This window comes from Polaromonas sp. P1_F4 (assembly GCF_056405675.1).
The window spans coordinates 56,442-112,007 of the sequence record NZ_JBFUBP010000004.1 but is presented as its reverse complement, the minus strand read 5'-3'; the positions used below and the strand labels follow the sequence as shown (position 1 = coordinate 112,007).

The window sequence follows — 55,566 nt, the reverse complement described above, 5'->3', positions numbered from 1 at the left end:
GGCGGCGGCTTGGCCGCCTTTGGCGTAAAGACGATTTGACGAGCCACTTTGCCTCCTGAGCGTTGATGGGTGGGCTGTATTCCGAGGCCTAACGTGAAGATGACCGGACCACATCACCTTACGGCAAAGCCCCCTTGTGATGTCGTGGGTCCGTGTCGATTGACATGTTAACCATCGATTGCTCCCGGAGCGAACCAACCGACTGAGTGCTCGGAAATCCCAAAAAAAATCTAGTGCGTCGAGGATGTCACGGCGCTTGCAGACTCCGTTTTCAAAGAGAACCAATAGCTCCACGCCGCCCGCAGGACTTTGCTCGAACTCTTCGAACCCGACTTGGCGCCCGCTATCGGACCGCGCACCGAAACACTTCGCAGGGCCGAGACCGTCCTCGATGTAGGACTCCAACCGTGCGCCGACTACCGCGGCTAGGCCCTCTATAGAGCAGGCGCCCTTGTCGATATGCGCGCCGTGGCGGTAGTCGCCCTTCGCCCAGGCATCTGGAGGAACGAACGTGAACCTTGCAGCCATTGAGGGTTAACGTAATGTATGCCGCAAAACCTGCGGTATAACCCGGCGCTTGCAATCTAATCTGGACATTAAAACCTCCCGTAATGCGCTTGCACGCTGGGTTTCAAGGAAGTATTCTGTAGATTCAAAGAGTGATAAAAATTCCGTGAAGCCCCGCAATCCGCCCTTGCAGTCTGCCCGCTTGCTGGACCAGGTCCGGGAGCTGATTCGGTATTTGCACTATAGCCTTGGCACCGTAAAAACTTACCTGTGTTGGGTCCTTTTTTTGTCCGCCGGCATGGCCGCAATGTCCGCATGATGCATCCACGCGACATGGAAGCCTCGCTACGCCTGTGGCTGGAGTCCTCCCAGAGTCCACAATCCCTCCGGGCAATGACACTGACCCGCGGAATCATCAAGTACAGAGAATCCAAGCGCAAGGGCCTCCGCCAGCATGACAGGAAGGAACGTTTGACGCCCCTCCGGAGTGATATTCAGTATGTACAGCGCAGAGTTATCAGGCACCTCCTCTAGCGGTTTGGCAAGTGTCCTCTCCAGGAGCTCAGCTGGCAGGGATTTCGTTAGTTTCTGGCTCAGAGCCTCGAACTTTTCATGCGCGGCCCGGTACCGGAAGCCGTACAGGCGGCTCTGGCGTTGGGCGTCATGAACGTCCTTGAAGTTTGGGTGCTCGAAGATGTAGAACGGCTGAAAATCTTGCGACATCAAGTACTTTCTTTGAGGTTAAAACATGAGACTTCCACTGCGCGCGAAATAAAGGACATTTGAACGGAGTTGTAAAGAACATCGGGCTTACGAGTTGGGGCCAAGGGCACGAATCTTCTTTGTGTGCGCGTTGATCCAGATAACCCCGTCAAGACTTAAACCGTGGTGAATGACACGGATTTCCCAAATCCACTCTCCTCGCGTCGCGAAGTCCTTGATGTCTCTTCCGATACGAAACAAGCCGGTAGCGCCAACGCCTTCTTCAGCGAGAAGCCCGTGATTCTTAACCCAGTATTGCAGGGCCATATCTTCCGCGATCAAACGCGATGGAACGAAGCTCGCAAGAAGCGTCTCGAAGGACTCAACTCGCATCTCCTTCGCAAGCTCGAAGGTCGATAGATAGTTTCCATCCCATGACTTGAGCGCCGGTTCTGCGCCTTGAGCCATGGCGCAGATGCCAAAAAAGAGTGCTGTGAGCGTCTTTTTCATGGCTAGGGTCATTCAGTTGGTGGAAATTCGGGATATCGAGGCAGTTGGTCGGCAACGTGCAACCACGGAAGGCGCTTGGATTCCCAATAGTGAAACGTAGGTGCCACCTGGCTTGGATCGTCAAAACTGCAGATCGTGACGTCAATCAGCCCGGGAATGTAATCCGCGGCAAAGCTGATTTGCGTGCCGCAACGTGCACAGAATCCGCGGCGCGAACCCGGCGATGACTCATAAACCGTTGGCAACTGTCTCGTGAAATCGACTTGCGCTTCTTGAAACATTGCCCACGCGACCGCGGGCGCCGCATTGGCACGCCGACACATCGAGCAATGGCAGAGTGCGGCCATCACCGGAGAGCCTGAGACCCGATATCGAACCGAACCACATTGGCAGCCACCTTCGAGTGATAGTTTGTCCATGGTGCTCCTTCTGGCGACTAACGTTTGACATGAGGAATGACCCTTTTAGGCATCCCCTCGATGGAAGGGTTAGACCTCATGTTGGAGTAACGCTCAAAGTTTGCTCGGAAAGCGGTGGTACATAAAGAACTGCGAGTCTTGGCTCCAGCCTTGTGCTTCATAAAGTGCCTGACCGGACTTGTTTGTTCTTGCGACATTCAGTGTGACTCGGACGGCGCCAAGTGACCAGGCATAGGTTTCAACAGCGGCCAATAGTTCGGAGGCTACGCCCTTCCGCCGGCCGAATTCGTGCACGAAGAGGTCGTTCAGCACGAAGACGCGTTCCAGCGAGACCGATGAATAGCTCGGATACAGCTGTGCAAAACCTAAAGACACATTTTCGTCTTGTGCGATAAAGATGACAGACTCGCCGTGATTGAACCGCGCCTGAAGAAACTGTTGCGCAGCAGCCAAGTCACTCTTTTCTCCTTGAAACTCGCGATACTCGTTGAAGAGCTTCGCGAGTTCTGCGAGATCAGACAAGACGGCCTGGCGGACGGTGATGCGGCTCATGCGATGTGACTTTGAGGTCTAACGTTCGAGGTAACCGGCGCCCACCCAAGGCCGCGAAACGGCCGGACGCCTCTGGGCGTCCGCGTTGACTGACCAGCTAGACCGCACGCTCCACCTCCTGTTGAATTCTATTGATCATACTAGCCAGGTCGGGCTGGTCACCATACATATCAAGCTCGCGTGTGGCGATTAGTCCCATGCTGAATGGCCCGGGAGCAGGCTCCGTCTCCTCCCCACGAGAGAACGATAGGCACCACTTCAACTGCCGAAGAATGGTCTCTGCCACAGCCCAACCCTGCGCGGCCATTGGTTCAATTTGGGCGATGGCTTGCTCGATGTGCTGCGTGAGCTGCGGGTTCATGCGGTCTAACGTTGGACATGAGCGGCGCCGGGAAGCGTGGGTAGCACGCTGGAAGATATCCGATCGATCGAAGGGGTGGGTGGCTTTGTGCGCCGCGTTGGCGGCAGGCCGCGATCGCTAACCTCGTCAGCCAGCAAGCCAAACAGCGCCATGCATACCAAGAGCGCCAAAGCCCACGGCAGATTGCTACGTATCCCTCCCGCAGTTTCTCCAAAGAAATGAAACCAATCGTTCCTTTGCTTTGAGGGAAGAAGCACCAAACAAATCGGAAGAGCAACACCCGCGAGAACGATGAGCCCGGTGGCCCAGAACCAATCGCGAAAGTAACTGAAGAAGGCTTTTGAATTCTCACCGTGCGCATATGCCATGTACGGATTACTGTTCTTTCTTTTAATGAGCACCTCACCATCAATGAACGTTTCCCAGCCAAGGTAAAAAAAAGTAGCTGCCAAAAGCGACCAATAGGGCAGACGCAATGAGGAGCCGTACGATCCCGCCGCTTCGGCTTGAAATGACTGATCGTGCCATAGCAGCCACCTAACGTCGGAAATGACCGGCGGCGCATAGGCGGGCGAAGCCCGCCGCGTCGACGTCCGTGTCGATTGACCTGTTAGGCCTCATGTGCGCAGCCTGCCAGGAAGGCGGAAAACTCAGCGCCGAGAGTGGCGGCTGTGGCCTTAGGAATAGCAATTGCCTGGACTCCGGTGAGAAACAGGTAGTGGTTTCGGTCGTCTTCCGAACAGTCGATGATCGCCGTCCGACGGACAACTGACCTGGCGGACGCTGACTCCAAGACTAGCGAGCCGTCCTGAAGGTCCACCGATTGCTTCTCGGTGAATGCGCTGTTCGCGGCGGAAACATACTTTTGGTAGAGCCACTGCCCCGCTAGCGGCCGAACACAGGCAAACAGGAAGCCGACAACTGCGAAGAACAGAATTACTCCGTAGCCTCGTGCGACATCAGGCGTTCTCTCCCACTGCTTAAAGAAGGTGAACGCTGCGAGAGCAATGAACATCCATGCAAGCACCTGCGCAAAGAAGGCCAAATTCATCCGTCCGTGATTCCGCTCAAAGCGGGCTACCACGGCGCGCTCCAGCAGCTTGAAGTCGGTAGCGTCGAGGGAAAAGCTTACTGGCATGTGTGCTGAGGCCTAACGTAGAGATGACCGGACCACCAACATGAGCGGCGGAGCCGCCCTCTGCTGTTGTGGGTCCGCGTCGATTGACATGTTAAGCCTCACCACGCACCTCTAATACTTCAGCGTTGGCCACCAGTTTCGGGCCCTCTTGGATGCGCCACCGGCGGCCCACATGCAGGAACTCAGTAAGTCCAAGGCCGTTCAGAAACAGGACCTCCAGGGTGCGAGTTTCTCCGGGACTCACAACTTCACCCTCGGGAATTTGGAGTTGTCCGATATAGAACCACCGGTCATCCGGTCCACCAAAATTGTGATTCGGTCGATACGGCCCCCTGCAAGGCCCACGGCGGCCGCCTTCCTCGGTCGCGAGAAAGGAAACTCGCGCCAGCACCCGGCGTGGCGCGCCCTCTTCAAGCTGATCGACGAACGAGAACGGCTCCATATCAGGTTTAACGTTTGACTTGAGCGGCGGCTGGAAGCAAGCGAAGCTTGCTGGAAGACGTCCGCTCGATGGAAGGGTTAGGCACCGGTGTATTCACTGCTGCGCCTTGCCTTGCTGCATACGAGCACGTACTTGCTCGCGCATGCGTTCGTTGAGTTGTTGAAACTCTCGAATGAGCTTGTCGCATGGCTCTTTCGTGGCCTGGCAAAGAGCGGCCATTTCAACGTAGACCTCTCCGTTTGGCCGCTGCTGGATGATGCGGCGCACGACGGCCGGATGCGCATAGTGACCTTCTGGAGTGAACGACCACACGGCAAATGCCGGGTTGGGCTCGTTGATGATGACCCAGCCGTCGGGTTTGGTGATGTTGATGCTGACACCAGGCTTCGCCTTGAGGGACTCAAGCGCCTGGGAAACGCTCGCATATCCGAGAGCTTGCGCTGCGCCCCGCGACTCCTCAAGCGGTACTTCGGACTGCGCCAGGCAGATTGCGCAGCTCGTGGCTAGAAGGAGTGTTGCGACGTAGTGTTTCATATGAGGTGCCTAACGTTGAAGCTGACCGGAACGAAACACATGCGGCGACGCCGGAACTTGAAGTTGCGTTTCCGTGTCGAGCGCCCTGTTAGAAGGCATTTGGTCAGTCACCACGATAACGCTCCCAGAACAAGACAAGGCCGATTAAAACAAGCACGCCAAGAGCGGAAAGAACCCAGCCCAAGATACTTCCACATCCGAAGGTGAACTCATTGGCGATGCACGTGACTTTGTCGCCATCGTTCAGCCACCGGTAGAGAGCCGTGCCAGCTGCAATGCAGACGGACAAAGCCATCACAAGCAGCACAGCTAGAGAAAGCGATTTCCTCACGTCTTACCTTCTAACGTTGAAGCTGACCGGAATACGCCACTCGCGGCGAAGCCGCCGCCTGCAGGCGTGTTTCCGAGTCGAGCGACATGTTAAGGCGCATTCCAGGCAAGCTGCACATCCTGCGCGATTCTATCGAGCTGCCCCGCCTCCAACTCGAGCGCAGCACGAACATCCCAATTGAAATCCGTATGAGGTTTGCGTAGGACGAATTCCAAACGGACGTGACCGAGAGAGTCTGAGGTTGCTTTCAATTCGAGCTCGTTTTCAAGGGTGCTCCACAGCTTTTCGCCCTTCCAGCCTTTCCAATCAGTGGCGATAGATTGAAAAAACGCCCCGAGGTCATTGGCCATGTATGTAGACGCCCTAGCTTCAGCTCGTATGTCGTATGCCTTTACCTCGACAAGGAAAGATTCAGAAATATGAGACGCATCCTCGCTCACAAAATTTGAAATCGTGAGACTCAGACCATCGCGGGCGGAAACGATGCAGGCTTCTCGGGGCATTTTTTTGCGCCTTAACGTGGAAGTGAGCGGCGCCCAAGGAACTCGGAGCGCCGCAGGCTCGGACGCCCTTGGGTGTCCGTCTCGACTGCCTTGTTAGACCGCAAAGCGCGGAAATGGGAAAACGCTATAGGCCCCACACAGCCTCCGCAAGGTGTTTCACCCATTCAGTGAATGAGCGACGTGGGGACTTGCCGGACCGCAACCGCTCCGAGAAAAGCCAGGTGGCAAAAGTAGCGATGCTTAGGCAACCGATGACGCTAAGGAGAACAAGCACAACGTTCATTCTTGCGGTCTAACGTAACGATGACCGGACCACCACCATCCGCGGCGGAGCCGCCTTCTGTAGGTGTGGGTCCGTGTCGATCGACATGTTAAGCAGCAAGACGCGTTGCGTCTAACTCGACCAAATAGGAGAAGCGAAGAACTTTTCCATTGCGAAATTCCAAACAAGCCCCCACATCGCCAGCATCGTTGGCAAGATAGCTCAGCGAGTCAAGTGTCTGGCCAACAACCGTACTCATTCCAGACAAATCGTTTAGCAGCAACCCGGAGAGGAGGTCTGAATTTTCCGCCATGGCCGGAGCAACTGATACCCGCCAGAAGATCGTTCCAGCCTCGAAGTAAAGCCGGTACCACTGATCCTTAAATTTCAAATACGCGACGTTTACCTGATCAATGATCTGTCCGTCCGCATAGGAATGTTGAAGGAAAAAGCCAGTGCAAGCCTGGCCCGAAATGCCCGGTTCTTCGCCGTTCAGGACGTGGCGCGCAGAAGAACTGTCCATTGCTGTTTAACGTTGAAGGCCAGGCGCGGCCGCAGGCCGTCGCCTCTGGGCCGACCAGTTAGATGGCTTGTTGCTCAACGCTCACCTCCCTTTTTTCTCAGAAATTCCAAACCTGCGTAGACAAGCCCACCGCCCAGAAACAGGCAGAACGCTGCAGCTGCGAGGCGCCTGAAGTCACTCTCACCAGCGAGCAAAGTGACTGGCCCGTGCTTAGATGGATTCACAGTCTGGCCCGATTCGACAAAGATAGCCAGGCAAAAGAGCAGGAAGCAAACTCCAACAAAGATGCAACCCGCTCCAAGTACGGCGTCACTTGCACCCTTGCTTAGTACCCCAATGGCTTGCAGTCCATAAATCACTACGGGAAAAAAAAGCAGCGCAAGGAAGGCGACGAATTCCATTGCCATCTAACGTAATGTATGCCGCAAAACCTGCGGTATAACCTGGCGCTTGCAATCTAATCTGGACATTAAAACCTCCTGTAAGCCGCTTGCATGCTGGGATTCAAAGAAATATACTGTAATTTCATACAGGTATAAAAATTCTGTGAAACCCCGCAATCCTCCACTGCAGTCTGCCCGCTTGCTGGATCAGGTCCGGGAGCGGGTTCGGTATTTGCACTATAGCCTTAGCACCGAGAAAACTTACCTGTATTGGGTCCGTTTTTTTGTCCGATGGCATGGCCGCAACGGCCACATGACGCACCCGCGCGACATGGGAGCACGCGAGCTGGAGGCGTTCCTCACGATGCTGGCCAATGAGCGCAAAGTTTCAAGCGCCACCCACAACCAGGCTTTGAGCGCGCTGCTGTTTTTGTACCGTGAAGTACTGGAGGCAGACTTGCCTTGGCTCACGGAGCTCAATCGCCCCAATCGGGTTCGCCGAATTCCTTCCGTACTGACGAAGGAAGAAATCGCCAGTCTCCTGGCCGTGATGGACGGCGAAACTTCCCTGCTCGCACGCCTGCTTTATGGCACCGGCATGCGGCTGATGGAAGGAATGCGCTTGCGGGTCAAGGATGTGGACTTTGACCGCCACGTCATCATCGTGCGCGAAGCCAAGGGCAACAAGGACCGTGTGGTGATGCTGCCGCGCTCGCTCGCACCGGCTCTTCGGCTGCAGATGCTGACTGCCCGCGCAACATGGGAAATGGACCGGCAGGCTCAGCGCAGCGGCGTGCAGGTGCCCGACGCCCTTGAACTCAAATACCCGCGGCTTGGTCAGACCTGGGGATGGTTCTGGATGTTTCCGGCACCCAAACCCTCTATTGACCCACGCACCGGCGTAGAGCGACGCCATCATCTTTTTGAAGAACGCTTGCAACGCAGCCTCAAAAAAGCTGTCGCGCTGGCTGGCATCGTCAAGCCCGTATCCGTTCATACCCTGCGACACAGCTTCGCGACCCATTTGCTGCAGTCCGGCACCGACATCCGCACCGTACAGGAACTGCTGGGCCACAGCGACGTGAGCACCACGATGATTTATACGCATGTGCTGAAGGTTGCCGCCGGCGGTACAGCCAGCCCGCTGGATGCTCTGCTCGCCTGAAGCGCTATTGATTTGATAGCTGCTCGCGCACATTCGGATTGGGCTGCAGCCCGTTTTGATACCTAAAAAAAGGCCAAAACCGCTTTGGAGGCGGTTGCAGCGCCTTGGCGAGGCATGGCAGCGTCAAATCCCTTATTTTTGAGCATTTTGGGGCTGCTTTTAGATACGAAATATGCCCGTAGACCAATGCAGACGAGCGAAAGCAGCTATTGATTTGATAGCACAACAAAACGGCGCACAAGGCGCCGTCTTCGTTTCAGCCCCGACCAGAGGCTTCAGTGCGCCCCGGCCGCGGCGTCCGCACTCCCCGCCCCCGCCTTGGTATGCCGCGTCAGGAACACCAGTGGAATCAGCAGCAGGAAGATCAGCGAGGAGGCATAAAACACGTCGTTGGCGGCCAGCATGTAGGCCTGCTGGTCGACCAGGCGGTTGATGGTGCCCAGCGCCTGGTCAGGCGTGAGGCCGGCGCCGGCCAGGCCTGTGAGGGCGCTGTTGGTGGCGGTGCTGCCCTGGTTCACGTATTCGCTGATCTGCGCGTGGTGCATGGCGGCGCGGTCTTGCCAGATGGTGGTGGCAATCGAGGTGCCGAAGGAGCCGGCCGTGATGCGCACGAAGTTCGACAGGCCGGATGCCGCGGGGATCTTGTCGGGCGAGATGCCCGACAGCGTGATGGTGACCAGCGGGATGAAAAAGAAGGCCATGGCCACACCCTGGATGATGGTCGGGATCATGATGGTGCGGAAGTCGGCCTGGGTGTTGAAGTTGGACCGCATCCACAGCACCAGCGCAAACACCATGAAGGCAAACGCGGCGAAGCGGCGCGGGTCCACCTTGGCGATGTTCTTGCCGACCACGGGCGACAGCAGCAACGCGAAGGCGCCGACAGGCGCCAGCACCATGCCGGCCTGCGTGGCGGTGTAGCCCATGTACTGCTGCAGCCACAGCGGCAGCAGCACCACGTTGCCGAAGAAGAGGCCGTAGCCCACCGACAGCGCCAGCGCGCCGGCCCAGAAGTTGCGTTTTTTGAACAGCGTGAGGTCGACCACCGGATGCTCTTCCGTCAGCTCCCAGATCACAAAGGCGATCAGGCCGACCAGCGCGATGATGCCCAGCGCAATGACTTCACCAGAGTGAAACCAGTCGAGCTCCTGGCCCTTGTCGAGCATGATCTGCAGCGCGCCGACCCAGATGACCAGCAGCGCCAGCCCCACCGAGTCGATGGGCAGCTTTCGGGTGACGCTTTCGCGCTTCCTGAAGATGCTCCAGGTGATGAAGGCAGCGCCGAAGCCGACGGGGATGTTGATGTAAAAAATCCAGGGCCATGAAATGTTGTCGGTGATCCATCCCCCTAAGAGCGGCCCCATGACGGGCGCGATCAGCGTTGTCATGGACCACAGCGCCATGGCCAGCCCCGCCAGCGCTTTCGGGTAGCTCGACAGCAGCAGCGCCTGCGACAGCGGGATCATGGGGCCGGCCACCAGGCCCTGCAGCACGCGCAGAAAGATCAGCGTGGTCATGTTGGGCGCCAGGCCGCACAGCCATGAGGTGATGACAAACAGGATGACGCTGGTGGTGAAAAGCCGCACCTGGCCGAAGCGCTGCGACAGCCAGCCGGTGAGCGGCACGGCAATCGCGTTGGCCACGCCAAAGCTGGTGATGACCCAGGTGCCCTGGTTGGGGCTCACGCCCAGGTCGCCGGCAATCGCGGGCAGCGACACGTTGGCGATGGACGTGTCGAGCACGTTCATGAAAGTCGCAGCCGACAGGGCCAGCGTGCCCCACAGGCGGGCAGAGCCCGTCAGCGGTGGCGGCTGGACATAGGCGGAGGCGGGAGCAGGTGCGGAAGCCATGAAAGCCTTGCGAATAAGGGGCTGGTGGAAACCGCTACGGGAGATCGCTGCGGTTGCGCGGGCTGGAAGTGCGGGTTGTGTGTGAGGCTGTGACTTACGGCGCCACGCGGTTGCCAGCCAGCGACAGCGTGTGGCTGAACGCGAGGCGCTGCGCATCGGTGCCGGCCTGGGCGGGCGAAACAGCGCCGCCCTGCGGCAAGGCTGGCCTGACTGCGACGGCGGGCTTGGCCAGCTTCACGGATTTGCCGGTGTTGGCGGCAATGACGCGCTGCACATCCTTGTCGGCGGCATCGTCAGGTGTGCCGTAAGTCTGGCTGTGTGCCAGGGCGGCGTCGCGTGGCGCATCGGCCAGCGTCTTGCCGTCCTTGCTGCTCACGTCCACTTCGGCGTCCATCGACAAGCCCACGCGCAGCGGGTTGTCGGCCAGCTGCTTGGCGTCCAGCGCGATGCGCACCGGAACGCGCTGCACCACCTTGATCCAGTTGCCGGTGGCGTTTTGTGCGGGCAGCAGCGAGAAAGCCGCACCGGTGCCGACACCCAGGCCGGCCACCTTGCCTTTGTATTCCACCTTCTTGCCATACAGGTCAGCTACCAATGTCACGGGCTGGCCAATGCGGATGTTGCGCAGCTGGACTTCCTTGAAGTTGGCGTCGACCCAGACCTGGTTGAGCGGGATGATGGACATCATCGGTGCGCCGGCGGCCACGCGCTGGCCGAGTTGCACCGTGCGCTTGGCCACATAGCCGTCCACGGGTGCCAGCAGCGCGGCGCGCTGTGTGGCCAGGTAGGCCTCACGCACCCGGGCGGCGGCAACCTGCACGCTGGGGTGCTGCTCGACGCTGGTGCCTTCGGTCAGGGCCTGGTTGCTGGTGAGCTGCTCACGTGCGGCGACCACACCGGCCTGCGCCGCAGTCAGCGCACTTTTGGCGGTGGCCAACTGCGTCTGCGCGTGGTTGAGTTCTTCCTTGGACACTGCGCCGTTGCCGGTGAGCGACTGGCGGCGGTTCAGGTCGTCGCTGGCGCGGGCGATGTCGCTTTGCGCCTTGACCACATCGGCATCACGCAGCGCGATCTGCGCCGCCAAGGTGCCGTTGTTGGCGTAGAGCGTGCGCACCTGGCGCACGGCCTGGGCCAGTGCGGCTTCGGCCTGCTCCAGCGCAACTTTGGCATCGGCCGGATCAAGCTGCACCAGCGTCTGGCCGGCTTTCACAAAGTCGGTGTCGTCGGCCATGATGGCCATCACGGTGCCGCCGATTTGCGGCGTGATCTGGATCACGTTGCCCTGCACATAGGCGTTGTCGGTGGACTCGTAATGGCTGGCCACCAGGTATTCATAGGCTGACCAACCCAGCCCTGCAACGACCACCACGGCTGCAAGCGCCGTCAGCGCCTTTTTGCGTTGGGGGTTTCCTGCGGGCGGCTGTGCCGGCGCGTCGGAAGCTGGGGAGTTGGTAGAAGTTGTGTCGCTCATGATGGTGTCAGGTGTTGGTTGATTCGGGGACGTTGCGTGACGTTGGGCCGGCGCTTAATGCGCTGCGGGCAATTTTTCAGAATTAAAACCGGCTGTAGCCCAATCAGGACGAGCGCCAGCAGCTATTGTTTTTGTAGCACCCTGCGCTTGCGGCGCCTGTGCCGAGGGATTGCCGTAGCCGCCGCCCAGGGCGCGTATCAACGCGACCTGTGTGTCAAGCGCGCGGGCGGAGAGGTCTACCGCCAGGCGACGCTGGGCCAGCACGCTGGTTTCGGCCGTCAGCACATTGAGGTAGGTACCCAGTCCGGCCTTGTAGCGCTGCACGGCGATGTCATAGGCGCCTTCCGCGGCTTCCTGCGCGGCGCGCTGTTCGGTTTGCTGGCGCGTGATGGCTTGCGATGACGCCACCTGGTCGGCCACATCGCGCACCGCGTCTATCACGGCAGCGTTGTAGCTTTCGACAGCGGCGTCCAGGTCGGCAGTCTTGCCGCGCAGGTTGGCGCGCAGGCGGCCGGCGTCAAAAATCGGCAGGCGCAGGGCCGGCCCGACGCCCCACTGCTGGCTGCCGGAGTCAAGCAAACGGCCCAGGCCGATGCTGGAAAAACCGGCAAAAGCGACCAGGTTGACGTTGGGATAGAACTGGGTTTTGGCGTTGACCACGTCTTTGGACGAAGCTTCAACACGCCAGCGTGCGGCGGCGATGTCGGCGCGCCGGCCCAGCAGGTCGGCGGGAATGGCCGTGGCGGTTGCTACGTTTTTAATAGCTGCTTGCGCCGGAAGGGAAAGGGCTGCGGTGTCATTTGGCTTGCCAATGAGGGCATCCAGCGCATTGCGCGTGAGGGCCATCTGCTCTTGCAGGGTTTCGAGCTGCAGGCGCGCTTCGGGCAGGCCGCCTTCGCTCTGGCGCAGCTCCAGGCGGGTGTCCAGGCCGGCGTCGACGCGGTCGCGCACCAGCTTGAGGGTTTCTTCACGCTGGGCGAGTGTTCGGCGGGCCACAGCCACCTGCTCATTCAGGCGAACCAGCTGAAAGTAGGTGCGGGTCACATTGCTGGCCAGCAGCAAGCGTGCGGCCTGCGCGTCTGCTTCAGCCGCGCTGGCGGTGCCCAGCGCGGCGTCCAGTGCGGCGCGGTTCTTGCCGAAAAAATCAAGCTCCCAGCTCACCGCGAGCTGCGCGGTACCGCTGTTGCGGATGGAGCCTGCCAGTGGTGCGGGCACTGCGCCATTGGCGGTGTATTGCTGGCGCGTCAGGTCCAGCTGCCCGGTGACTTGCGGCAGCGTGGCGGCATCGGCAACCTCGGTGACGGCCAGTGCGCGCGCCAGACGGGCCTGCGCGAGCTTCAAGGTCGGGCTGGTTTGCAGGGCCTGGTCGACCAGGCCGTTGAGCTGCACATCGCCAAACTCGCGCCACCATTCGGCAGCCATGGGCGCCTGGGCCGGCGTTTGGCCGGCGGTGTCGGCAGCGAGGCCCAGCGAAGGCGCGTCACGCAGGCTGGAATGCGTTGCGATGCCCGACATGTCGGCACAGCCGGTGAGGCCGGTTGCCATCAAACCCACGGCCACCACGCTGGCGGCGGCCACCAAGGCCATGCGAAAAGAGGCGCGCCAGAGCGGCAGGCGCGGCTCAGCGTGTTCGGACTGGTTCACCGAAACGCAAGCCGAGACAGAAGCGGATGCGCTGCAGAGGGTGTTGCTGTTATTTGTCATCTTTTTCATTCGCTGCTTGAAGGGCTTGAAGGGTCTGCGCTGTTTCAAGGATGCGGCGCAGGTAGCCTTTGAGGTTTTGCCACTCCTCGACCGTGAAGCCGGCCAGGTGGGCGTTTTGCACACGGCTGAGCACCGCGGGGATTTCTTTTGCGGCTTCGCGGCCTTCGGGTGTCAGTTCGATATTGACCACGCGCCTGTCTTCGCTGGAGCGGATGCGGCGGCAAAAGCCCTTGGCTTCGAGCCGGTCGAGCAGGCGGGTCATGGAGCCGGCGTCGAGCTGGCAGACACGGGCGAGTTCTGCCACCGTGGAGGCCTTGCCGAGGTAAATCTTGAGCATTGGCACCCACTGAGCATTCGTCAGGCCCTGGGGCTCCAGTTCGCGCGTGACCTGCTGGGAGACGCTGTTGAGAATCTGGCGCATCAGCGCACCGGTGCTCTGTCCGGCGTCGTAATCCGTCGCGCAATAGAACTCGGCCGGCAACCCACACAAGGGAGTTGAAGGAACTGGGGCAGCTGGCGGACGACTGGATTCGGATTTCATGGACACGAATAATACATGCCTAGACAAACATTGTCAAGGCTGTCTTTGTACAGACATCTTTTATGGCTAAACTCCCCGCATGGCTACCTCCTCCCTTTCCAATGCGCCCAAAGGCGCGCCCCGCTCCCTTTCCGGCCTCGTTCCCTTCCTGCGTCCGTACCGGGGGCGGATTGTTCTGGCGATGTTTTTCCTGGTGATGGCGGCCGTTGCCACGCTGGTGTTTCCGCTGGCCCTGCGCAGCCTGATCGACGGCGGGCTCAGCGCGGCGGACAAGGGCCAGCAGCTGATGGCGCTGCGCACCCATTTCTTTGAGCTGTTTGGTGTGGCGGCGGCCCTGGGCCTTTTTTCGGCAGGCCGCTTCTATATGGTGAGCTGGCTGGGCGAGCGTGTGACGGCAGACCTGCGCAATGCTGTCTACGCACATGTGGTGCGGCAAAGCCCCGAGTTTTTTGAAACCACGCAAACCGGGGAAGTGCTCTCGCGCCTGACAGGGGACACGACACTGGTGCAGACGGTGGTGGGCTCCTCGCTCAGCATGGGCCTGCGCAATGCAGTCATGGGCGTGGGCGCGCTGGGCATGCTGGTCTATACCAACCCTTACCTCATGGTGCAGGTACTGGTGGTGCTGGTGCTGATCGTGGCGCCCTCGGTCTGGTTTGGCCGGCGTGTGCGCAAGCTGTCGCGCGCCAGCCAGGACCGCGTGGCAGACTCCAGCGCGATAGCGGCCGAAGTGCTTAACGCCATTCCGGTGGTGCAAAGCTACACCGCTGAAGGCCGCGAAGCCGCGCGCTTTGATGCGTCAACGACCAATGCCTTCAATACCGCGATTCGCCGCACCAGGGCGCGCTCGGTGCTGGTGGCCTTCATCATCATCGCTACGTCGGCGGCGCTGCTGTGGGGCCTGTACCAGGGCACGCAGGCGGTAATGCGTGGGGACATCACGGCGGGCCACCTGGGCCAGACAGTTGTTTACGTGATCATCCTGGCCAGCGCGGCGGCCGTGCTGGGCGAGGTCTATGGCGACCTGCTGCGGGCTGCGGGCGCCACCGAACGGCTGATGGAGCTGCTGACGTCGCGTTCACCCGTGGCATCACCGGCCAACCCGGTTCCCGCACAAGTCACGCGGGCCGGCAGCGCGGTCAAATTTGATGCCGTGACATTTCACTACCCGTCGCGGCCTGCGCAGGCCGCGCTGACAAACTTTTCCCTGAGCGTGTCGCCCGGTGAAACGGTGGCCATCGTGGGACCCAGCGGTGCGGGCAAGAGCACGGTGTTCCAGCTGCTGCTGCGGTTTTACGACCCGGCCTCGGGCCGCATCGAACTGGATGGCGTGCGCACAGCCGACATGGCGCTGCACGATTTGCGGCAGCGCATCGGCATCGTGCCGCAGGACGCCGTCATCTTCTCGACCAGCGCGCTGGAGAACATCCGCTACGGCAAACCTGAAGCCACTGATGAAGAGACCCGTGCAGCGGCCAGGGCGGCCTTCGCGCATGAGTTCATCACAGCCCTTCCCGAAGGCTACGACACCTTCCTGGGGGAGCGCGGTGTGCGGCTTTCCGGCGGCCAGCGCCAGCGCATTGCGATTGCCCGGGCGATGCTGAAAAACGCCCCGCTGCTGCTGCTGGATGAAGCGACCAGCGCGCTCGATGCCGAAAGCGAGCGCATGGTTCAGGCAGCCCTGGAGTCCGCCATGAAGGACCGGACGACACTGGTAATTGCGCACCGGTTGGCCACTGTGCAGCAGGCTGACCGCATCCTGGTGCTGGACCATGGGCAGCTGGTGGAGCAAGGCACGCATGCCGAGCTGGTAAACCGCGGCGGCGTTTATGCGCGGCTGGCGGCGCTGCAATTCACGGTGTGACGGCCTTGGCATGTGCGGGCTTCCCGGCCTTCGCCGCTGCTCCAGCTGCCATCAAAATCAGTGATATGCATTATTTGCATAGATTTTACTCAACAATGCCTTGGACTATTTAGACCGGGGCTCTTAAGCTCCGTGGATTGATTCTTCCCGCAGACTTTCCCGCAAGAAATCCCACAAGGAGCTTTTTCAATGTCACACGCAGCCTCTTCCGTTCCCACCCCCGCCGGGTCTCACCCGCTTCCGTCTTACCTGCAGGCGGACAACCTGGGCCCCTGGGGCAACTACCTGCAGCAGGTAGACCGCGTCATTCCGCACCTGGGCAGCCTGGCGCGCTGGGCTGAAACCCTCAAGCGGCCCAAGCGTGTGCTGATCGTGGACGTGCCGATTCACATGGACGACGGCACCGTGGCGCACTTTGAAGGCTACCGTGTGCAGCACAACGTTTCGCGCGGCCCAGGCAAGGGCGGCGTGCGTTTCCACCAGGACGTCACGCTGTCTGAAGTGATGGCGCTGTCGGCCTGGATGTCGGTCAAGAACGCGGCGGTGAACGTGCCTTACGGCGGCGCCAAAGGCGGCATCCGCGTCGACCCGAAGAAGCTTTCGCGTGGCGAGCTGGAGCGCATGACGCGCCGCTACACCAGCGAAATCGGCATCATCATCGGCCCCAACAAGGACATCCCGGCGCCGGACGTCAACACCAACGACCAGATCATGGCGTGGATGATGGACACCTACTCGATGAACACCGGCTCCACATCAACCGGCGTTGTCACGGGCAAGCCCGTCGACCTGGGCGGCTCGCTGGGACGGCGTGAAGCCACGGGGCGCGGCGTGTTCACCGTGGGCACCGAAGCGGCCAAGCACATCGGCCTCGATATCAGTACGGCGCGAGTCGCCGTGCAGGGCTTTGGCAATGTGGGCGGCGTGGCGGGCAAACTGTTTGCCGAAACCGGTGCACGCGTGGTCGCGGTGCAAGACCACGGTGGCACGATTTACCGTGAAGCCGGCCTCGATGTGCCGGCGCTGCTGCGTCATGTGGAAGCCAACGGCAGCGTGGCCGGATTCACCGAAGCCGAAGTCATTGCCAACGACGCGTTCTGGGACGTGGAGTGCGACATCCTGATCCCGGCCGCACTTGAGCAGCAGATCACGGCGGCCAATGCCGGCCGCATCAAGGCGCGCATGATCATTGAAGGCGCGAACGGCCCGACCACGCCCGCCGCCGACGACATCCTGCATGACCGCAACGTGCTGGTGCTGCCGGACGTGATCGCCAACGCCGGTGGCGTGACCGTCAGCTACTTTGAATGGGTGCAGGATTTTTCCAGCTTCTTCTGGGACGAAGAAGAAATCAACAAGCGCCTGGTGAAAATCATGAAAGACGCCTTTGCCGGTGTTTGGGCCGTGGCGCAAGACCAGAAGGTCAGCCTGCGTACCGCCACCTTCATCGTGGCCTGCAAGCGGATCCTGCACACACGCGAGCTGCGCGGCCTGTACCCCTGAGTTGCTGAGGCAGCGCGAAACCCTTCGCGCTGGAGACCAAACTCAGTGAACGGTCTTTTCAAGCAGGGGTCGCAGAACCGGCTTTGCCGGGCTGCAGGCGCAGCGCCCCCTCGGGGGGGCAGCGCATTACACGAAGTGAAAAGCGTGGGGGCTCTATTGCTCCGCAGAACCGGCTTTGCCGGGCTGCAGGCGCAGCGCCCCCTCGGGGGCAGGGAGTTACGCGAAGCGAACGACCGTGGGGGTCATTACTGCAACGTTTCCTTGATCCCAGGCAGCGAAGGCAAAGGCATGACGTCTATGCCTTCTTCGATCAGTTCCACGGCTTCGCGCGCACTGGCCTGGCCACGAATGCTGCGCGCCTCCAGTTCGCCATAGTGCATGCGGCGGGCCTGCTCTGCGAACTGGCCGCCGACATCTTCGGTATGCGCCATCACGTGACGCAAGGCCTTCAAGAACGCTGCCTGCTCTGCATGATTCTTTGCGGCCGGTATACCTGCCATGGCGGTGGCCTCGCCTTCGGTGCCCCGAACCGGGTTCGGAATCGTAACTGATGAAGACGCAGCAGCCCGGCTGCCAGCGCTCACGATGTCATGGCCGCCCAGGTTGAGGCGTGGTGCACTGGGAAGTTTCTGGATGCTTTTGTCGGCACACATCGGGCATTCGATCAGGCCGCGCGACAGCTGGGCCTGGAAGTCGTCCTCGGACGCAAACCAGCCTTCAAATGAATGCTGGTGCGCACATTGGAGATTCAGGACTTTCATGGCCGGATTATCGCCGGGGGATCAGGGGGTTGCAGCTTGCCAGTCCAAAGCCCACGCACCGGACAGCACGTTTTGCAACCACAGCGCGCCTGTCAACGTTTTTGCATCCGTGACCTCGCCGCTGGCGCACCAGGCAAGAAGCTCAGGGAGTGTTGCCGTAAAGACGTCCAGAAACTCCCCGGCATCCAGCTTGCGCTGGCCGAGGGCCAGCCCACGCGCGAACCAGATGTCAATAAATTCGGTGGAATAGGAAATCACCGGATGCAGCACACCCGCCCTCGCCCACTCACGCGCGGTGTAACCGGTTTCCTCCAGCAGTTCACGCTGCGCGCAGGCCAGCGAGCCTTCGCCTGGATCGAGCTTGCCCGCAGGAAACTCCACCATCACGGCACGCATGGGGTAGCGATACTGGCGTTCCAGCACCAGACGCCCGTCGTCCAGTTGGGCCACGATCATCACTGCACCGGAGTGAATGACGTATTCGCGCGTTGCCTGCTTGCCGTCGGGCAGCCTGACGGTATCACGCAAGGCATGCAGGAAATTCCCTTTCAGGATCTCGACCGAGTCGATGCAGGTCTCGACGAGGTGCGCGTCGGCAATTGCACCGGCTTGATCAGGATCGGAAGACGCGCTCATGGGCGGTGCTTGAACAGGTAGCGCCAGGTAAATCCGGGAAACGCAAAGGTGATGAAGAGCGTGCCGGTGATGGCATAAAACTCCCAGCCTTGCGGTGCAATCTGGCCGCTCCGCTGCTCAAGGTATAAACCCAGACCGCCGACAACCAGGTACCAGACCACCAGCTCTGCGGCCCTGATTGCCAGGTTTTTCGGCAACTTGAGCGCGTAGACCGCGAACAGGCGATTGCTGATGAAAGGCAGGTTGGCTGCCAGCAAGGCCAGCAGCACGACCAGCCAGACTGAAGCAGTTTGGGTCATGGCAGGGGTCAGCTACCCAGTGATTTGACGATGCTGCTGATGGACTGCGCGCACAAGGTCATCAAACCGCCAGGCATGATGCCCAGGATCAAGATGAGCGCACCATTGATGGCCAGCACTGCCTTGGCATCTGCCGGCGCAGAAACCGGCTGGGCGTTATGGGCCAAGGGTGCATCAAAGTACATGACCTTGACCACACGCAAGTAATAGAAGGAGCCTACCAGCGACATGATCACCGCAAAAATGGCCAGCACGATGTAGCTGGTTTGTTGCGACGAAATCAGCGCCTGCAGGACGGACAGCTTGGCATAAAAACCCACCAGCGGCGGCAGGCCGGCCAGCGAGAACATGCTGATGGCCATCACACCGGCGTACAACGGGCTACGCTGGTTCAGGCCGGCCAGATCGACGATCTCTTCGGACTCGTGCCCGGCGCGTGCCAGCAGCATGATGATGCCGAAAGCACCCAGGGTGGTGAGCACATAAGTCAGTGCATAGAACATCGCTGCGCTGTAGGCCGATTCGGTGTTGAGCTGGTTGCCGTTGACCACGCCGGCTAGCAAGCCGAGCAGCAGGAAACCCATTTGCGAGATGGTGGAGAACGCCAGCATGCGTTTGAGGTTGGACTGCGCAATTGCGGCCAGATTACCCACCAGCAGCGAGCCGATCGCCATCAATCCCAGCATCTGCTGCCAGTCAATTGCCAGCGGCAACAGGCCTTCGACCAGCAGGCGGATACAGATCGCAAAGGCCGCGAGCTGCGGCGCTCCACCGATCAGGAGGGTCACGGCTGTAGGCGCACCCTGGTAGACGTCAGGCAGCCACATATGGAAAGGCACAGCGCCCAGTTTGAAGGCCAGGCCAGCCACGATGAAGACCAAGCCGAAAATCAGTACCTGATGCTTGACCTGGCGGCTGGCAATCGCGTTGAACACTTCGTTGAGGTCCAGGGAGCCGGTCGCGCCGTACAGCATCGAAAGACCATACAGCAGGAAACCCGAAGCCAGCGCGCCCAGCACGAAGTACTTCATGGCGGCTTCGGTGGCAGTGGCGTTGTCGCGACGCAGGGCCACCAGCGCATAGCTGGACAGCGTCAGCAATTCCAGGCCCATGTAGATCACCAGAAAGTTGTGGCCCGAGATCATGACGAACATGCCCAGCAGCGCGAACAGGCTCAGGGTGAAGAACTCACCGCCGCGCAGCATGTCGCGATCTGCCGCGTAAGGGCGACCGTAGACCAGCGTAATCATCACGGTGACACAGGCAAAGCACTTGAGCCAGCCGCCCATGGGGTCGCTGACAACCATGTTGCCGAAACCATAGAAGGTCTGGCCTCCAGATGCGTAGGCAGCCTCCATGGCCGCCACGACGGCCAGGGTCAACAGCGTGAGCACGTAGGTCAGCGTACGCTGCGGCGTCTTGACGCCCAGGTCCACCAGCGCAATCACGCAGGCCATGGTCAGGAGGACGATTTCCGGATAAACCGTGATCCAGGAGAGTTTGTCAATCATCTGAATTCTTTGTAGTTGCGTCGGTTCATCTTCAGTTCAGTTTGGAGGCTGCGACATGCTTGAGCAGGTCCGCCACTGAAGTATTCATCACATCGGTAAACGGCTTGGGATAGATGCCCATGTACAGCACAGCGATAGCCAACAACGCCAGCATCAGGAATTCGCGGCTGTTGATGTCGACGAGTGCCTTGACGTCGTCATTGGCCACGGGGCCCAGGTAAACGCGCTTGTACATCCACAGGGTGTAGGCTGCGCCAAATATGAGTGCCGTCGCTGCCGCGCCGCCTATCCAGAAGTTGTATTTGACCGCACCCAGAATCACCATCCACTCGCCGACGAAACCGGCTGTGGCCGGAAGGCCGCAGTTGGCCATGGCAAACAGCAGCGCAAAGGCCGCAAACTTGGGCATGGTGTTCACCACGCCGCCGTAGCTGGCGATCTCGCGCGAATGGACGCGGTCGTACAGTACACCAATGCACAGGAACATCGCGCCCGACACAAAACCGTGGGCAATCATTTGCACGATGCCGCCGGAAACCCCCAGGTCATTGAAGATGAAAAAACCCAGGGTGACAAAGCCCATATGGGCCACTGACGAATAAGCCACCAGCTTTTTCATGTCCTGCTGCACCAGTGCAACCAAACCAACATAGATGACAGCAATCAAGGACAGGGCAATCATCAGCCAGGACCATTCATGCGCGGCATCCGGGGCTATTGGCATCGAGAAGCGCAGAAAACCGTAAGCGCCCAGCTTCAGCATGATGGCAGCCAGCACGGCCGAGCCACCGGTGGGGGCTTCAACGTGCACATCGGGCAGCCAGGTGTGGACCGGCCACATCGGCACCTTGACGGCGAAGGCCGCGAAGAAGGCGAAGAACAGCAATGTCTGCACCGTGCTGCCCAGTGGCAGTTTGTGCCAGGTCAGGATGTCGAAACTGCCACCCGACTTGTTGTACAGGAAGATCAGTGCCACCAGCATCAGCAGGGAACCGAGCAGTGTGTACAGGAAAAATTTGAACGCCGCGTAGATCTTGTTGGGGCCGCCCCAGATGCCGATGATCAGGTACATCGGGATCAGCGTGGCTTCAAAGAACACGTAAAACAGAATGCCGTCCAGTGCCGCAAACACGCCGATCATGAGCCCGCTCAGGATCAGGAAAGAAGCCATGTACTGGTTGACGCGCGTGGTGATGGCTTCCCAGCTGGCGATGATGACGACCACATTGATGAAAGCCGTCAGCAGCACAAACCACAGCGAAATGCCGTCAACACCCACGTGGTAGTTGACATTAAACCGCTGGATCCAGCTGCCTTTTTCGACAAACTGCATGGCCGACGTGTCCAGCTGAAAACCGCTGTACAAAGGCAGCGTCACCAGGAAACTGACGACCGCGCCTATCAGCGCGACCCAGCGAACGCTGCGTGCCTGCTCGTCACGGCCCAGCGCCAGCAGAACCACACCGAAAACAATCGGCGTCCAGATCGCAAGACTCAACAAACCCATTCTTGTTCTTCCTTGATTTTGTTGAACTGATCAGCGATTGAGCCAGACGAAATACGTCATCAACACAAACACGCCAATGATCATGCCGAAGGCATAGTGGTAGATATAGCCGGACTGCAGCCGGCGCACTATGCCGGAAACCCAGCCGACCAGCTTCCATGAACCGTTGACCAGCGCGCCATCGATCAACTTCTGGTCGCCGCCCTTCCAGAGTGCGGTACCAAGTGCGCGCGTGCCCCGGGCCAATACGTTCTCATTGAACCAGTCAAGGTAGTACTTGTTCTCGAGCAACGTGAAGACTGGCATGCACATGCGCTTGATCGCGGCCGGCAGGGCCGGGTTGATCATGTACATGTACCAGGCCAGCACTGAGCCCGACAGGGCCAGCCAGAACGGCGCAGCCGTGAGGCCGTGCAAGGCCATCTGGGCCGGGCCATGGAACAGCTGCTTGAGTTCTTCCATGGCTGGGTGTTTTTCGAGATTCACCACGATGGCGCCCTTGAAAAACTCGCCGTATAACATGGGCTCAATTGTCATAAAACCGATGACGACGGACGGAATCGCCAGCAGAATCAACGGCACCGTCACGACCCAGGGGGATTCGTGCGGCTCGTGGTGCTCGTCATGGTGGCCGTGGTCGTCGTGGCCATGGTGGTGCGCATCGGGGTTCTGGTCATAACGTTCCTTGCCGTGGAACACCAGGAAATACAAGCGGAACGAATAGAAAGCCGTCACGAAGACGCCCGCCAGCACCGCGAAGTAGGCAAAGCCGGCACCGGCCAGGTGGCTTTCGTGCACGGCTTCGATGATGCTGTCCTTGGAGTAGAACCCCGCGAACAAAGGCGTGCCTATGAGGGCCAGTGTGCCCAGCAGTGAGGTGATCCAGGTGATAGGCATGTACTTGCGCACGCCGCCCATCCAGCGGATGTCCTGGTTGTGCTGCATGCCGATGATGACCGAGCCGGCGGCCAGGAACAGCAGCGCCTTGAAGAAGGCGTGCGTCATCAGATGGAACACCGCGACGGAATAAGCCGAGGCGCCCAATGCCACCGTCATGTAACCCAGTTGCGAGAGCGTGGAATACGCGACCACACGTTTGATGTCGTTCTGGATAATGCCGAGAAAGCCCATGAACAGCGCCGTAATGGCACCTATCACCATGATGAAGCTGAGCGCGGTATCGCTGAGCTCAAACAGCGGTGACATGCGCGCCACCATGAAGATGCCGGCCGTCACCATGGTTGCCGCATGAATCAGCGCGGAGATCGGGGTTGGGCCTTCCATGGAATCTGGCAACCAGACGTGCAAAGGGAATTGCGCCGACTTGCCCATGGCGCCAATGAAGAGGCAGATGCAGATCACGGTCACCAGCATCCAGCCGGTGCCCGGGAAGCTCAGCTTGGAAAGCTCGCCGGCCTTGGCAAAGGCCTCGCCGTAGTTCAGCGTGCCGGCATAGGCAGCGATCAGGCCAATGCCGAGGATGAAACCGAAGTCGCCCACGCGGTTGACGAGGAAGGCCTTCATGTTCGCGAAGATGGCGGTCGGCTTGTTGAACCAGAAGCCGATCAGCAGGTAAGACACCAGGCCCACGGCTTCCCAGCCGAAGAACAGCTGCAGCATGTTGTTGCTCATCACCAGCATCAGCATGGAGAAGGTGAACAGCGAGATGTAGGCAAAAAAGCGGTTGTAGCCCTCATCTTCTTCCATGTAACCGATGGTGTAAATGTGCACCATGAGCGACACAAAGGTCACCACGCACATCATCATGGCTGTGAGGCCGTCGACCAGGAAGCCAATTTCCATTTTCAGGCCGCCGACGTTCATCCAGGTGTAGAGCGTTTCATTGAAACGCGCGCCGTCGATGGCCACGCTCTTGAGCGTCATTGCCGAAATGATGAAGGCCACCAGCACGCCGAGGATGGTCAGGCTGTGCGAGAGGCGACGGCCTATCCAGTTGCCGCCGAAAGAGGTGCCGAGGATACCGGCCGCCAGGGCGCCGGCCAAGGGTGCCAACGGAACGGCCAGCAGAGTTGAAGCGTTGAGGGTTGATGCCATATTAGTTTTTTTCCGCCAAGCAAGTTACGCAGGCAAACAAGGAAGCCATGCCAGGGCCGCCACGGAACCGGCTTTGCCGGGCCGTCAGCGGCGCCCCCTTGAGGGGGAGGCGGCCGGAGGCCGCTTCGGGGGGGAGCGTCATCATTAGCCCTGGAGCGTATTGAGTTCGTCTACGTTGATGCTGGACTTGTTGCGGAACAGCAGCACCAGGATGGCCAGGCCGATGGCCGATTCAGCCGCCGCGACGGTCAGAATGAAAAACACGAACACCTGTCCGGCCATGTCGTTCAGGTAATAAGAGAAGGCCACAAAATTCATGTTGACGGCCAGCAGCATCAGCTCGATGGCCATGAGCAGCACGATCAGGTTTTTGCGGTTCAGGAAGATGCCGATGACCGACAGCGCGAACAGCATCGCGCCCAGCGAAAGAAAATGTCCCAGGGTGAGCGTCATGCCTTCTTCTCCTCGGCGGCAGCAGGTGCCGCGGCGACAACCGGTGCGGCCACAACAGATTTCATTTTGACCAGGCTCACACGATCTGCACGCTTGACCCGGATCTGCTCTGAAGGGTTCTGGTATTTGGAGTCCTTGCGTGCACGCAAGGTCAGTGCGATGGCGGCAATGATGGCTACCAGCAGAATCACCGCGGCGACTTCCAGCGGATAGAGGTATTCGGAGTACAGCAGTTTGCCGAGCTCCTTGGTATTGGAGACCTGCGCGCCTATCTGGCCCGCGGCGGTCGCGGCCTTGGGTGGCTCACGAAAACCACCCATCAGCACGTAAGACATTTCCAGCGCGATGATGGCGCCCACGGAACCGGCCAGCGGGAAGTGCTTCCAGAAACCTTTGCGCACACTGTCAATATTGATGTCCAGCATCATCACGACAAACAGGAACAGCACCATCACGGCGCCCACATAGACCAGCACCAGCGTGATGGCCAGGAACTCAGCCTTCAGCAGGATCCAGACGGCGGATGCCTGGAAGAATGCCAGCACGAGGTATAGCGCCGCATGCACGGGGTTGCGCGCGGTAATCACCTTGAATGCTGCAAACAGCAGCACTGCGGCAAAAACATAAAAAAGACCTGTTTTAGCGTCCATGTTGTTGTGGATTCTTTCTTGAGCCAGCGGCTTGGGATTCAGCGGTACTTTGCGTCTGCCGCGCGGTTGGCGGCAATTTCGGATTCATACCGATCGCCCACGGCCAGCAGCATCTCTTTGGTGAAATACAGGTCGCCGCGCTTTTCGCCGTGGTATTCAAAGATGTGGGTCTCAACAATGGAATCGACCGGGCAGCTTTCTTCGCAGAAACCGCAGAAGATGCATTTGGTCAGGTCGATGTCGTAGCGCGAGGTGCGGCGGCTGCCGTCTTCACGCACGTCGGATTCGATGGTGATGGCCATCGCCGGGCACACCGCTTCGCAGAGCTTGCAGGCAATGCAGCGCTCTTCGCCGTTCTCATAGCGGCGCAACGCGTGCAGGCCGCGAAAACGCGGGCTCAGCGGGGTCTTTTCCTCAGGGAACTGAACCGTGATCTTGCGGCTGAACATGTACTTGCCGGTCAGGGCCATGCCCTTGAACAGCTCGGTGAGCATGAAGCTCGACGCAAAGTCTTTGATGGAGGCTACGGTGGACATATCAATTTCCTGCGGAAGTGGAGCTTGCCGGCGATGCGTTGATGCAAGCAGGGGCCGCGGGACTGGCTTTGCCAGACCGCAGGCGCAGCGGCCCCCTCGGGGGGCAGAGAGCTACACGAAGTGAGCGAACGTGGGGGCTCATAGTCACTTCCAGATGTTGTACGGCGTCTGCATCCAGGCCCCGACGACCACCAGCCAGACCAGGGTCACGGGGATAAAAATCTTCCAACCCAAACGCATGATCTGGTCATAACGAAAGCGCGGGAAGGTGGCGCGCACCCACAGGAACATGGTGACCACCACAAAAGTCTTGGCGCCGAGCCAGATCCAGCCGGGGATGAAACTCAGGGCTTCGACAGGTGGCAACCAACCGCCCAGGAACAGCAATACGGCCAGAATGGCAACAAGCCACATGTTCGCGTATTCGGCGAGGAAGAACATCGCGAAAGCCATGCCCGAGTACTCGACCATATGGCCGGCCACGATTTCGGACTCGCCTTCGACGACATCGAAGGGATGGCGGTTGGTTTCGGCCAGGCCGGAGATGAAGTACACGACAAAAATCGGCAGCAGCGGCAGCCAGTTCCAGGACAGGAAAGTCCATCCGTTGCTTGCCAGCATGCCCTTGCCCTGGCTCATCACGATGTCGGTCATGTTCAGGCTGCCGGACACCATGAGCACCACCACCAGACAGAAGCCCATGGCGATTTCATAGCTGACCATTTGCGCCGAAGCGCGCATGGCGCCGAGGAATGCGTACTTGGAGTTCGAAGCCCAGCCCGCGATGATCACGCCATAGACCTCCAGCGAGGTGATGGCCATCAGGAACAGCAGGCCGGCGTTGATGTTGGCCAGCGCGATCTCGGGTCCGAAGGGAATCACGGCCCAGGCGGCCAGGGCCGGCATGATCGTCATGATGGGACCGAGCACGAACAGGCCCTTGCTGGCCGCCGTGGGAATGATGATTTCCTTGGTCAGCAACTTGAGCGCATCGGCAATCGGCTGCAGCAGGCCAAAAGGCCCGACGCGGTTGGGCCCAAGGCGGATCTGGGTGAAGCCGATGGCCTTGCGCTCCCACAAGGTCAGGTAAGCCACGAGGCCCATCAGCGGCAGCAGCACGCAGACGATCTTGATGAGGGTCCACAACACAGGCCATACCGTGGCCGGCCAGATGCCGCCCATCAAACCCTGGCCAAACGCGAAGATTCCATCAATCATGCCGTCACTCCTTCGAGCTTGGCGGCGGCCTGGCGGGCATCCGCCGTCAGCTGCAGCGATGTGGCGCGCCTGACCAGCCCGTCGAGCTGGTAAATGCTGGCCACCGCAGGCACCTGGACGATAGCAGCCGACAGGTCGATAGCGGCCTGGGTGCTGTTGCCGAGCTTGTCCGCGGGAAGCTGCGTCGCATCGGCATCCGCGACCTGCTTGAGCACGTCCTGCGACGATTCGAAATCAAAGCCGGGCAAGCCCAGCACGTTGGCGAGCACGCGCAGCACCTTCCAGGCCGGACGGGCATCGCCCAGCGGCTTGACGACGGCGTGAAAGCTTTGCACGCGGCCCTCGGCGTTCACAAAGGTGCCGGGCGTTTCGGTGAAAGGCGCAATCGGCAGCAGCACATCGCTGAAGCCCATGTTGGCCTTGAAAGGGCTCAGCGTCACGACCATCTGTGCGGCGTTGAGCGAGGACTTGGTGCTGGCGCCGGCAGCCGAGTCAAACTCGGGTTCGTTGTTGAGCAGGATCACGGCCTTGAGCTGGCCACCCAGCATCTGACCGGCATTCAGGCCCTTGCCCGCAGGCAAGGCGCCGGCCAGTTGGGCACCCACGGTATTGGCAGCTTCCGTGAGGTAGCCCACGGTGGCGCCGGTTTGCGCAGCGATCCAGTTGGCAAGCACCAGCAGGCTGGAGGCCTTGGCGTGGTGCGCCGCGGCGTTGCCCAGCAAAATGGCTTTGCGTTCGCCACCCAGCAAGGACTTGGCGACGGCCTTGGCGGCGTCGGTGGCCTGGCCGGCGGCGGGCGCTGCGACACCCTTGCCAGCGGCAATCGCGGCGGCCACATCGGCCAGAGCCTGGGCCCAGGCTTCAGGCGCTGCCAGCAATGTGTTGGCGACGGGCATGGCCCATGCGTCGGCGCTCGCCAGTTCGGTAGCGGAATTAATGACGCTGAGTGCCCCACCCTTGCGAACCGCCTGACGTATGCGCTGCGCGAACAGTGGATGGTCCTTGCGCAGGTTGGAACCGACCACGAGCACGCGCTGCAGTTGCGACAGTGAAGCGATGGAGGTGCCCAGCCAGCGGATGGCCGACGGCGCGGTGAATTCAGCGTTGCGCAGGCGGTAATCGATGTTCTCGCTGCCGAGACCACGCATCAACGAGGCGGCGAGGTAGAGCTCTTCGAGCGTGCTGTGCGGGCTGGCCAGAGTGCCAATGCTGTTGGCACCGTAGTCGGCCTTGATTTGTTTGAGGCCGTTGGCCACGTACTCGAGCGCGGTCTGCCAGTCGACAGCCTTCCATTCGCCGCCCTGCTTGAGCATGGGGCTGGTCAGGCGTTCGTCGCCGTTGAGGGCTTCATACGAGAAGCGGTCGCGGTCGGCGATCCAGCATTCGTTGACGTCTTCATTCTCGAGCGGCACGACGCGCATGACCTTGTTGCTCTTGACCTGGACAATCAGGTTGGCACCGGTCGAGTCGTGCGGGCTGACCGACTTGCGGCGCGACAGTTCCCAGGTGCGGGCGCTGTAACGGAAAGGCTTGCTGGTCAGCGCGCCGACCGGGCAGATGTCTATCATGTTGCCGGACAGCTCGGAGTCCACCGACATACCGACGAAGGTTTCGATTTCGGCGTGCTCGCCGCGATGCGACATGCCGAGTTCCATCACGCCGGCCACTTCCTGACCGAAACGCACGCAGCGCGTGCAATGGATGCAGCGGCTCATCTCCTGCATGGAAATCAGCGGGCCCACGTCCTTGTGGAAGACGACGCGCTTTTCTTCCTCGTAGCGCGATTCGCTGCCGCCGTAACCGACGGCCAGGTCCTGCAGCTGGCATTCGCCGCCCTGATCGCAGATCGGGCAGTCCAGCGGGTGGTTGATCAGCAGGAACTCCATCACACCCTTCTGGGCCTTGATGGCTTTGTCGTTCTTGGTGCGCACGATCATGCCTTGCGTGACGGGCGTAGCGCAGGCCGGCATGGGCTTGGGCGCCTTCTCCACGTCGACCAGGCACATGCGGCAGTTGGCGGCAATGCTGAGTTTCTTGTGATAGCAGAAGTGCGGAATGTAGGTGCCGGCTTTTTCAGCAGCATGCATCACCGTGCTGCCTTCAAGCACTTCCACCTTCTGGCCGTCGAGTTCTATTTCAACCATATTTTTTTCTTTCCGGGACTCAGGCTTGCGCGACGGCCGAAGCCTGGGATGCAGGCGGCTGATGGGCTGGCGTCTTGATCATGGCTTCAAACTCATGGCGGAAGTGTTTGATCATGGCGCGCACCGGCATGGCCGCGGCATCGCCCAGCGCGCAGATGGTGCGGCCCTGGATGTTGTCGGCCACCGAGTTCAACAAGTCCATGTCGGTTTGCTTGCCGTGGCCGTTGTGGATTCGGTCCACGACACGCCAGAGCCAGCCCGTGCCTTCGCGGCAAGGCGTGCATTGCCCGCAGGATTCGTGCATATAGAAGTAAGACAGGCGCTTGAGCGACTCGACCATGCAACGGCTGTCGTCCATGACGATCACCGCGCCCGAACCCAGCATGGAGCCGGCCTTGGCGATGGAGTCGTAGTCCATGGTGCATTCCATCATGATGGAGGCTGGCAGCACGGGCGCCGACGATCCACCGGGAATCACGGCCTTGAGCGTGCGGCCCTTGCGCACGCCGCCGGCGAGTTCCAGCAACTTGGAGAACGGCGTGCCCATGGGCACTTCATAGTTACCCGGCAACTCGACGTCACCCGACACCGAATAAATCTTGGTGCCGCCGTTGTTAGGCTTGCCGCATTCGAGGTAGGCCTGACCGCCGTTGCGGATGATCCAGGGCACGGCCGCGAAGGTCTCGGTGTTGTTGATGGTGGTGGGCTTGCCGTAGAGGCCGAAGCTGGCCGGAAACGGCGGCTTGAAGCGCGGCTGGCCTTTTTTGCCTTCGAGCGATTCGAGCAGCGCGGTTTCTTCGCCGCAGATGTAGGCGCCGAAGCCGTGCGAGGCATGGAGCTGGAAGCTGAAACCGCTGCCGAAGATGTTGTTGCCCAGCAGGCCGGCGGCGCGCGCTTCTTCCAGCGCTTCTTCAAAACGCTGGTAGGTCGCGAAGATTTCGCCGTGGATGTAGTTGTAGCCCACGCTGATGCCCATGGCGTAGGCGGCGATCGCCATGCCCTCGATCACGCTGTGCGGGTTGTACTGCATGATGTCGCGGTCTTTGCAGGTGCCCGGCTCGCCCTCGTCCGAATTGCAGACCAGGTATTTCTGTCCCGGAAACTGGCGCGGCATGAAGCTCCACTTGAGTCCGGTCGGGAAACCCGCGCCACCGCGGCCGCGCAAGCTGCCGGCCTTGACTTCAGCGATGACCTGGTCGGGCGTCATGCCCTCGCCGCCGTCCTGCTTGAGGATCTTGCGCAGGGCCTGGTAGCCGCCACGCGCTTCGTAGTCCTTGAGCCGCCAGTTGCTGCCGTCTAGATCGGCGAGGATTTGCGGGTTGATGTGCCGGCCATGGAAGCAGGTCTGAACGCCAGTGGCCGAGAACTGGGACAGCACGCTCTGCGCGGCTGCGCTGTTGGGTGTCAGGGGTGCGAGCGTCATGGTTGCTTTGCCTCGGCGGATTGAAGACCCTCGATGAGTTGGTCCAGCTTCTCGTTGCTCATGAAGCTGCACATGGTGAGGTCGTTGACGAGCATCACCGGGGAGTCCGCGCAGGCGCCCAGGCATTCGGACTGCTGCAGCGTGAAAAGGCCGTCGGCGCTGGTTTCGCCCATGGCGATGCCGAGCTTGTGCTCCAGGTGCTTGAGCGCCTTGGCGCCATCGCGCAACTGGCATGGCAGGTTGGTACAGACATTGAGCTTGTACTTGCCAACGGGGCGCTGGTTGTACATGTTGTAGAAAGTGGTGACTTCATGCACGGCGATCGGCGCCATGCCGAGGTATTCGGCCACGACTTTTTCGCTCTCGGCGCTCACGTAGCCGTGCTCTTCCTGCAGGATGGTCAGACAGGCCATAACGGCCGACTGCTTCTGGTCCGCGGGGTATTTGGCGACTTCGCGGTCGAAGCGCTCTCTGGTTTGTTCAGAAATCATGGGGATTACCGGTCAATTTCACCGAACACAATATCCATGGTGCCGATCACGGCGACGGCGTCGGCGATCATGTGGCCGCGCGACATTTCGTCCATGGCCGCGAGGTGCGGGAAACCCGGCGGACGGATTTTCAGGCGATAAGGCTTGTTGGCGCCGTCGCTGACGATATAGATACCGAACTCGCCCTTGGGGTGCTCGACCGCCGCATAGGCTTCGCCTTCGGGCACGTGGAAACCTTCGGTGAAGAGCTTGAAGTGGTGAATCAGCTCTTCCATGTTGGTCTTCATGGATTCGCGGTCGGGCGCGGCAACCTTGTGGTTGCTGGTGATCACGGGACCGGGGTTCACGCGTAGCCAGTCAATGCACTGCTTGATGATGCGGTTGGACTGACGCATCTCTTCGATGCGGACCAGGTAACGGTCATAGCAGTCGCCGGTCTTGCCGACCGGGATGTCGAAGTCCATCTTGTCGTAGACGTCGTAGGGCTGCTGCTTACGCAGGTCCCAGGCAAAACCCGAGCCCCGCAGCATGGGGCCGGTGAAGCCGAGGTTGAGAGCGCGCTCCGGCGAGACGACGCCCACGCCGACCGTGCGCTGCTTCCAGATGCGGTTGTCGGTCAGCAGGGTTTCGTACTCATCGACGTAACCCGGGAATTTGTTGCTGAAGTCCTCGATGAAGTCAAGCAGCGAACCCTGGCGGTTTTCATTGAGCGCCGCGATGGCCTTGGCGTTCTTGACCTTGCTGACGCGGTACTGCGGCATGCTGTCGGGCAGATCACGGTAGACGCCGCCCGGGCGGAAGTAGGCCGCATGCATGCGCGCGCCGGACACGGCCTCGTACATGTCGAACAGCGCCTCGCGTTCGCGGAAACAGTAAATCAGGATGTTCATTGCGCCGCAGTCGAAACCGTGTGCGCCCAGCCACAGCAGGTGGTTGAGCAGACGCGTGATTTCGGCGTACATCACGCGGATGTACTGAGCGCGCACCGGCACGTCGACGCCGAGCAGCTTCTCAATGGCCAGGCAGTAGGCGTGCTCGTTGGACATCATCGAGACATAGTCCAGCCTGTCCATGTAGGGCAGCGACTGGATGTAGGTCTTGCTTTCGGCGAGCTTTTCGGTCGCGCGGTGCAGCAAGCCGATATGCGGGTCGGCGCGCTGGATGACTTCGCCGTCAAGCTCGAGCACCAGGCGCAACACACCGTGCGCAGCGGGATGCTGTGGCCCAAAGTTGAGCGTGTAGTTTTTGATTTCAGCCATGTGGGGTATCAAACTCTGTAAAACCGGTGCCCTGCCGCCGCGCCGGGCCGCCCCAAGCAAGGCAAACCCCCTCGGGGGGCAGCGAAGCACACGAAGTGGCAAGCGTGGGGGCTACTCATTGCAAGCCGCCGTAGTTGTCTTCGCGAATCACACGGGGAGTGATCTCGCGCGGCTCGATGGTGACCGGCTGATAAATCACGCGCTTTTGTTCGGGGTCGTAGCGCATCTCCACATGGCCCGACGTGGGGAAGTCCTTGCGGAAAGGGTGGCCAATGAAACCGTAGTCGGTCAGGATGCGGCGCAGGTCGTTGTGGCCTTCGAAGATGATGCCGTAGAGGTCGAAGGCTTCGCGCTCGAACCAGTTGGCCGAGTTCCAGATGCCGTTGAGCGAATCCACCACAGGAAAGTCGTCGTCGGGGCAAAACACCTTGAGGCGAACGCGCTGGTTAAGGCTGACGGACAGCAGATGCGACGCCACGCAATAGCGCAAACCGTCGTATTGGCCGTCCTTGTATTCGGAATAGTCGACACCGCACAGATCAATGAGCTGCTCGAATCGGCAACCGGGCGCATCGCGCAGCAGGATTGCGGCCGCAAGATAATCAGCAGCGGCGACCGTGAGAGTGATTTCACCCAGAGCAGTCTTCAGGCTTTTGACCTTGTCGCCGAGCACGGCGTGAATCGTTTCGGCGAGTTGCTCCATGGAAACAGGAGAAGAGGACATGTCTTATGCCCTCGCAATCGTGTTGGTGCGACGAATTTTCTGCTGTAACTGGATGATGCCGTACATCAGAGCTTCGGCCGTGGGCGGGCAGCCGGGCACATAGACGTCCACCGGCACGATACGGTCGCAGCCTCGAACCACGGAGTAGCTGTAGTGGTAATAGCCGCCGCCATTGGCGCACGAGCCCATGGACAACACCCAGCGCGGCTCGGACATCTGGTCGTACACCTTGCGCAAGGCCGGGCCCATCTTGTTGCACAGCGTGCCGGCCACGATCATCAGGTCGGACTGGCGCGGGCTGGGACGAAACAACATGCCGAAACGGTCCAGATCGTACCGCGCCGCGCCCGCATGCATCATTTCGACGGCGCAGCAGGCCAGGCCGAACGTCATGGGCCAGAGCGAACCCGTCTTGGCCCAGTTCACCACCGAGTCGTAACTCGTGGTCATGAAGCCTTCGTTGAAAACACCTTCAAGTGACATACCCGTACCTTTGTGGCGTGACCCGCCTAGAGAACCCTCGGGATTCTTAGCTTCTTATTCCCAGTCCAGCGCACCCTTTTTCCACTCGTAGACAAAGCCCACGACCAGAATGCCCAGGAAAATCATGACGGACCAGAAACCGACGGGGCCGATTTCCTTGAGCGCCACGGCCCAGGGAAAAAGAAACGCGATTTCGAGGTCAAAAAGAATGAAGAGGATGGCGACCAGGTAGTAGCGCACATCGAATTTCATGCGGGCATCTTCGAAAGCTTCGAAGCCGCATTCGTAAGGGGAATTTTTTTCGCTGTCGGGACGCACAGGGCCCAACAAACGCCCCAGGACCTGAGGCACCACACCGACACCCACACCCACCAGAATAAACAAAAGAACAGGAAGGTATTGATCGAGGTTCATCGTGGATTCAACTTCTGAAAAGCCACTTGCGCGGTTTACTTCAGCTTGCCGTTTGAGCCGACAGCAGTGCCGGAGCATTGCTGCCGATGCATGTCAATCTGGTGCGGACGGCGAGACTCGAACTCGCACACCTTTCGGCACTACCCCCTCAAGATAGCGTGTCTACCAATTTCACCACGTCCGCGGTATTTAACTGCCTGGATGGCATGAGGAACCTTGCGGTTTTGGCTTTCCAGACAGTCTTAGAGTTTACCCCGAAATATTGCTGCACCCGACTGCGGGCAACAGCAAAATCTCGTTATTTCGTCGGGATTTGCGCAGCACCGGATGCGGCAGGCGCGGGTGGGACAGGAACTGCCGTGCCGGTGCCCGCAGGTGCAGAGGTTCCCGGAATCTGGGCCGCACCGGAAGCTGCAGCTGCCGGCGCCGGAGCGGTCACGGCGGCCCCTTCCAGAACGCTGGAGCTGGTGCGTGCCGGGGCATTGCCAAAGTAAGCAAGCAGCAAGGTGCAGGCAAAAAACAACGCGGCGAGAACGCCGGTAGTGCGTGACAGGAAATTGGCACTGCCGCTGGCGCCAAAAAGACTGCCCGAACCGCCGCTGCCAAATGCCGCGCCCATGTCTGCGCCCTTGCCGTGTTGCACCAGGATCAGGCCAATCATGCCGAGTGCCGAGAGCATTTGCACGGCGAGGACAATGGTTAATACAACGTTCATATCTACTCCTAAATTAATAGCGTTCTGCGCTCGTCAGTTGCGGGCTGCAGCAATAATTGTCAAAAAATCGGGGGCTTTGAGCGAGGCACCGCCAATCAGGCCGCCGTCGATATCGGGCTGGGCCAGCAGCGTTGCCGCGTTGGCCGCATTCATGCTGCCGCCATACAGGATTTTCACGCGGGCAAACTGGTCGGTTGCCGCCTTCAATTGGCTGCGCAGCACCAGGTGCACAGCCTGCGCCTCTTGCGGGGTCGCTGTCTTGCCGGTACCAATCGCCCATACCGGTTCGTAGGCCACCACGATTTCGCTGATGCAGTGGCCATTGGCGTGGATGACCGCCGCGAGCTGCCGCTTCACGACTTCCTCGGTATGGCCTGCATCACGTTCGGCCAGCGTTTCGCCAACACAAACGATGGGGATAACACCGCAGGCCAGTGCAGATTTTGCCTTGTCGGCGACCATCGCATCAGTCTCGCCGTGATACTGGCGGCGCTCCGAGTGACCAACAATGGCGAAACGGCAACCAAATTCCTTGAGCATGGCGGCACTGACTTCACCCGTATAGGCGCCACTGGCATGAGCGGACACATCCTGCGCGCCCAGTTCAATGGCAGACAGGCCGGGTTTTGCAGCTCGCAATAGCTGAACCTGCGCCAGGTAAGGCGCGGGAACACAAACCGCCACCTCGCATGTCGGAGGACTGGCCAGCCCGCTCGCCAGGGCATCCAGCAAGGCCGCGTTGGCCTCCATGCCGCCGTTCATCTTCCAGTTACCAGCAATAAGCTTCTTCATGGTGTCGGTGACCAGGTTAAAACGATTTTGCCGACATGCTGGTTGGACTCCATCAATGCATGCGCCTTGGCCGCATCAGCCGCCGCAAACGTGCTGTGAATCACCGGCTTGACAGCACCGCTCGCAAGCAGTGGCCACACCTTATTCTTCAATGCATTCGCAATGGCGCTCTTGAATTCAACAGATCGCGCACGCAGGGTTGAACCGGTGACGGTCAATCGCTTGCGCAATACCAATCCCGCATTGATCTCGGACTTGACCCCGCCCTGTATCGCAATGATGACCAATCGGCCGTCGTCTGCAAGGCACTCGACCTCGCGCGCCACGTAGCCGCCGGCCACCATGTCGAGAATGACGTTGACGCCACGTCCACCCGTCAGCTTCTTCGCCTCTTCTGCAAAGTCGCTGGTTTTGTAGTTGATGGCATGGTCCGCGCCCAAGGCAACACAGGCAGCGCATTTTTCGTCGCTGCCGGCCGTCACCAGCACCGTGACTCCCAGGGCCTTGGCGATCTGGATGGCCGTGACGCCGATGCCGCTGGAGCCGCCCTGGATCAGCAAGGTTTCGCCCGGCTGCAGGTAAGCGCGCTCAAACACATTGCTCCAGACGGTGAAAAACGTCTCGGGCAGAGATGCCGCCTCGATGTCGCTCAGCCCTGAAGGCACCGGCAGGCACTGCCCAACCGGCGCAACACACAATTCGGCATAGCCGCCACCCGCAACCAGCGCGCAGACACGGCCACCGATTTTGAGGCCGGCTGCGGCCATGGCAACGGCATCGCCGGACACGATCACACCCGCGACTTCAAGCCCGGGGATATCGGACGCCCCGGGCGGTACCGGGTAGTGACCCATTCGCTGAAGAACATCAGGGCGGTTGACGCCACTGGCGCTCACGCGGATCACTACCTCGCCAGAACCTTCGATGGGCGCCGGGCGATCAGCCAGACGCAACACCTCAGGCTTGCCGTAGGAGGTAATTTCAACAACTTTCATGGCGTATCAAGGTCATTTGAGCCGCCAGCCCTCTGTACAAGAGCGCAGGCAGCTACAAAATCAATAGCAGATATTGATCAGCCCCGGTCCTGGTCCTGGGCCGGGCGGTCCAGCAGGGCCTTCATCGACAGCTTGACGCGGCCTTTTTCGTCGGTTTCCAGAACCTTGACCTTGACGATCTGGCCTTCGCTCAGGTAGTCGGTGACCTTCTCGACGCGCTCGTGGGCAATCTGGCTGATGTGCAACAGGCCGTCCTTGCCGGGCAACAGGTTGATCAGTGCGCCGAAATCCAGAATCTTGGTGACCGGGCCTTCATACACCTTGCCGATTTCGACTTCAGCGGTGATCTCGGCGATGCGGCGCTTGGCTTCATCAGCCTTGGCGCTGTCGTTCGAGGCGATGGTGATGGTGCCGTCTTCCTCGATGTTGATCTGCGTGCCGGTTTCTTCGGTCAGCGCGCGGATGACGGCGCCGCCCTTCCCGATCACGTCGCGGATCTTCTCGGGGTTGATCTTCATGACATAGAGGCGCGGGGCGAAGTCGGACACTTCAGCCTTGGCTTCGCCCATGGCTTCCTGCATCTTGCCCAGGATGTGCATGCGGGCTTCCTTGGCCTGGGCCAGCGCGACCTGCATGATTTCCTTGGTGATGCCCTGGATCTTGATGTCCATCTGCAGTGCGGTGATACCGAAGGTGGTGCCCGCAACCTTGAAGTCCATGTCACCCAGATGATCTTCGTCACCCAGGATGTCGGTCAGCACGGCAAAGCGGTTGTCTTCCTTGATCAGGCCCATGGCGATACCGGCCACATGGGCTTTCATCGGCACCCCGGCGTCCATCAGCGACAGGCAGCCGCCGCAAACCGAAGCCATCGACGAGGAGCCATTGGACTCGGTGATCTCTGACACCACACGCATGGTGTACGGAAATTCTTCTTTTGTGGGCAGCACGGCGATCAGCGCGCGCTTCGCAAGCCGCCCATGACCAATCTCGCGGCGTTTTGGCGAACCAACACGGCCGGTTTCACCGGTGGCGAACGGAGGCATGTTGTAGTGCAGCATGAAGCGGTCTTCGTAGTCGCCCGACAGCGCATCGATGCGCTGCGCGTCGCGCTCGGTACCCAGCGTGGTAACGACCAGAGCCTGGGTTTCGCCGCGCGTGAAGAGGGCAGAACCGTGGGTGCGTGGCAGCACGCTGTTGCGGATTTCAATCGCGCGCACGGTGCGCGTGTCGCGGCCGTCGATACGGGGCTCGCCGGCCAGGATCTGGCTGCGGACGATCTTGGCTTCGATGTCGAACAGCATGCCTTCAACGGCCACACCGTCGAATTCAACGCCGTCAGCCTTCAGTGCGGCCATCACGTCGGAGGTCACCACGCGACAGGCTTGCGTACGGGCTTGCTTGGCGCGGATCTGGTAAGCGGCTTGCAGCTTGGCGCCGGCGAGTTCGTTGACCTTGGCGATCAGCGGCTCGTTCTTGGCGGGGGCTTTCCAGTCCCAGACCGGCTTGCCGGCGTCGCGCACGAGTTCGTGGATCGCGTTAATGGCGATGTTGCCCTGCTCATGGCCGAACACCACGGCGCCGAGCATGATTTCTTCGGACAGTTGCTGGGCTTCGGACTCGACCATCAGCACAGCGGCTTCAGTGCCGGCCACGACGAGGTCCATCTTCGAATCCTTGAGCTGGGTCTTGCCGGGGTTCAGAACGTACTGGCCATCGATGTAGGCCACGCGTGCGGCGCCGATGGGGCCGTTGAACGGGATGCCGGAGATCGACAGGGCGGCGCTGGAGGCGATCAGTGCGGGGATGTCGCCTTCGACTTCCGGGTTCAGCGACAGCACATGGATCACGACCTGCACTTCGTTGAAGAAGCCTTCGGGGAACAGCGGGCGGATCGGGCGGTCGATCAGGCGGGAAGTCAGCGTTTCGAATTCGCTGGGGCGGCCTTCGCGCTTGAAGAAGCTGCCGGGAATGCGGCCGGCGGCGTAGGTTTTCTCAAGGTAGTCAACGGTCAGGGGGAAGAAATCCTGGCCGGGCTTGGCATCGGTCTTGGCGACGACGGTGGCCAGCACCACGGTGCCGTCCATGTCAACGATGACTGCGCCGCTGGACTGGCGTGCGACTTCGCCGGTTTCCATCGTGACCTTGTGCTGGCCCCATTGGAAAGACTTGGTGACTTTGTTGAAAATGCTCATGTTCTTATCTCCACTAAATTCACGCACTTGAGGCAGTGCGGGAGGCCCGGAGCGGCGGCTGGCTGAACACGATGCCATTCCACAAAATGCCTGGATCAGGGGTCTGACCAGGGCTTTTCTTGTGGAATGACACAGCGCGTGCTCGTTTTGCCTTGCTCCGAAGTAAAAAGCGCCTGAGCTAGTGAACTAACTCAGGCGCTTTCAAATCGTTTTTACCGATTACTTGCGCAAGCCAAGCTTGGCGATCAGCGCGGTGTAACGTTCGGCATCTTTGGACTTCAGGTAGTCCAGCAGCTTGCGGCGGCGGCTCACCATGCGCAGCAGACCGCGGCGGCCATGGTGATCCTTGGCGTTGGCCTTGAAATGGGGGGTCAGTTCGTTGATGCGGCCGGTCAGTAGCGCCACTTGAACTTCAGGGCTGCCGGTGTCGCCGGCGGCACGTGCGTTGGCCTGAACGATTTCGGCCTTGATTGATTTTGCAATCATGTTTTCTCTTTCTTGCACCGAGGTGCGCTTGCGAGCGAAGCAGCGTTCCCGACATGGGAGTGAATAAACCGCTTTCGTCGTGTTCCGGCATGAAAAAGGCCCAAAAAGAGCCTCAAACTGCGCAGAGCCTTGGATTATAGCCCAAGCCAATGCCTGAGGCGGCCAACCCCCTGCCCCAGCCTGTCCACGTCCTGGCTGGCGAAGCACCAGCGCAGCCAGCCCTGGGCCTCTGGACCTGGATTGACCATGAATGCATTGCCGGGTGCCAGGCCCAAGCCCCCCTCCACCACCAGGCGCTTGGCGGTCTCCAGAGAGTCCCCGAAGCGCGCCTGGTCTTCCAGGCGGAAAAAGGCGTACATGCCGCCCTTGGCCGGTGCCAACTGCACGCCCGGCACGGCCTGTAGCAGCGGCACCAAGGTGTCGCGGCAGGTTTTCAGATGGGCAACCACCCGGGGCGTGATATCGGCCGTCCGCTCGATGGCCACCAGACCGGCCCGTTGCACGAACACCGGGGCACAGGAGGTATTGAACTCCACCAGCTTGCCCATGTGTGGCGTCATGGCAGCCGGCATCACCAGCCAGCCCAGGCGCCACCCAGTCATCAAAAAGCTCTTGGAAAAGCTGTGAACGACCACCAGCCGATCCTCGGGCGCGGCGATATCCAGAAAACTGGGGGCGCAACCATTAGGGGTGGGCTCGTAATAAAGCCGTTCATAGACCTCGTCCGCCAGAATCCAGGTGCCCGTCTTGCGGCAATGCGCCAGGATGACCTCCTGTTCGGCGCGTGACAGCGTCCAGCCAGTGGGATTGTTGGGCGCGTTGACGATGAGTAGTTTGGTTTTCGGCGTGATGGCGGCCAGCAGTTCGGCCACGTCAAGCCGCCATTCGCCTGCCACCGGCTTGAGGCTGACGCATTTGACCTGCGCGCCCATGATGGCCGGCTGGGCCGTCAGGTTGGGCCAGACAGGCGTCACGGCCACGACTTCGTCGCCGGCATCCACCAGCGCCTGCACCGCCAGCATCAGCGCGTTGACGCCGCCTGAGGTCACCGCAATGCGTTCGGCCGTGATCGGCGCGGCCCCCACACAGCGCAGGCCCGTCGCGTAATTGGCAATAGCCTCCCGCAGCTGTGGCAAGCCCAGGTTTTGCGCATAAAAAGTCTCGCCCTGCTGCAACGACGCAGCCGCCGCATCGCGGATAAAGGCGGGCGTGACCTCATCGCTCTCGCCAAACCAGAACTTGAGGACGTCATCGCGACCCATGCCCGCGTTGGCCACCTGGCGGATCATCGATTCTTCAAGATCTAAAACAGTTTTTCTCATGGATAGTCCGTCCGCCTGTGCCGGCTTCAATCAATTGTTCAATCAGCCCATTTGAACTCAGGGCCGGACCATCTTGCAGCTGTTGGGCTGCTCGGCCTTTTCGGGCGAAATAGTCTTGATGACGCGAAAGCCGTAGCCCGAGCCCTCGACATCAAATTTCACACCCGACGAGCCCTGCTTGCCCATCAGTGCCACAAGCAGCGGCTGCTGGAACTGGTGGTCGGCCGAGCGCATCGCGCCTTTGTGGCCCACGAAGGTGACCGAACTACGCTCCAGCTGCGCCGCCACCGCGCCGGCGTCAGCACTGCCCGCTTTGTCAAGGCTTTGGGCCAGCGCCTCAACCATGAGCTGCATGCGCATGTGCACATAGTCGTCCTGCGGCTTGGGAAAGCGCTGGCGAAAGGATTGGTAGAAGGCTTCGGACTGCGCGCCCGCCTCATTCGGGAACCAGTCGGCCACCGCGATCACCTTGCCTACGCCGGCATCGCCCAGCGCGCCCGGCACGCCCAGTGCGTTGCCGTAGAAGGTGTAGAACTTGCCCTCGTAACCGACTTCCCTTGCCGCCTTGATCAGCAGTGTCAGGTCGTTACCCCAGTTGCCCGTGAGCACTGCCTGCGCTCCGCTGGCCTTGATCTTCGCGGCATAGGGAATGAAGTCCTTGACGCGGCCCAGCGCGTGCAACTCGTCGCCCACGATCTGCACGTCGGGTCGCTGCGCGCCCAGTTGTTTGCGTGCCTCGCGCAACACGGCCTGCCCGAAACTGTAATCCTGGCCTATCAGGTAAATGCTTTTGAGCGCCTTGTCGTCCCGGAGCACATCCATGAGCGCGGCCATGCGCATGTCCGCGTGCGCATCAAAGCGGAAATGCCAGTAGCTGCACTTTTCATTTGTCAGGATCGGGTCGACCGCCGAGTAATTGAGGAACAGCACACGCTTGTTCGGCTCACGTTCGTTGTGCTTGTTGATGGCATCGATCAGCACAGCCGCAATCGCGGATGAATTGCCCTGTGCAATGATGGTCACGCCGTCGTCGATCGCCGAGCGCAATGCCGCCAGCGCCTCTTCGTTCTGGCCCTTGTTGTCATAGCGCTCAACCACCAGGTTGCGCGGCCCGCCCGCCAGCTTCACGCCGCCACGCGCATTGACGCGCTCAGTAGCCCAGACGAGGTTTCGGAACACCGCCTCGCCGGTATTGGCGAACGCGCCTGAAAGGCTTTCGATCAGCGCAATACGAACAGGTGCCGGCACAGGCGGCTGGCTTGCGGTCTGCGCGAACGCCGCCGCCGAGGCGCAAAGACATAAGGCCATGAGGAAGCGTTTCAAGTGTTTCTGCATAAAAAAATAGACCCTGGTCTTTTGCCTGATTTGGCTTGAATAAACCGCTTGCACACCTAACTGGGGTGCATGCGGCAATCACGGTGAGCGCCGCGCAGTGTAAGGGGAAAACACCCCTTGTTCATCCATCAAGGAATAGCCATGTTTTACTCTCTCGCCAACCGCCCTGCCCGCGCCTTTCATCGCCACTACGCGCCCGTCGTGAGCAACGGTGCCCTGGAAAAATTCCTCAATGACACCTTCTCTTCGCTGTCTGACACCGGCGCCGCCAAGGCAGCCAACGTGGAAGACCTTGAGAAAGCCTACTCTTTGCAACTTGACGTTCCCGGCGTGGCCCGCGAACAGCTGGACATCAGCATCGAAGGCGACGTGGTTCGTGTTGCAAGCAAGGAAGGCGCAGCCCGCCAGGTCAAAGCTGCATGGCGCTTCCCCCTGGAAATCGATACCGCCACCAGCACCGCCAAGCTCGAGAACGGCGTGCTGACCCTGACACTGGGAAAGAAAATTCCGGTCAGCAACGTGACCACTCTCGATATCCAGTAACCGAATCGTCCAGGCTTCAAGCGGCACGGCTCAGGCTGGTGCCGCCTGAAATTCAGAAAGATTCCAGCGCGGCTTCACATCAAACGTGTAGCCGCGCTGAAGCGTTTCAAGCCCCGCCTGCAGCCGCATTCCGGCCGCCAGGGCAATCATGGCGCCGTTGTCGGTGCACAAGTGCAGTTCGGGGTAATGCACCCGAATACCGCGTTGTTTGCATACGGCGTTGAGCTGGCTGCGCAGTAAGGCATTTGCCCCCACACCGCCGGCCACTACCAAACGCTTCAGTCCGGTTTGCACCATGGCAGCCAGTGACTTTTTCACCAGCACTTCAACGATGGCCGCCTGCGTAGAGGCCGCCAGGTCAGCCTTGCGGCTGTCCAGCTCAGCACCCAGTTTTTTGGCCTGCGTCAGCACCGCGGTTTTGAGCCCGGCAAAGGAAAAATCCAGATCGCCGCTGTGCAGCAAGGGCCGTGGCAGCTTGAAGGCTGCGCCGTCACCGCCCTCAGCCAGCTTCGACAGATGAGGCCCTCCAGGATAAGGCAGGCCCATCAGCTTGGCCGACTTGTCAAAGGCCTCGCCGGCCGCGTCGTCAATGGTTTCCCCCAGCAATTCGTAGCTGCCCACACGATCCACCCGCATCAGCTGCGTGTGGCCGCCCGACACCAGCAGCGCCACAAAGGGAAACTCGGGCGGGTCGGCACTTAAAAAAGGCGAGAGCAGATGCCCCTCCAGGTGGTGCACACCCATGGCCGGTTTGCCCAGTGCAGCCGCCAGCGAGCAAGCCACCCCCGCCCCCACCAGCAGTGCCCCCGCAAGCCCGGGGCCCCGCGTATAGGCCACCACATCTACCTGTGCAAGGTTGCTGCCCGCCTCCGCCATCACCTGGTGGGTCAACGGCAAAACGCGCCGGATATGGTCCCGGCTGGCCAGTTCCGGCACCACACCGCCATAAGCCTGGTGCATGTCAATCTGGCTGAACAGCGCGTGTGACAGCAAACGCGGCACCCCGCTGCCGCTGGCATCCACCAGCGCCACGCCGGTTTCATCGCAACTCGATTCGATTCCAAGAACTCTCATCTTTGAAGTGTAAGGTTTGGAGAGAACTCCCCATACCAGCAGGGCCGCGGAGTCGGCAGGGGCACGGTTCTTGCACAAGTTCCCCCATGACACCGTCCCAATCCCTGCGCCTTGTCATCATCGCCCCGGACCTGCTGGAGTCCGTGTCCGATGACGCCCATGCACGGGAGCTGGCCGAGCGCTCGCGCCAGCTGCGCATCGGCCTGCTGGAAAACGGTTACAACATCGTCGCGGTGCTCCCCGCCGATACCTTCCTGGATGAGCGCCTGGCGCAACTGCAACCCGACATGATCATCGTGGACGCCGAAAGCGAGGCCCGCGATTCGCTGGAGCATGTGGTGATGGCGACGCGGGACGCCCGGCGGCCCATCGTGCTGTTCACCAACGACAACGACACCAGCCACGTGAAGGATGCCGTCGCCGCCGGCGTGTCGGCCTATGTGGTGGCCGGCCTTTCCCCGGATCGAATCCGCCCCATCCTGGATGTGGCCATGGCGCGCTTTGAACACGAGCAGGGCCTGCGCAAGGAACTGGCACACGCCAAAACAGAGCTGCATGACCGAAAAGTCATAGACCGGGCCAAGGGCATGCTGATGCAGCGCCAGGGCCTGACCGAACAGGCTGCCTTCGAAAAGCTGCGCAAGGCAGCGATGGACAAGGGACTGCGGCTGGGCGAAGTCGCCCAGCGCATGCTCGACGCCCTGGATTTGCTGGGATGAATCCCGGGCCTGACGTCAGGTAACCCCCAATTGGTGCGCCGCACAAATACGGTGCAAACATCAAACCACCGCCTCGCACCGCCTTTCCCCGCAGCCACTGGTGCAGGCAGTGCATCCGGGGCACTTTCCCTTCTCAAAGCGACTCTCTTTCACAGCACTCAGCATCGCTGGCACAGCTTTTGCAATGCCCTAGGCATTGGTCAAAGATGGCCAACCGGCACAGCACTTCAATGGCGAAGTGTGTGGTGCCCCAAGGAACAAAGGCGTTCGCACCCTGCATCACGTTCAACGTGTTGCCCGGGTCGAGCGCCTTTTTTGTTTTTGTCTTTTGTTTTTAACTCTCAGGAGCCGCTGACATGACTGAACTGCTGAAATCTTCGCTGACACGCCGCACAGTACTGCAGGCCGCAGCCGTGGGCGCCGTGGGCATCAACCCCGCCCTGCGCGCTGCCGTCTATGCCCAGGGCTCAGACGCACCAGAGAAGAAGGAAGTGAAGATCGGCTTCATTCCACTGACCGACTGCGCCTCCGTGGTCATGGCCTCGGTGCTGGGCATTGACCAGAAATACGGCGTCAAGATCATCCCGACCAAGGAAGCCAGCTGGGCCGGTGTGCGCGACAAGCTGGTCAACGGCGAACTGGACTTCGCCCACGTGCTCTACGGCCTGGTCTACGGCGTCCACATGGGTACCGCCGGCCCCAAGAAAGACATGGCCGTGCTGATGACCCTGAACAACAACGGCCAGGCCATCACACTGTCCAAAAAGCTCGCCGACAAAGGCGCGGTCGACGGCGCGGGCCTGGCCAAGCTCATGGCGACCGACAAGCGCGAATACACCTTCGCCCAGACCTTCCCCACCGGCACCCACGCCATGTGGCTCTACTACTGGCTGGCTGCCAACGGCATCAATCCGATGAAGGATGCCAAAGTCATCACCGTGCCGCCGCCGCAGATGGTGGCCAACATGCGCGTGGGCAACATGGACGGCTTCTGCGTGGGCGAGCCTTGGGGCCACCGCGCCATCATCGACGGCATCGGCGTGACCGCCGTGACCACCCAGGACGTCTGGAAGGACCACCCAGAAAAAGTACTAGGCACCACCGCCGACTTCGTCAAGAAATACCCCAACACCGCGCGTGCCGTGACCGCCGCCATCATCGAAGCCGGCAAGTGGATTGACGCCAGCCTCTCCAACAAAAACAAGATGGCCGAGACCGTGGCCGACAAGAGCTACGTCAACACCAGCGTGGACGCCATCAACCAGCGCATCCTGGGCCGCTACCAGAACGGCATGGGCAAGACCTGGGACGACCCGAACTACATGAAGTTCTACAACGACGGTGCGGTGAGCTTCCCTTACCTGTCCGACGGCATGTGGTTCCTCACACAGCACAAGCGCTGGGGCCTGATCAAGGATCACCCCGACTACCTGGGCATTGCCAAGCAAATCAACCACATCGACGTCTACAAGCAGGCAGCCACGGCGGCCAAGGCCAGCGTTCCCAAAGACATCATGCGCAGCAGCAAACTGATGGACGGCACCGTGTGGGACGGCAAGGACCCGAAAAAATACGCCGACAGTTTCAAGGTTCACGCCTGAACACCCACGCGATATCCACGCTACACCCCACCCAACCTTCCTACGTAAAGAGGTGACGCCATGGTCAGTGCCGTATTTCACAACCCGCTGGAGGCGGCAACCCCGGCAAGCCGCAGCAACGAAAGGCCCAGAGATGCTGCCGCTATCAATTCGATAGCTGGTGGCGCTCATCCAACGGGCACTACAGCCCAAAACAGCATGAACGCTCCAACAAAACCCACCCCCATCACCAAGCCATCCGGCGATGCCTCCTGGCTCTGGCTCAGCGTCCTGCCCCCCCTCCTGGGCCTGGGTTTGCTGGTGCTGATCTGGGAACTGGTTTTCATGGGCACGGCCGGCAGCATTCCCTCGCCCAAAGACACCTTTGTGCAGGCGGTGCAGATCTTCAGTGATCCGTTCTACAGCAAGGGGCCCAACGACCAGGGCGTGGGCTGGAACGTGCTGTCTTCGCTCAAGCGCGTGGCCATGGGCTTCGGCATGGCGGCTGTCGTCGGCATACCGGTCGGCTTCATGATCGGGCGCTTCAACTTTCTGAGCCGCATGTTCAACCCGCTGATCAGCCTGCTGCGCCCGGTCTCGCCGCTGGCCTGGTTGCCGATTGGTCTGCTGGTCTTCAAGGGCGCCAACCCCGCAGCCATCTGGACCATCTTCATCTGCTCCATCTGGCCGATGATCATCAACACGGCAGTCGGCGTGCAGCGCGTGCCCCAGGACTACATGAACGTGGCGCGTGTGCTCAACCTCAGCGAGTGGAAGATCGTCACCAAGATCCTCTTTCCCGCCGTGCTGCCTTACATGCTGACCGGCGTGCGCCTTGCCGTGGGCACCGCCTGGCTCGTCATCGTCGCGGCCGAGATGCTGACCGGCGGCGTCGGCATCGGCTTCTGGGTCTGGGACGAGTGGAACAACCTCAACGTCAAGAACATCATCATCGCGATCTTCGTGATCGGCATCGTCGGGCTGGTGCTGGAGTTCGCCCTCATCAAGCTGGCCACGGCTTTTACCTTCGAAGAAGTGAAAAATTAAGGAATCGCCATGACCTCTTTCACCACCAAATACATCGAAATCCAGGGCGTCGAGCAAACCTTCAAGACCAAAAAGGGGCCGTTCTGCGCACTGCAGAACATCAACCTCACGGTCGCCAAAGGCGAGTTCGTCACACTGATCGGCCATTCAGGCTGCGGCAAATCCACGCTGCTCAATCTGATTGCTGGCCTGACCACGCCGACAGAGGGCAGCCTGCTGTGCGCCAACCGCGAGATTGCCGGACCCGGCCCCGAGCGCGCTGTCGTATTCCAGAACCATTCGCTGCTGCCCTGGCTCACCTGCTTTGAAAATGTCTACCTCGCTGTCGAGCGCGTGTTCTCAGCCACCGAAAGCAAGGCGCAACTCAAGGCCCGCACCGACGCCGCACTGGCCATGGTCGGACTGACGCCGGCTGCGCAAAAACGTCCCGGCGAGATTTCGGGCGGCATGAAGCAACGCGTCGGCATTGCACGCGCGCTGTCGATGGAACCCAAGGTGTTGCTGCTGGACGAGCCTTTCGGTGCCCTTGACGCCCTGACCCGCGCCAAGCTGCAGGACGAACTGCTGCAAATCGTCGCCACCACGCAAAGCACGGTGGTCATGGTGACCCATGACGTCGACGAAGCCGTGCTGCTGAGCGACCGCATTGTGATGATGACCAACGGTCCCGCCGCCACGATCGGCGAAGTGCTGCCGGTGGAACTGCCCCGCCCGCGTTCCCGCGTGGCGCTGGCCGAAGACATCCGCTACCTGGGTTACCGCAAAGCCGTGATCGATTTCCTTTACACCCGCCAGGGTCACGTCGAAAAAGCAGCCTGAGTAAAGACTCGCCCCCGAAGCGCCTTTGGCGCCTCCCCCTCGAGGGGGCGCCACCAGCAGCCCGGCAAAGCCGGTTCTGCGGTGGCCCGCGACTAAACAACCAAGCAGGAGGTTTCCAATGTCTGCAGTTTTGCCAATCCCCGGCGCCGACAGAATCGCCCATGGCGCACCGGCCCGCACACGGCCTGCGCGCTCTAGCAGCCTCGCCTCGCTCGGGAAGTACCGCGAAATCATCATCGCGGTCGCGCTTTTCCTGCTGTTTGACTTGGGGGTGCTGGTCCTGAACTTCTACACCTCGTTCAAGATCGACCAGGACACCGTGGCCATCAACCTTTCCGGCCGCCAGCGCTATGTTTCGCAGCGTGTCGCACGGACCCTGCTCGAACTCGACGCCATGCGGGTGGCGGGCACGCCTTACAAGCCCGAGACACTGGCCGAGCTGCGTTCAGGCGCAAAGATCTTCCAGGCCTCCCATGTCGCATTCCGCGAAGGCGGCACCATTCCCGGCGGCGACGGCAAACCGGTGTACCTGGAGCCCGTGGTGTCCAGCCGGGGCCGCGAGCTGGAGGACAAGGTGGATGCGCTGTGGAAGCCCTACTTCGAGCTGCTCCAGCCCCTACTTGCCGGCGACGGCTTCACGCAGACGGAACTGGCCGCCGCACTGGCCTACAGCCAGGCCAACAACATCAAACTGCTGGGCGTTGCCAACGACTTCGTCACGGAAACGCAGCAGATCGGCGCCTCGCGCGCCAGCGTGCTGCGCATGGTGCAAACCGTCGGCATCGTGCTGGCACTGCTGAATTTCGCCTTCATTCTGTTCAAGTTCCTGCGCCGCCTGAAAACTTCAGACGCCGCGATTGAAGCTGCCACCGAAGAAAACCGGGAAATTCTCGCCAGCGTGCGCGAAGGCCTGTTCCTGCTGACCCCCCAGCACCAGCTCGGCTCCCAGTTGTCCCGCTCGACCCACGCGCTGTTCGGCAAAACACTCGCGCCCGGGCAAAACTTTTTCTACCAGCTGTCCACCCTGGTTTCCGACAAGGCATTGACCGATGCGCGGGACTATGTCGAGTTGCTGTTCTCTCCACACGTCAAGGAGCAGCTGATCCAGGGCATCAACCCGCTGTCGGAGGTGGAACTCACCGTCAGGAACCGGCTGGGCCAGGACACCAAGCGCTATCTTTCTTTCCATTTCAACCGGGTGCAGGACGGCGCCACGGTGCGGCACCTGCTGGTCACCGTACAGGACATCACGCAAAAGGTCGAGTTGCAGGCCCGGTTGACCGGCGAACGCCAGCGCTCGCAAAAAGAGCTGTCCATGATGCTCAAGGCTTTCGAGACGGAGCCGGCCATGATGCGCGCCTTTGTAGAGCGAGCCGAAGCGTCCCTGCTGGAAGTCAACGACCTGCTGCGAAGCACTTCATCGGCCGCCTCGGAAGTCCAGGTGCTCAAAGCTGTGGACGGCGCCTACCGCCGCATCCACGCCTTCAAGGGCGACGCAGCATCGCTCGGACTGGAAATCCTGGCCACACTGGCCCATCAGTTCGAAAGCGAGTTGCAAAAGCTCAAGGACAACGGCGCCGCCACCGGCGACGCTCTGCTGGCCCTGCCTTTGCCGCTCGAGGACCTGCTGGCCAAGGTCGGCGCCTTCAAGGCGCTGGGCCAGAAGCGCTCAGGCGGTGACACGGCGCCCGCCCCGGACGGTTCCGCATCGCAAGGACTGAACGCCGTGCTGACCCAGCTGGCGAACGAGGTCGGCACCGACTGCGGCAAACGCGTGGATGCCGAGGTGCGTATGGGCAGTGCCCAGGACATGCCGGCCGACAAGATGAATCTGCTGCGCGAAATCGCCATCCAGCTGCTGCGTAACGCCGTGGTGCACGGCGTGGAAGCTCCCTCCGTACGGCGCGCTGCGGGCAAGGCGGAGGCCGGGCGGATCGCCGTCAACCTCACCCGGAACGAAGACGGCCAGTGGCAGCTCAGCGTGCGCGATGACGGCGCGGGCCTGAATGCGGCCGACGTTCGCCGCCGTCTGCTTGAATTGGGCTGGTACACGCCTGAGCAGCTGCAAAGCTTTAGTGAGCAGCAGATCGTTGCGCATATTTTCAAGCCGGGCTTTTCCACGGCCGGTGCCACCTCCCGCCACGCAGGCCGCGGCGTGGGCCTGGATCTGGTGCAATCCAACGTTCAGAGTCTCGGCGCGCGCCTGCTGCTCTCCAGCACGCCCGGCCAGCACACCGAATTCAAGGTTTCTTTTTCCTGAATTTTCCTGAAGCAATCCAGCAATGGCCATCACAAACCCCACACAGGAGCTTCTCCATGCGACTGCTGATTGTTGACGACTCCAACATGATCCGGACCCGGATTTCGAGAGTGGTGCAAAACGGCGGCATCAAGGGCGTGGTGCTCGCAGGCCTGGCCAAAAACGGCCTTGAAGCCGTGCGGCTGGCCCGGGCAACCCGCCCCGAGGTCGTCACCATGGACCTGACCATGCCCGAGATGGACGGCATTGAATGCATCACCGCATTGCTGAAGTTCGACCCATCCATCAAGATACTGGTGGTCAGCGCCCTCAGCGACAAATCAACCGCCATCCAGGCGCTCAAGCTGGGCGCCCGCGGATTTGTTGCCAAACCCTTTACCGACGAAGAGCTGCAGATTGCATTGCTCGACGTTGCAGACGTGCGCTAAGGACACTGCGATGGCCACACTGAACGAAAACGACCTCAAGCTTTTTGTCGACTCCATCCGGCATTACCTCAAGATCACGACCCGGCAGGAGCCGCAGATCACCTCGGCTTATCTCGGCACGGGAGATATCGAAGCCTTTGAATTCAATGGCATCGTGACCTTTTCCGGAAGCCACAACGGACATGTGGTGGTGTCCATGCCGGGGAAACTGGTGCGCGAGATTTTGCTGCTCCAGCATGAAACCGACCTGAGCGATGGCAACCTGCTTGATGCAGTGGGTGAAATCGCCAATACGCTGGCAGGCAATGCGCGCAAGGCTTTGGGGTCCGAGCTGCAGATTTCAGTGCCGATCAAGCTACAGGGCGCGCAAGGCATGAAAGCCCGGGTACGCAAACGTCCCTACGTGATCACCTTGCGCTGGAACCACTACGCGGCGATGGTCTGCGTCGACATGGACCGCAAAAACTAGCCCGCGACCTCGGTCGGCTTGGTTGATTCGCACGGCTGCGCGCACGCAATGCGTGCGCCGCACCAAAAGAAACCGCAACTCAGGCCCAAATTGCGCTGCAAGGGTGCATTTTTAGCGCCCCAAGTTGGCATGCTTTTCGCACTGTTTCTGTGAATCAACCATCTTCACAGAAAGAGCTTGCACCATGGCGGGGTTTCGTAATTTTCTCAAGGCTGGCCACGCGCCCACACTAGGTGCAGCGTTTTTCTACTTCGCGTTTTCGTGCTGCATCTGGGTCATGAACGGCGCCATGGCGCCTTTCATTTCGGAAACCTACAAGCTCTCGCCCACAGAAAAAGGCGTGATGCTGTCGGTTCCCATCTTCGCCGGTGCGCTGATGCGCTTTCCGCTGGGCGTGCTGGCCCAGTACATTGGCCGCAAAAATGCCACGCTGGTGGAAATGGGCCTGATCATGGTGGCGCTGCTGTTCGGCTATTTCGTGGTCGACTCCTACAGCAGCCTGCTGGCCATGGGCGTGCTGCTGGGCATTGCCGGCGCCAGTTTCGGCGTAGCGCTCAGCCTGGGTTCGGGCTCCTTCCCTCCCCGCTACAAGGGCTTGGCCATGGGTCTGGTCGGTGCGGGCAACGTGGGCACCGCTGTCTCCGTGCTTGTCGCGCCGGCGCTGGCGCAGCGCTTCGGCTGGCAGTCGGTCTACGGCATTGCCGCCGTAGCCATGCTGCTGCCGATGATCGCGATGATTCTTTTTGCCAAAGAACCCGACGATGTGGACAGCCACGCCACCCTGCGCGAACACGTGGCCTGCCTGTTTGAAAAAGACGGCTGGGCCTTCAGCCTGATCTACGCCGTGAGTTTTGGCGGTTTCATCGGGCTGGCGACGTTTTTGCCTTCCTACTACTACGACCAGTTCGGCGTCAGCAAGGTGCAGGCCGGGCAGCTGTCGATGCTGGCAGCTTTCATGGGCGCGGCGCTGCGCATCTTCGGCGGCTGGATCTCGGACCGCTGGGGCGGCGTGAATACCTTGAGCGTCGTGCTGCTCACCATCGCCGTCACACTCGTGGCATGCGGGCTGGCCAGCAAATCCCTGGTGGCCACCACCTTGCTGGTGATGCTGTGCTTTGCCGCATTGGGTGCAGGCAATGGCGCCCTTTTCCAGCTGGTACCGCTGCGCTGGCCCCTGGCCACCGCGGTGGCCGGCTCCATGATCGGGGAAATCGGCGCATTGGGCGGCGGCCTGGTGCCCAATGCCATGGGTATCTCCAAGCAATATGCGGGCACTTACATGTGGGGGTTCTTCTTTTTTGCGGCGCTGTCGCTGGGCATGCTGGTGATGCTGAGGGTGATGCAAATTCGGTGGACACGGACCTGGGCGGAGAAAGGTGGACGGGCGCGGACTGCTTGAGGATGCGCCTTTAGCTGAAGCCGCTGGCCGGGGGTTGCCCGGCCAGCTACCCTCAGCAAAGTGCGCGCTATCAATTCAATAGCTACTCGCGCCCGTCCCCATTGCCCCAGAAACCGATTCAATACTCAATCACCTTACCTGGGCAAAAACAGCAGCCAGTAAATCAGCAACACATTGACCAGCACACTCACCCCCAGCAGCAATTTCCACAACACCACGGGATCCCGATGGATCAGGGGCGTCGCCTGCGGTGCCGTCAGCGGCCGCGAGGCGCCCCGCTCCAGCGCCAGCAACAATTCTTCGGCGGTTTCAAAACGCCTGCGCTTGTCGCGCGCCACGGCCTTGAGCACGATGTGGTCCAGCCAGATCGGCACTTCGGGGTTGATGCGGCTGGGTGCCACCGGGTCGCGGTAATACCGGCCGGCCTGGTAGGGCAGCACTTCACCGTAAGGAAGCCGGGCTGTTAACAACTGGTACAGCGTCACACCCAGCGCGAACAAATCGCTTTGCGCATCGGGCAACTCCTCCGGCCCATCTGCGCTGCTTGCGCTGAAGCCCCACTGCTCGGGGTTGATGAAGCTGGGCGTACCGGCGTGCAGCTTTCGCATGGCCTCCGGTTCACGTCCGCTCAATGCCACGCCGAGATCCAGCAGCCGCAGCACGCCATCTTCGCCCTGATGGAGGTTGGCCGGCTTGATGTCGCGATGAATGACGCACTGCCGGTGCAGCCGGCCCAAGGCCCGCGCGGCCTGGGTGGCCACGCCCAGCACCTGCTCCACGCTGAACTTGTGGCGGCGGTCAAGCTGCTGCTGAAGTGTCTCGCCGCTGTGCCAGTCATACAGCAGGTAAAACGCACTGCGCTCTTGCCCGCCCGGCAGGCGCTCATGAAGGTTGACCAGATGCTCCGCCGCCCGGCCCGACTGCATGCGCATGGCCAGCCAGGCCTCGTGGGCCAGCATGGCACGCTCTTCTTCGTCATGCGACCTCGAAGGGTGCAGCGTCTTGAGGGCATACAGCACCCGTGTAGCGGGATCGCGCACCTGATACAGCACATTGATGCCGTTGTCGGCCACCGGCGCCGTCACGCTCAGGCCGTCCATCACATCGCCCACCTTCAAACGCGGCGGGATGGGCAGGGTCTGCGCAATGCGGTTGACGTCCTGCAGTGTTGCGTCGAGCAAACCGCGCACCCGCACCACCACGGCCGTCACGTTGTCGTTGCTGCCTGCCGCCAGGGCCGCCTCGACCAGGTTCTGGCTTGCAAGCTGGGCACCTCCAGCCTCCTCAAGATCGGCAAAGCCCTGCAGCCGCGCGTCACGCACCACGCCGTGCACGCCATCCGTCAGCAACACAAAAACGTCACCGACCTGCAGGTCACCCTGCATGTAGTCCACCACCACATGGTCCTCGGCCCCCACCGAACGCAGCAACTGGTGCCGAAAGTCCGGGTGATTGACTGCATGGTCGTGCGTGAGCTGCTGGGTTTTGCCGCCGCGCAGCAAATAGGCCCGCGAATCGCCGACATGCGCCAGCGTGTACGACTGCCCGCGCATTACCAGCGCCGTGAGGGTGGTCAGGCCCATGGCCGGACTGCGGCGCTGGTTGATACCCGCCAGCCAGGCGTTTTGCGCCCCGATGATGCGGTCCAGGGCCACGGTGGTGTCCCACGTTTCGGGCGTGCCGTAGTAGTCACGGACCAGGCTGGTCACGGTGGTCTGCGCCGCCTCCCGGCCCATGCCGCCTGTGCTCACGCCATCAGCAATCGCCACGATGGAACCCATACCCTCCTGCCCCGCCTCGGGCAGCATCGCAGCGCAAAAGTCTTCGTTGGTGTTCTTGCGGCCCGCAAGTGTTGCGAAGCCAATGTCCAGATCAAATGCCATGCACCAAGATAAGCAAGTTTAATGCCCGAATTTGGTGCATCGCAACAATGCACGACTGGCGTGCAGGCCCTAGCCCACCAGCATTTGCATGCTGTGTTCGTACTGGGCCGACAGCTGCTCAAAGACGTCGAGGAGGTCTTCGCTGGCCGTCGCCAGGCTCTCCAGGCGACGGGGGTCTTTGTCCATGGAAACCGCGCCCTCGCGCATGTGCTGCCAGCTGATGGCCGCCCGGTCCAGCGACAGGCGGATGTCCTTGCTGGTCAGTGGAATGTCGTTCAGGTACTGCAAGGCCTGCTCGAATGCCGCCTGGGACTCGGCCATGCCGGCCTCGCTGCGGGCCAGCGTTGCCTTGCCACCCGTGGCCCTGAGCAGGGCATATTTGGCAAAACGCTGGCTCAGCATGCGCTGACGGCCGGCCAGATTCAACATCTGCAAGGGAGGCATTGCGCCGGCGCTCTCCAGGCTGCTGGTCATGCGCTCGGCGTCCTGCAAAAGCAGGTCTGCCAGTTCATCCAGGTGAGCCATGCTGCCAGCAGCGGGCGTGTCCTGCAGGGCAATCTTGAGCCGCCCCCAGGTAATGGATACCTGCCCCAGCAGGTCTCCAAAGGTGGGCTGCGAAAGGCTTTTCCCCAGCGAAACCAGGTTGGCGTCGATGCGCAGCACCGACTCTTTCAGCAGCTCTTTGGCCCGGGCGGCCTGCACCCCCGCCAGCTGCAACAGGGCAAGCTTGACCAGCCGCTGCGACAACATGCGCAACTGGCCGGAACGGTTGACATCCTCAGCGAAGCGCGCCGAATGGATGATGTGCTCCGACACCTGCCCCAGCCGCTGGTTGGTATGCATGGAAGCGGTCCGCAAAATATGGAAAGCGTCGTCGTCCGACATCTGCCGGGCCCGCATCAAAATACCTTTGGCCCGGTCCACCGCCTTGCGCTCTTCAAGCCGGCTGGCAGCCTCCTGCACCTGGGCACGCAGGGCCTGCTCGCGGGTAAAACGCGCCTTGGCGAGGTGAATGAGGGGCCGCAGGCGCTGCGCACCATAACCGTTGACCACATAGGCATGAACACCCACCTCGGTGGCCCGTGTGATCTTTCCCGCGTCTGTGTCGCTGGTGAAAACAATGACGGGACACGGCGCCGTGTCAGCCAGCAGTTGCAAGGCCTTGAAAAGCTCATCACCCGGAAGCGGGTCATGGCAAATCACCACATCGGGGGCCTGCCGGAGCACTTCCTGCACCAGTTTGCTGCGCTCACCCACAGGCCCCAGCACCTGGATGCCAGCGGCCTCCAGGTCTGAAACCAGGGGATGTGCGCCACCGGGGCCGTTCAGATTTACCAATGCGGAGGTCATACAAATCAAGGGGTTAAGCGGGGAACAGCGACATGGTTCGCAAGTCGCAGGCCATGCCACCGCCACGCCGGTGCCGGGAAAGCTGCGAATCCCAATGATATGGCACAAGTCTTGCGTCATTTGCAGCGGGCGTAACGACGCGCCCAACCTTAGCGAATGCACTGCGGGTTCTGCGCACAACGACGTGCGTAATGGTGTGCCTCATACCGGGTTGACAGCCCGGATCCCTGTTTTTCCGGGAGAGAGCATCATGATTTCCACTCAATTTTTGACAAATCAGACAGATCCGCTGGTGTTGGCGAACTACCGCTGCGTTGCTGCGCCTC

General features: G+C 60.8%; 57 protein-coding genes and 1 tRNA gene (2 of these 58 running past the window's edge). 13 read left to right on the top strand and 45 right to left on the bottom strand.

Annotated elements, in window-relative coordinates; all coding sequences use genetic code 11:
- The 13 genes from AC1DYQ_RS10285 to AC1DYQ_RS10225 form a co-directional block, all read right to left on the bottom strand.
- A protein-coding gene (locus AC1DYQ_RS10285; protein ID WP_477686703.1) for a RidA family protein crosses the window boundary here: on the bottom strand, window positions 1–47 show its beginning. 334 nt of this gene lie to the left of the window's left edge; the window shows 47 of its 381 coding nt (coding positions 1–47); the start codon lies at window positions 45–47; the stop codon falls past the left edge of the window.
- Window positions 48–852: 805 nt separating this feature from the next.
- Window positions 853–1,230 carry a rhodanese-like domain-containing protein gene (locus tag AC1DYQ_RS10280; RefSeq protein WP_477686702.1) on the bottom strand — a complete coding sequence of 126 codons (378 nt, stop codon included), beginning with the start codon at window positions 1,228–1,230 and terminating at the stop codon, window positions 853–855.
- Window positions 1,231–1,317: 87 nt separating this feature from the next.
- Complete coding sequence (locus tag AC1DYQ_RS10275) at window positions 1,318–1,719, bottom strand: hypothetical protein (protein WP_477686701.1); 402 nt, start codon at window positions 1,717–1,719, stop codon at window positions 1,318–1,320.
- 8 nt (window positions 1,720–1,727) lie between these two features.
- A complete protein-coding gene (locus AC1DYQ_RS10270; RefSeq protein ID WP_477686700.1) occupies window positions 1,728–2,138 on the bottom strand; it encodes a GFA family protein in 411 nt (136 codons plus the stop codon).
- 93 nt (window positions 2,139–2,231) lie between these two features.
- Entirely contained in the window at window positions 2,232–2,690 is a 459-nt protein-coding gene (locus tag AC1DYQ_RS10265; RefSeq protein WP_477686699.1) for an N-acetyltransferase family protein, read from the bottom strand.
- Between the two features lie 366 nt (window positions 2,691–3,056).
- Entirely contained in the window at window positions 3,057–3,527 is a 471-nt protein-coding gene (locus AC1DYQ_RS10260; protein WP_477686698.1) for a hypothetical protein, read from the bottom strand.
- Between the two features lie 134 nt (window positions 3,528–3,661).
- The gene (locus tag AC1DYQ_RS10255; RefSeq protein WP_477686697.1) at window positions 3,662–4,189 is read right to left on the bottom strand and encodes a hypothetical protein; all 528 of its coding nucleotides are present in this window, start codon (window positions 4,187–4,189) and stop codon (window positions 3,662–3,664) included.
- A 91-nt stretch (window positions 4,190–4,280) separates the two neighbouring features.
- Window positions 4,281–4,631 (bottom strand): hypothetical protein, encoded by a 351-nt coding sequence (locus AC1DYQ_RS10250; protein ID WP_477686696.1) that lies wholly within the window; start codon window positions 4,629–4,631, stop codon window positions 4,281–4,283.
- A gap of 93 nt (window positions 4,632–4,724) precedes the next feature.
- The gene (locus AC1DYQ_RS10245; RefSeq protein WP_477668236.1) at window positions 4,725–5,165 is read right to left on the bottom strand and encodes a hypothetical protein; all 441 of its coding nucleotides are present in this window, start codon (window positions 5,163–5,165) and stop codon (window positions 4,725–4,727) included.
- 103 nt (window positions 5,166–5,268) lie between these two features.
- Window positions 5,269–5,496, bottom strand: coding sequence for a hypothetical protein (locus AC1DYQ_RS10240; RefSeq protein WP_477686695.1), 228 nt, complete (start codon window positions 5,494–5,496; stop codon window positions 5,269–5,271).
- An 89-nt stretch (window positions 5,497–5,585) separates the two neighbouring features.
- Entirely contained in the window at window positions 5,586–5,999 is a 414-nt protein-coding gene (locus AC1DYQ_RS10235; RefSeq protein ID WP_477686694.1) for a DUF6228 family protein, read from the bottom strand.
- A gap of 371 nt (window positions 6,000–6,370) precedes the next feature.
- Entirely contained in the window at window positions 6,371–6,784 is a 414-nt protein-coding gene (locus AC1DYQ_RS10230; RefSeq protein WP_477686693.1) for a hypothetical protein, read from the bottom strand.
- Window positions 6,785–6,858: 74 nt separating this feature from the next.
- Window positions 6,859–7,185, bottom strand: a complete 327-nt coding sequence (locus tag AC1DYQ_RS10225; protein WP_477686692.1) for a hypothetical protein — start codon at window positions 7,183–7,185, stop codon at window positions 6,859–6,861.
- Between the two features lie 145 nt (window positions 7,186–7,330).
- On the opposite strand from AC1DYQ_RS10225, the gene AC1DYQ_RS10220 reads away from it, so the two are divergent.
- The gene (locus AC1DYQ_RS10220; protein WP_477686691.1) at window positions 7,331–8,332 is read left to right on the top strand and encodes an integron integrase; all 1,002 of its coding nucleotides are present in this window, start codon (window positions 7,331–7,333) and stop codon (window positions 8,330–8,332) included.
- A gap of 275 nt (window positions 8,333–8,607) precedes the next feature.
- Here the strand turns inward: AC1DYQ_RS10220 and AC1DYQ_RS10215 are convergent, their stop codons facing one another.
- The 4 genes from AC1DYQ_RS10215 to AC1DYQ_RS10200 form a co-directional block, all read right to left on the bottom strand.
- Window positions 8,608–10,182, bottom strand: coding sequence for a DHA2 family efflux MFS transporter permease subunit (locus AC1DYQ_RS10215; RefSeq protein WP_477648140.1), 1,575 nt, complete (start codon window positions 10,180–10,182; stop codon window positions 8,608–8,610).
- 94 nt (window positions 10,183–10,276) lie between these two features.
- A complete protein-coding gene (locus tag AC1DYQ_RS10210) occupies window positions 10,277–11,653 on the bottom strand; it encodes an EmrA/EmrK family multidrug efflux transporter periplasmic adaptor subunit (protein WP_477686690.1) in 1,377 nt (458 codons plus the stop codon).
- A 54-nt stretch (window positions 11,654–11,707) separates the two neighbouring features.
- Window positions 11,708–13,240 (bottom strand): efflux transporter outer membrane subunit, encoded by a 1,533-nt coding sequence (locus AC1DYQ_RS10205; RefSeq protein ID WP_477686915.1) that lies wholly within the window; start codon window positions 13,238–13,240, stop codon window positions 11,708–11,710.
- A 106-nt stretch (window positions 13,241–13,346) separates the two neighbouring features.
- On the bottom strand, window positions 13,347–13,898 hold the full coding sequence (locus AC1DYQ_RS10200) for a MarR family winged helix-turn-helix transcriptional regulator (RefSeq protein WP_477686914.1): 552 nt from the start codon (window positions 13,896–13,898) through the stop codon (window positions 13,347–13,349).
- A 79-nt stretch (window positions 13,899–13,977) separates the two neighbouring features.
- Between AC1DYQ_RS10200 and AC1DYQ_RS10195 the strand changes: the two genes are divergently transcribed.
- Window positions 13,978–15,762 (top strand): ABC transporter transmembrane domain-containing protein, encoded by a 1,785-nt coding sequence (locus AC1DYQ_RS10195; protein ID WP_477686689.1) that lies wholly within the window; start codon window positions 13,978–13,980, stop codon window positions 15,760–15,762.
- A gap of 189 nt (window positions 15,763–15,951) precedes the next feature.
- Window positions 15,952–17,265, top strand: a complete 1,314-nt coding sequence (locus AC1DYQ_RS10190) for a Glu/Leu/Phe/Val family dehydrogenase (protein ID WP_477671605.1) — start codon at window positions 15,952–15,954, stop codon at window positions 17,263–17,265.
- Window positions 17,266–17,510: 245 nt separating this feature from the next.
- On the opposite strand, the gene AC1DYQ_RS10185 is transcribed toward AC1DYQ_RS10190, so the two are convergent.
- From AC1DYQ_RS10185 to AC1DYQ_RS10065, 25 genes are all read right to left on the bottom strand, one after another.
- Window positions 17,511–18,026 carry a DUF1178 family protein gene (locus AC1DYQ_RS10185; protein ID WP_477686688.1) on the bottom strand — a complete coding sequence of 172 codons (516 nt, stop codon included), beginning with the start codon at window positions 18,024–18,026 and terminating at the stop codon, window positions 17,511–17,513.
- A 21-nt stretch (window positions 18,027–18,047) separates the two neighbouring features.
- Window positions 18,048–18,662 carry an NUDIX domain-containing protein gene (locus tag AC1DYQ_RS10180; RefSeq protein ID WP_477686687.1) on the bottom strand — a complete coding sequence of 205 codons (615 nt, stop codon included), beginning with the start codon at window positions 18,660–18,662 and terminating at the stop codon, window positions 18,048–18,050.
- Window positions 18,659–18,961, bottom strand: a complete 303-nt coding sequence (locus tag AC1DYQ_RS10175) for a DUF2818 family protein (RefSeq protein WP_457279055.1) — start codon at window positions 18,959–18,961, stop codon at window positions 18,659–18,661. The genes AC1DYQ_RS10180 and AC1DYQ_RS10175 overlap by 4 nt, the downstream gene beginning before the upstream one ends.
- 8 nt (window positions 18,962–18,969) lie before the next feature.
- Window positions 18,970–20,472, bottom strand: a complete 1,503-nt coding sequence (gene nuoN / locus AC1DYQ_RS10170) for an NADH-quinone oxidoreductase subunit NuoN (protein ID WP_477686686.1) — start codon at window positions 20,470–20,472, stop codon at window positions 18,970–18,972.
- A 31-nt stretch (window positions 20,473–20,503) separates the two neighbouring features.
- A complete protein-coding gene (locus tag AC1DYQ_RS10165) occupies window positions 20,504–21,979 on the bottom strand; it encodes an NADH-quinone oxidoreductase subunit M (protein WP_457279057.1) in 1,476 nt (491 codons plus the stop codon).
- A 30-nt stretch (window positions 21,980–22,009) separates the two neighbouring features.
- Entirely contained in the window at window positions 22,010–24,034 is a 2,025-nt protein-coding gene (nuoL, locus tag AC1DYQ_RS10160; RefSeq protein WP_477686685.1) for an NADH-quinone oxidoreductase subunit L, read from the bottom strand.
- 144 nt (window positions 24,035–24,178) lie between these two features.
- Window positions 24,179–24,487: an NADH-quinone oxidoreductase subunit NuoK gene (gene nuoK / locus AC1DYQ_RS10155; protein WP_007864437.1), complete on the bottom strand. Its 309-nt coding sequence runs from the start codon at window positions 24,485–24,487 to the stop codon at window positions 24,179–24,181.
- Window positions 24,484–25,137: an NADH-quinone oxidoreductase subunit J gene (locus tag AC1DYQ_RS10150; protein ID WP_477686684.1), complete on the bottom strand. Its 654-nt coding sequence runs from the start codon at window positions 25,135–25,137 to the stop codon at window positions 24,484–24,486. Before AC1DYQ_RS10150 ends, nuoK begins: the two co-directional genes overlap by 4 nt.
- Before the next feature lie 38 nt (window positions 25,138–25,175).
- Window positions 25,176–25,673 (bottom strand): NADH-quinone oxidoreductase subunit NuoI, encoded by a 498-nt coding sequence (gene nuoI / locus AC1DYQ_RS10145; RefSeq protein ID WP_411885440.1) that lies wholly within the window; start codon window positions 25,671–25,673, stop codon window positions 25,176–25,178.
- Between the two features lie 144 nt (window positions 25,674–25,817).
- Window positions 25,818–26,891: an NADH-quinone oxidoreductase subunit NuoH gene (gene nuoH, locus AC1DYQ_RS10140; protein ID WP_477671598.1), complete on the bottom strand. Its 1,074-nt coding sequence runs from the start codon at window positions 26,889–26,891 to the stop codon at window positions 25,818–25,820.
- Entirely contained in the window at window positions 26,888–29,035 is a 2,148-nt protein-coding gene (gene nuoG / locus AC1DYQ_RS10135; protein ID WP_477686683.1) for an NADH-quinone oxidoreductase subunit NuoG, read from the bottom strand. The genes nuoH and nuoG overlap by 4 nt, the downstream gene beginning before the upstream one ends.
- A 19-nt stretch (window positions 29,036–29,054) precedes the next feature.
- On the bottom strand, window positions 29,055–30,458 hold the full coding sequence (gene nuoF / locus AC1DYQ_RS10130) for an NADH-quinone oxidoreductase subunit NuoF (protein WP_477686682.1): 1,404 nt from the start codon (window positions 30,456–30,458) through the stop codon (window positions 29,055–29,057).
- Window positions 30,455–30,949, bottom strand: coding sequence for an NADH-quinone oxidoreductase subunit NuoE (gene nuoE, locus AC1DYQ_RS10125; RefSeq protein WP_477686681.1), 495 nt, complete (start codon window positions 30,947–30,949; stop codon window positions 30,455–30,457). The genes nuoF and nuoE overlap by 4 nt, the downstream gene beginning before the upstream one ends.
- A 5-nt stretch (window positions 30,950–30,954) precedes the next feature.
- Window positions 30,955–32,208, bottom strand: coding sequence for an NADH-quinone oxidoreductase subunit D (locus AC1DYQ_RS10120; protein ID WP_457279065.1), 1,254 nt, complete (start codon window positions 32,206–32,208; stop codon window positions 30,955–30,957).
- Between the two features lie 115 nt (window positions 32,209–32,323).
- Window positions 32,324–32,932: an NADH-quinone oxidoreductase subunit C gene (locus AC1DYQ_RS10115; RefSeq protein ID WP_477686680.1), complete on the bottom strand. Its 609-nt coding sequence runs from the start codon at window positions 32,930–32,932 to the stop codon at window positions 32,324–32,326.
- Window positions 32,933–32,935: 3 nt separating this feature from the next.
- The gene (locus AC1DYQ_RS10110; RefSeq protein ID WP_007864469.1) at window positions 32,936–33,415 is read right to left on the bottom strand and encodes a NuoB/complex I 20 kDa subunit family protein; all 480 of its coding nucleotides are present in this window, start codon (window positions 33,413–33,415) and stop codon (window positions 32,936–32,938) included.
- A 54-nt stretch (window positions 33,416–33,469) separates the two neighbouring features.
- A complete protein-coding gene (locus tag AC1DYQ_RS10105) occupies window positions 33,470–33,829 on the bottom strand; it encodes an NADH-quinone oxidoreductase subunit A (RefSeq protein WP_007864471.1) in 360 nt (119 codons plus the stop codon).
- 99 nt (window positions 33,830–33,928) lie between these two features.
- Window positions 33,929–34,013: transfer RNA gene (locus tag AC1DYQ_RS10100), tRNA-Leu, on the bottom strand.
- A 114-nt stretch (window positions 34,014–34,127) separates the two neighbouring features.
- Window positions 34,128–34,544, bottom strand: a complete 417-nt coding sequence (gene secG, locus AC1DYQ_RS10095; protein WP_457279067.1) for a preprotein translocase subunit SecG — start codon at window positions 34,542–34,544, stop codon at window positions 34,128–34,130.
- Between the two features lie 33 nt (window positions 34,545–34,577).
- Window positions 34,578–35,336, bottom strand: coding sequence for a triose-phosphate isomerase (tpiA, locus tag AC1DYQ_RS10090; RefSeq protein ID WP_477686679.1), 759 nt, complete (start codon window positions 35,334–35,336; stop codon window positions 34,578–34,580).
- Entirely contained in the window at window positions 35,333–36,331 is a 999-nt protein-coding gene (locus AC1DYQ_RS10085) for an NAD(P)H-quinone oxidoreductase (RefSeq protein WP_477686678.1), read from the bottom strand. The genes tpiA and AC1DYQ_RS10085 overlap by 4 nt, the downstream gene beginning before the upstream one ends.
- 77 nt (window positions 36,332–36,408) lie before the next feature.
- Window positions 36,409–38,526: a polyribonucleotide nucleotidyltransferase gene (gene pnp, locus AC1DYQ_RS10080; protein WP_477686677.1), complete on the bottom strand. Its 2,118-nt coding sequence runs from the start codon at window positions 38,524–38,526 to the stop codon at window positions 36,409–36,411.
- A 219-nt stretch (window positions 38,527–38,745) separates the two neighbouring features.
- Complete coding sequence (gene rpsO / locus AC1DYQ_RS10075) at window positions 38,746–39,012, bottom strand: 30S ribosomal protein S15 (RefSeq protein WP_348046953.1); 267 nt, start codon at window positions 39,010–39,012, stop codon at window positions 38,746–38,748.
- A 134-nt stretch (window positions 39,013–39,146) separates the two neighbouring features.
- Window positions 39,147–40,334: a pyridoxal phosphate-dependent aminotransferase gene (locus AC1DYQ_RS10070; RefSeq protein WP_477686676.1), complete on the bottom strand. Its 1,188-nt coding sequence runs from the start codon at window positions 40,332–40,334 to the stop codon at window positions 39,147–39,149.
- A 57-nt stretch (window positions 40,335–40,391) separates the two neighbouring features.
- Window positions 40,392–41,669 (bottom strand): branched-chain amino acid ABC transporter substrate-binding protein, encoded by a 1,278-nt coding sequence (locus AC1DYQ_RS10065; protein WP_477686675.1) that lies wholly within the window; start codon window positions 41,667–41,669, stop codon window positions 40,392–40,394.
- A gap of 141 nt (window positions 41,670–41,810) precedes the next feature.
- Between AC1DYQ_RS10065 and AC1DYQ_RS10060 the strand changes: the two genes are divergently transcribed.
- Entirely contained in the window at window positions 41,811–42,212 is a 402-nt protein-coding gene (locus AC1DYQ_RS10060; protein WP_477686674.1) for an Hsp20/alpha crystallin family protein, read from the top strand.
- A gap of 30 nt (window positions 42,213–42,242) precedes the next feature.
- Here AC1DYQ_RS10060 and tsaD read toward each other — a convergent pair whose 3' ends face one another.
- Window positions 42,243–43,286: a tRNA (adenosine(37)-N6)-threonylcarbamoyltransferase complex transferase subunit TsaD gene (gene tsaD / locus AC1DYQ_RS10055; RefSeq protein WP_477686673.1), complete on the bottom strand. Its 1,044-nt coding sequence runs from the start codon at window positions 43,284–43,286 to the stop codon at window positions 42,243–42,245.
- 86 nt (window positions 43,287–43,372) lie between these two features.
- Here tsaD and AC1DYQ_RS10050 point away from each other — a divergent pair, with 86 nt between their 5' ends.
- The 8 genes from AC1DYQ_RS10050 to AC1DYQ_RS10015 all read left to right on the top strand — a co-directional run bounded on the left by AC1DYQ_RS10050 (window position 43,373) and on the right by AC1DYQ_RS10015 (window position 52,007).
- Window positions 43,373–44,005, top strand: coding sequence for an ANTAR domain-containing response regulator (locus AC1DYQ_RS10050; protein WP_477648113.1), 633 nt, complete (start codon window positions 43,373–43,375; stop codon window positions 44,003–44,005).
- Window positions 44,006–44,361: 356 nt separating this feature from the next.
- Window positions 44,362–45,606 carry a CmpA/NrtA family ABC transporter substrate-binding protein gene (locus AC1DYQ_RS10045; protein ID WP_457279076.1) on the top strand — a complete coding sequence of 415 codons (1,245 nt, stop codon included), beginning with the start codon at window positions 44,362–44,364 and terminating at the stop codon, window positions 45,604–45,606.
- A 60-nt stretch (window positions 45,607–45,666) separates the two neighbouring features.
- Window positions 45,667–46,632 carry a nitrate ABC transporter permease gene (ntrB, locus tag AC1DYQ_RS10040; RefSeq protein WP_477686672.1) on the top strand — a complete coding sequence of 322 codons (966 nt, stop codon included), beginning with the start codon at window positions 45,667–45,669 and terminating at the stop codon, window positions 46,630–46,632.
- A 9-nt stretch (window positions 46,633–46,641) separates the two neighbouring features.
- The gene (locus tag AC1DYQ_RS10035) at window positions 46,642–47,451 is read left to right on the top strand and encodes an ABC transporter ATP-binding protein (protein WP_477686671.1); all 810 of its coding nucleotides are present in this window, start codon (window positions 46,642–46,644) and stop codon (window positions 47,449–47,451) included.
- A gap of 118 nt (window positions 47,452–47,569) precedes the next feature.
- Window positions 47,570–49,711 carry an ATP-binding protein gene (locus AC1DYQ_RS10030; protein WP_477686670.1) on the top strand — a complete coding sequence of 714 codons (2,142 nt, stop codon included), beginning with the start codon at window positions 47,570–47,572 and terminating at the stop codon, window positions 49,709–49,711.
- 56 nt (window positions 49,712–49,767) lie between these two features.
- A complete protein-coding gene (locus AC1DYQ_RS10025; RefSeq protein WP_457279080.1) occupies window positions 49,768–50,139 on the top strand; it encodes a response regulator transcription factor in 372 nt (123 codons plus the stop codon).
- A 10-nt stretch (window positions 50,140–50,149) separates the two neighbouring features.
- Window positions 50,150–50,608: a chemotaxis protein CheX gene (locus AC1DYQ_RS10020; RefSeq protein ID WP_431097274.1), complete on the top strand. Its 459-nt coding sequence runs from the start codon at window positions 50,150–50,152 to the stop codon at window positions 50,606–50,608.
- Window positions 50,609–50,792: 184 nt separating this feature from the next.
- Window positions 50,793–52,007: an MFS transporter gene (locus AC1DYQ_RS10015; RefSeq protein WP_457279081.1), complete on the top strand. Its 1,215-nt coding sequence runs from the start codon at window positions 50,793–50,795 to the stop codon at window positions 52,005–52,007.
- A 134-nt stretch (window positions 52,008–52,141) separates the two neighbouring features.
- Here the strand turns inward: AC1DYQ_RS10015 and AC1DYQ_RS10010 are convergent, their stop codons facing one another.
- The gene (locus AC1DYQ_RS10010) at window positions 52,142–53,890 is read right to left on the bottom strand and encodes a bifunctional protein-serine/threonine kinase/phosphatase (RefSeq protein WP_477686669.1); all 1,749 of its coding nucleotides are present in this window, start codon (window positions 53,888–53,890) and stop codon (window positions 52,142–52,144) included.
- Window positions 53,891–53,959: 69 nt separating this feature from the next.
- On the bottom strand, window positions 53,960–55,240 hold the full coding sequence (locus AC1DYQ_RS10005) for a type IV pili methyl-accepting chemotaxis transducer N-terminal domain-containing protein (protein ID WP_477686668.1): 1,281 nt from the start codon (window positions 55,238–55,240) through the stop codon (window positions 53,960–53,962).
- A 250-nt stretch (window positions 55,241–55,490) separates the two neighbouring features.
- Here AC1DYQ_RS10005 and AC1DYQ_RS10000 point away from each other — a divergent pair, with 250 nt between their 5' ends.
- On the top strand, window positions 55,491–55,566 hold the 5' portion of the coding sequence (locus AC1DYQ_RS10000) for a hypothetical protein (RefSeq protein ID WP_477686667.1). The gene runs 74 nt beyond the window's last position; the window shows 76 of its 150 coding nt (coding positions 1–76); the start codon lies at window positions 55,491–55,493; its stop codon lies off the right edge, out of view.

Excerpts from the sequence above, each read along its gene's own strand:
- AC1DYQ_RS10005 (WP_477686668.1), bottom strand. The coding sequence starts at position 55,240 with ATGACCTCCGCATTGGTAAATCTGAACGGCCCCGGTGGCGCACATCCC.
- AC1DYQ_RS10200 (WP_477686914.1), bottom strand. The coding sequence starts at position 13,898 with ATGAAATCCGAATCCAGTCGTCCGCCAGCTGCCCCAGTTCCTTCAACT.
- AC1DYQ_RS10185 (WP_477686688.1), bottom strand. The coding sequence starts at position 18,026 with ATGAAAGTCCTGAATCTCCAATGTGCGCACCAGCATTCATTTGAAGGC.
- nuoE (WP_477686681.1), bottom strand. The coding sequence starts at position 30,949 with ATGATTTCTGAACAAACCAGAGAGCGCTTCGACCGCGAAGTCGCCAAA.
- nuoK (WP_007864437.1), bottom strand. The coding sequence starts at position 24,487 with ATGACGCTCACCCTGGGACATTTTCTTTCGCTGGGCGCGATGCTGTTC.
- AC1DYQ_RS10020 (WP_431097274.1), top strand. The coding sequence starts at position 50,150 with ATGGCCACACTGAACGAAAACGACCTCAAGCTTTTTGTCGACTCCATC.
- AC1DYQ_RS10015 (WP_457279081.1), top strand. The coding sequence starts at position 50,793 with ATGGCGGGGTTTCGTAATTTTCTCAAGGCTGGCCACGCGCCCACACTA.
- nuoL (WP_477686685.1), bottom strand. The coding sequence starts at position 24,034 with ATGGCATCAACCCTCAACGCTTCAACTCTGCTGGCCGTTCCGTTGGCA.
- AC1DYQ_RS10035 (WP_477686671.1), top strand. The coding sequence starts at position 46,642 with ATGACCTCTTTCACCACCAAATACATCGAAATCCAGGGCGTCGAGCAA.
- tpiA (WP_477686679.1), bottom strand. The coding sequence starts at position 35,336 with ATGAAGAAGCTTATTGCTGGTAACTGGAAGATGAACGGCGGCATGGAG.
- AC1DYQ_RS10250 (WP_477686696.1), bottom strand. The coding sequence starts at position 4,631 with ATGGAGCCGTTCTCGTTCGTCGATCAGCTTGAAGAGGGCGCGCCACGC.
- AC1DYQ_RS10025 (WP_457279080.1), top strand. The coding sequence starts at position 49,768 with ATGCGACTGCTGATTGTTGACGACTCCAACATGATCCGGACCCGGATT.
- nuoN (WP_477686686.1), bottom strand. The coding sequence starts at position 20,472 with ATGATTGACAAACTCTCCTGGATCACGGTTTATCCGGAAATCGTCCTC.
- AC1DYQ_RS10225 (WP_477686692.1), bottom strand. The coding sequence starts at position 7,185 with ATGGAATTCGTCGCCTTCCTTGCGCTGCTTTTTTTTCCCGTAGTGATT.
- AC1DYQ_RS10270 (WP_477686700.1), bottom strand. The coding sequence starts at position 2,138 with ATGGACAAACTATCACTCGAAGGTGGCTGCCAATGTGGTTCGGTTCGA.
- AC1DYQ_RS10195 (WP_477686689.1), top strand. The coding sequence starts at position 13,978 with ATGGCTACCTCCTCCCTTTCCAATGCGCCCAAAGGCGCGCCCCGCTCC.
- secG (WP_457279067.1), bottom strand. The coding sequence starts at position 34,544 with ATGAACGTTGTATTAACCATTGTCCTCGCCGTGCAAATGCTCTCGGCA.
- AC1DYQ_RS10085 (WP_477686678.1), bottom strand. The coding sequence starts at position 36,331 with ATGAAAGTTGTTGAAATTACCTCCTACGGCAAGCCTGAGGTGTTGCGT.
- AC1DYQ_RS10235 (WP_477686694.1), bottom strand. The coding sequence starts at position 5,999 with ATGCCCCGAGAAGCCTGCATCGTTTCCGCCCGCGATGGTCTGAGTCTC.
- AC1DYQ_RS10205 (WP_477686915.1), bottom strand. The coding sequence starts at position 13,240 with ATGGCCTTGGTGGCCGCCGCCAGCGTGGTGGCCGTGGGTTTGATGGCA.
- AC1DYQ_RS10190 (WP_477671605.1), top strand. The coding sequence starts at position 15,952 with ATGTCACACGCAGCCTCTTCCGTTCCCACCCCCGCCGGGTCTCACCCG.
- AC1DYQ_RS10230 (WP_477686693.1), bottom strand. The coding sequence starts at position 6,784 with ATGGACAGTTCTTCTGCGCGCCACGTCCTGAACGGCGAAGAACCGGGC.
- AC1DYQ_RS10255 (WP_477686697.1), bottom strand. The coding sequence starts at position 4,189 with ATGCCAGTAAGCTTTTCCCTCGACGCTACCGACTTCAAGCTGCTGGAG.
- AC1DYQ_RS10115 (WP_477686680.1), bottom strand. The coding sequence starts at position 32,932 with ATGTCCTCTTCTCCTGTTTCCATGGAGCAACTCGCCGAAACGATTCAC.
- tsaD (WP_477686673.1), bottom strand. The coding sequence starts at position 43,286 with ATGAGAGTTCTTGGAATCGAATCGAGTTGCGATGAAACCGGCGTGGCG.
- nuoG (WP_477686683.1), bottom strand. The coding sequence starts at position 29,035 with ATGGTTGAAATAGAACTCGACGGCCAGAAGGTGGAAGTGCTTGAAGGC.
- nuoH (WP_477671598.1), bottom strand. The coding sequence starts at position 26,891 with ATGATTGATGGAATCTTCGCGTTTGGCCAGGGTTTGATGGGCGGCATC.
- AC1DYQ_RS10210 (WP_477686690.1), bottom strand. The coding sequence starts at position 11,653 with ATGAGCGACACAACTTCTACCAACTCCCCAGCTTCCGACGCGCCGGCA.
- AC1DYQ_RS10275 (WP_477686701.1), bottom strand. The coding sequence starts at position 1,719 with ATGAAAAAGACGCTCACAGCACTCTTTTTTGGCATCTGCGCCATGGCT.
- AC1DYQ_RS10165 (WP_457279057.1), bottom strand. The coding sequence starts at position 21,979 with ATGGGTTTGTTGAGTCTTGCGATCTGGACGCCGATTGTTTTCGGTGTG.
- AC1DYQ_RS10280 (WP_477686702.1), bottom strand. The coding sequence starts at position 1,230 with ATGTCGCAAGATTTTCAGCCGTTCTACATCTTCGAGCACCCAAACTTC.
- AC1DYQ_RS10110 (WP_007864469.1), bottom strand. The coding sequence starts at position 33,415 with ATGTCACTTGAAGGTGTTTTCAACGAAGGCTTCATGACCACGAGTTAC.
- rpsO (WP_348046953.1), bottom strand. The coding sequence starts at position 39,012 with ATGATTGCAAAATCAATCAAGGCCGAAATCGTTCAGGCCAACGCACGT.
- AC1DYQ_RS10105 (WP_007864471.1), bottom strand. The coding sequence starts at position 33,829 with ATGAACCTCGATCAATACCTTCCTGTTCTTTTGTTTATTCTGGTGGGT.
- ntrB (WP_477686672.1), top strand. The coding sequence starts at position 45,667 with ATGGTCAGTGCCGTATTTCACAACCCGCTGGAGGCGGCAACCCCGGCA.
- nuoI (WP_411885440.1), bottom strand. The coding sequence starts at position 25,673 with ATGTCCACCGTAGCCTCCATCAAAGACTTTGCGTCGAGCTTCATGCTC.
- AC1DYQ_RS10120 (WP_457279065.1), bottom strand. The coding sequence starts at position 32,208 with ATGGCTGAAATCAAAAACTACACGCTCAACTTTGGGCCACAGCATCCC.
- nuoF (WP_477686682.1), bottom strand. The coding sequence starts at position 30,458 with ATGACGCTCGCACCCCTGACACCCAACAGCGCAGCCGCGCAGAGCGTG.
- AC1DYQ_RS10065 (WP_477686675.1), bottom strand. The coding sequence starts at position 41,669 with ATGCAGAAACACTTGAAACGCTTCCTCATGGCCTTATGTCTTTGCGCC.
- AC1DYQ_RS10265 (WP_477686699.1), bottom strand. The coding sequence starts at position 2,690 with ATGAGCCGCATCACCGTCCGCCAGGCCGTCTTGTCTGATCTCGCAGAA.
- AC1DYQ_RS10175 (WP_457279055.1), bottom strand. The coding sequence starts at position 18,961 with ATGACCCAAACTGCTTCAGTCTGGCTGGTCGTGCTGCTGGCCTTGCTG.
- AC1DYQ_RS10010 (WP_477686669.1), bottom strand. The coding sequence starts at position 53,890 with ATGGCATTTGATCTGGACATTGGCTTCGCAACACTTGCGGGCCGCAAG.
- AC1DYQ_RS10045 (WP_457279076.1), top strand. The coding sequence starts at position 44,362 with ATGACTGAACTGCTGAAATCTTCGCTGACACGCCGCACAGTACTGCAG.
- AC1DYQ_RS10245 (WP_477668236.1), bottom strand. The coding sequence starts at position 5,165 with ATGAAACACTACGTCGCAACACTCCTTCTAGCCACGAGCTGCGCAATC.
- AC1DYQ_RS10215 (WP_477648140.1), bottom strand. The coding sequence starts at position 10,182 with ATGGCTTCCGCACCTGCTCCCGCCTCCGCCTATGTCCAGCCGCCACCG.
- AC1DYQ_RS10060 (WP_477686674.1), top strand. The coding sequence starts at position 41,811 with ATGTTTTACTCTCTCGCCAACCGCCCTGCCCGCGCCTTTCATCGCCAC.
- AC1DYQ_RS10030 (WP_477686670.1), top strand. The coding sequence starts at position 47,570 with ATGTCTGCAGTTTTGCCAATCCCCGGCGCCGACAGAATCGCCCATGGC.
- AC1DYQ_RS10180 (WP_477686687.1), bottom strand. The coding sequence starts at position 18,662 with ATGAGCGCGTCTTCCGATCCTGATCAAGCCGGTGCAATTGCCGACGCG.
- AC1DYQ_RS10070 (WP_477686676.1), bottom strand. The coding sequence starts at position 40,334 with ATGAGAAAAACTGTTTTAGATCTTGAAGAATCGATGATCCGCCAGGTG.
- AC1DYQ_RS10050 (WP_477648113.1), top strand. The coding sequence starts at position 43,373 with ATGACACCGTCCCAATCCCTGCGCCTTGTCATCATCGCCCCGGACCTG.
- pnp (WP_477686677.1), bottom strand. The coding sequence starts at position 38,526 with ATGAGCATTTTCAACAAAGTCACCAAGTCTTTCCAATGGGGCCAGCAC.
- AC1DYQ_RS10150 (WP_477686684.1), bottom strand. The coding sequence starts at position 25,137 with ATGGACGCTAAAACAGGTCTTTTTTATGTTTTTGCCGCAGTGCTGCTG.